The sequence below is a fragment of the Halorhabdus amylolytica genome, from assembly GCF_004944975.1.
GTDB classification, from domain to species: domain Archaea; phylum Halobacteriota; class Halobacteria; order Halobacteriales; family Haloarculaceae; genus Halorhabdus; species Halorhabdus amylolytica.
On sequence record NZ_SPQG01000001.1, the window covers coordinates 246,641 to 288,398 of the forward strand.

The window sequence follows — 41,758 nt, forward strand, 5'->3', positions numbered from 1 at the left end:
ATACGATAATGACTGATATCGACGAAGTGCTGGGTTCCCTTTCCGCCGATTTGGACGCAGTCGTCCTCTTCAGTCCCGGGGCGGATCTCTACGAGCGGTTGCTCGATGATCAACTGGTGATCGTCGTCAGCGACGAGGACGAACGGGCGGCCGAGCGGTTCGTCGAGTTGCCAGTGGAGTTCTCGGCACTGTCCGACCGGATTCGGTTCGGCATCGAAGGTGCGCTCGAACAGGAATACGTCACGGAGAACGACCAGTTGCTCTGTCTGGCGGCGACCTATGGCGACGATATGGACACGGCCGTGCGGATTCGAGCCGGCGAGTTCACGGAGTCGGGCGTCTACGATCTGTTCGTCAATTCCCGTGCGGAGCCGGGTGTGATCCGGGATGTCGTGGAGGTCGCGGTCGAACTCGGTAAGAAGGGCCAGAAGGGCAAGCCCGTCGGCGCACTGTTCGTCGTCGGCGACGCCGGGAAAGTCATGAACAAGTCCCGCCCATTGTCCTACAACCCCTTCGAGAAGAGTCACGTCCACGTGGGCGATCCCATCGTGAACGTGATGCTCAAGGAGTTCTCGCGACTGGACGGTGCGTTCGTCATTAGTGATGCGGGAAAGATCGTCTCGGCTTACCGATACCTCGAACCCTCGGCCGAGGGAGTGGACATCCCGAAGGGGCTGGGTGCCCGTCATATGGCGGCCGGGGCGGTCACGCGGGATACCAATGCGACGGCGATCGTCCTCTCGGAGAGTGACGGACTGGTCCGGGCATTCAAGGGCGGTGAGTTGATCCTCGAACTCGATCCGGAGGAGTACTGATGGCCGACATCGCAGAATTGCTCCGGACACTGTTCTCTGAGGAGACGGCGGTGACAGTCGCGATCATCGTCCTATTAGTCGGCGCGGTCGCAGGGTATCTCGTCTGGCGGGGAACGCGGACCCTCCTGTTGAGACTCGAGGTCGACGAGGCCGTCGAGGGGACCGTTTTCGACAGAACGATGCGGAATTTCGGGTTCTCGACGGTCGGGCTGTTGGCGCTGCTGTCAGCGATGTTCGTCTACGTGCTGGCGGTGTTCATCGCCCTCCAGGTGGCCCAACTGATGAACACCCAGATGTTCTGGACGCGCTTGATGGAGTACCTCCCGCGGCTGTTCATCGCTGCACTGGTCGTGATCCTGGGCCTGGTGGTCGGCGACAAGGCCTCCCTGGCGGTGAGCGAGCGTCTCAAGAGTATCAAACTTCCTGAGGTGACGCTGCTGCCATCGTTGGTCAAATACAGTATCTTTTACGTGGCGGCCCTGGTCGCGCTGGGCCAACTCGGCGTGGCCACCACGGCACTGGTCGTCTTGCTCGCAGTCTACGCCTTCGGTCTGCTGTTTTTGGCCGGGCTGGCCTTCCGGGACCTGCTCCGTGCTGGGGCCGCCGGGATGTACCTCCTGCTGTCGGAACCCTACAGCATCGGTGACGAGGTCGAGATCGACGGCAATCGTGGCATCGTCCAGGAGATCGACGTCTTCGTCACCCATATCGAGAACGAGGACACCGAGTTCATCATCCCGAACCAGCGTGTCCTGCGCTCGGGGATCACGCGTATCCGCTGAGTCGATCCGTTCGTTCAGGCGTCAGTACTCCGATCTTCAGATTCGACGACCTCAGCGGGCACGCCCATGACTGTCGCGCCCGCCGGCACGTCCTCGGTCACCAACGAGTTAGCGGCGACCTGCGCGTCGGCCCCGACGTGGACACCCGGGAGGACGATCGCACCCGCGCCGATCATCGCGCGTTCGCCGATCACAACCTCGCCCGTCCGGTACTCGTCCTGGAGATATTCGTGACAGAGTAGCGTCGCGTCGTAGCCGACGATGGCGTCGTCTTCGAGGACAAGCAGGTCAGGCCAGAGCATGTCCGGCGTCGCGCCGAACGCCAGCGCAACCCCGTCGCCGACGTCAGCACCGAGCGCACGCAGGACGGCGTTTTTCAGGCGAACGCTGGGTGCCAGCCTGAGAAACCAGATGATCGCGGGGACGACGAGCATCCAGAGCGGGTTTCGCGTCCGGATCCAGTGACGCAGGGAGTTCCGCGATCCGGGAACCTCGTTGCGCTCGAGGCGGTCGTGTCGCGAGGGCACGTCGTCGCTCACGTCCCCTGCTTGGTCGGCGGCCGTAATGAATAACGTGGGCCCGACCGTCAGGGACGGCGGCAGCGACCGGATGGTTCAGTCGTCCGCGGCGGCGGGCGCCTCCGGCATCTCTGGACGGTGTGCTTCCGGTTCGGTGATCGGACGCCACTCAAGATGTTCCTCGTAGTGGAAGACACGGTGACCCTGACTCGGATCGACGACCGACAGCGAAAGCCAGTCGTTGTCCAGCAGTTCGGTCACCTCGTCGTGGTCGGCCAGCACCTCGGTGACGCGCTCGACCGGCGCGTGGACGACCGTCGAGAGGCGGAGCGGTTGGTGATACGGGCGGTCGAAAGAAGCCAGCAGCGATTGGGAGGGGAGCCCGGTCATCAGGTCGCCGCCGTTGCCCTGATAGACGCCGACGTTCCCGACGGGGTTGTGGGTGATCTTCGACCCGCTGCCGTAGACAGCGTTGTCGACCGTCGAGAAGTAATACTGGGCGTTGATCCACTGCGTGACGATCAACGGGCCAGTGAGAATCGCTTCTAGGGCATCGCCCTCTGGGTCGGTCGACCAGTCGTAGGAGTGCAGGAAGGCCCGGCCGTCGAGGTCGAGGTCGCTCGTGAGTTCACGCGGCCCGACGACAAAGCCGGCGTTACCGGCCAGTCCCCACTCGGGGCGCGTCTCCGCCCAGTCGGCGGCGCGGCGTTCGGTCTCACTGACGGCTGCTCCGCCGGCGTCTGTCGGCGCGACGCGCTCGGCGGCGGCGTGCTCCCGCGCGGTGGCCAGGTCCCCACGCAACTCGGCGAGATCCTCGGCGTGGCTCTCGGGGATTGCGTCGTCGAACAGTTCGATCTCGTCGGTCGTCGTGTTGTGCTCGCCCGCGAGAAAGGCGGTGTCCTCGGGGATTTCGATACCGCGGTCGGCCAGTGCCGTCCGGACCGCGGGATCGTTACAGATCGCGGCGAGAACGCGGGCGTTCGGCCCGCCCGGGTTGCCGGCGCAGGCTCCACAGTCCAGACTCGAGTCGTGGGGGTTGTTGGCCGTTTCGCTCGCGTGACCGACGAAGGCGACGAGGCGGCCGAAGGTCTCGATGCCCATCAACTCGAAGGCTGTCGCGGCGTACTCGACCTTTTCGTCGTGGGTCAGCCCGACTGGAAGGTCGCCGGCGTAAGTGTGCTGGTGGTCGAGAAGTGGATCACAGAACTCGTGGTCGTCCGGCACCACGTCCTCGGCGGTGTCGAACAGTTCCTGAAGCCGCTGGGGGAAGAGCGTCCGGGCCGTGAGTGCTAGCCCGTACCCGCCGCCGGCGTTCTCGACGAACCCGAAGGCGGTGGCCGGGTTCGTCTTCAGCGTCTCGACGAGTTCGCCGGCCGCTTCACGGATCCCTGACCAGCGATCGTAGCTCGTCCGTTCGGGGCCCTCGACCGGCATCTCGGTGATGCGGTGCGCCGGATCGACGATGGGCGGACAGCCAGCAACCGATACCTCGGCATCGTAGCCCCGGTATTCCATCGGGACGCCGAAAAAGCCAGCGTAGCCGTGGGTTTCGTACTCGCCGACGGCCTCGACGTGACGGCGGATGACCTCCGACCGGGTGTCGATGCAGAAGACCAGTTGTGCGTCCGGGCGAGCCGACGAATTGCTTTCAGTAATGGACTCGCTCTGGGCGGCGACGTTGTCGACGAGCTCGGCTCGATAACTCCGCTCCCAGGCGGCCAGGAACGCCGCGGCGAGGTCGTCGGTCGCGTCGCGCTGGGTGCCGTCCTGACCCGTCGAGGGGGCAACGTCGGCGTCGAAGGCGTCCAGTAGGGCGAGGCGGGCGGCGAGATAGCCAGCCAGCGTGATGGGATACCGGGACTGCCAGACACCCCCCTCGGCACGCTGTTTGATCAACCCCGTCCAGCCGGGCAGCGCGGCCAGTTGTTCCTCGAAGAGCGGTGCCCACTGACTCTCCGGGTACTGCTCCAGGACGGCCTCGATGGCTTCGATGGGTTCCTCGGGAAGGTCAATGACGAGCCCTTCCTGGGGGATCTGACCGTCGTGTTCGGCCACCTCGCAGAACGCGGCGTAGAACCCGTTCTCGCGGCCTGGCATCGACCATGCGGCCTGCCCCTCGTCGAGAAACGCCGAGAGCCACTTCGAAAGCACGTGATCGACGTGTTCGACAGCGTCGTCCGGCGTCTCACCCTCGCTGTCTGCGTCCTGCGTATCGTCCTCAATGTCGGTATCCATCCGTTCGAGCGCGGTCTCCGGGTCGATCTCGTGGCCGCGCTCAGAGAGTTCGGCCCTGAGGATTTCGCGGTCGATCCGGCCGTCCGCGAGTGCCGCCCGGAACGTCTCGGGACGCGGATACCCACGACCGCCGAGCAGATCCGCCGCCTGCCGGACTGCCTCCTCGAACGGCACGTCTTCGAACCCCGAGAGGGGGTTGGCCGTGACGAAGGAGTGGATCGGCCACACCGACCCGACGGTGGTCGCTGCCTTCTCGATGCTCGCTTCGATCGATGTCGGGCCATTCGTCGTCTCTTCGATCGAGGTGTTACTGCTCATTGTATTCTCCTTTGGAAGTCAGAAGGGTGCTCGTCGGCGGCTGACTCGCGTTCAACAGCGCGACGTAGAGCCGCCGGCTGCGTTCGACAATTCCGGTCTCCATGGCGACGTACGCCAGGAGGAAGCCGACGGCGACGACAACGTGGACGACGGTCAGTTCGGTCGCCGCCGTCACGATCGGGAGGTCGCTCAGGAGCGCCGAAATCGTCGAATAGACCAGCGCGTAGATCGTGATGGCCGGCAGGAAGACCGTGGGGATCGCCCCGTACCGGAACGCCGCCGGCAGTGACGCCCGGGCGACGACACTACGGGCCGCGTGCAGCGTCGTGACGACCACGATCAGCGCGAGGACGAGCCCGCCGTCGAGGTGGGTGCCCTTGCCAGTCAGGATCGCGAACAGCGCGCCGCCGGCGATCCCGGTCAGAAGCGTGATGGCGACCCCGACGAGGTCCAGCCCGTGGACAGTCCCGTCGTCCGGACTGGTGTGTTCGATCCGTGCGCCGGCGCTCAAGAAATGATAGGCCTTGTAGAAGCCGTGGAGAACGAGGTGGGTGATCGCGGCCCCGAAGAAGCCGAGGCCGGCCTGCATGATCATGAAGCCCATCTGTCCGACCGTCGAGCACGCCAGTTCACCCTTGACGTCCGACTGGACGGCTTTGAGGAGTTTGCCGAGGATCGCGCTGGTCGCGCCGGCGACGACGATCGCGAGCATGAACGTCGGCTCGACGGTGAGTACCGGGGCGAACCGGATCAGCAGGATGCCGCCCGCGTTGACGAATCCCGCGTGCATCAGCGCCGATGCCGGCGTGGGCGCGGTCATCGAGGCCAGCAACCAGGTGTGAAAGGGAATCAGGGCGGACTGGATCATCGCCGCGAGGACGAGAGCCACCGCAGCGACCAACCACACCGGACCCGCGATCCCCTCGGCTGCCGCGGCGACGCCCGAAACCGTCGTCGCGCCGGTCGCCAACCACAGTGTTGCGAGTGCGATCCCGAGCAACGCAGTGCTCGCCAGGAAGTGCCGGCGGGCGACCTTCGCGGCCGTCTGTGCCTGGTTCCAGCCGTCGATCAGGCCGATCAACTCCGCCATCACCAGCCCCATCGCCAGCCACAGCACCCACAAGAGGGCGACATGGTCGGCCGCGACGAGCCCCATCACGATCGCCGTGAACCCGAACACGGCGGCGAAGAAGGCCGTCTCGTGGGCGTTGCCCGTCATGTACCGGCGCGAGTAGCTGTGCACGATCCCGCTGAAGAAGGTGACCACTACCCACAGCAGGACGGTCAGCCCGTCGACCGCGAACAGGCCAGGAGCCTCCCACGAAACACCGAATCGGACTCGCGCGGCGAGGAAGGCAACGCTGGCGGCGAACAGCGTCCAGGTGAGCCACGTCAGTGCGACGGGCACGACCGGCGAGTCCGCCGTCGTGTCCGGGAGCGCTCCGACCGTCGGTTTCGAGGTGCGTCCTGCCATCGTTCGATCCTCACGACCGTCGCGGTTGCCGAGGTGACCCTGCGATCCGTTTGCGGTCGTATTCAACCCCAACTGAGAACAGATTGTGTGTTAAATCTACCTATAGTCACAAAACGTTCGATAAAACAGAATTGTAGAACATTATGTTTTGTAAGTTACGGAAGAAGGATCTGGTGATGACGGCTTGTCAGCGGCTGTCTGTGATCGGACGACTGACGGAACAGGCACGCGGCCAGCCTGGAGAACGGGTTCTAGGAGGTGTCTTCGGTCACTGATCTGGTATCGAACTTGCCGAATGGCGTGGTCTCGTGGGTCCGGACGAGCACTTCGTCAGCGACGGTCACGCCCATGTCCAGCAGTTCCTGTGCGACGGGAGTGATGTCGCTGTCGGACTCACCGACGACGGTGACGAGCAGGTTCTGTTCGCCGGTGACCAGTTCCTGGACCGAGACGACTCCGTCGATAGCCAGAATGTCGGGGATGAGGTCGCCGCGTTCGGGGATCGACGCGGTACAGTACAGCAACATCCTGAGCGGGTAGCCAGACTGCTGATAGTCGACACTGGCACGATATCCTTTGATCACGTCGTCAGTTTCGAGGCGCTGGATGCGCTTGCGGACGGTGCTGTCCGAGGTCCCGGTTCGCTCCGCGATATCCCCCGAGGACGTGTTCCGGGCGTCCTCCTGGAGGGCATACAGGATGGCCCTGTCCACGTCGTCGATTTCCTCCTCGGTCATACCGGTGTGTCGAGGAGGGAGCCACTTACCTTTGTACGTTGTCCGGAAGCGGGGGCGGAAATCTCAACCTCTAAACCGCCGGCAGGGTTGTGCTCGCGTATGGACGACGTCTTCGAATCCATGCTCGCCGGCAACGAGCAACACGCGCGGTCGTTCGACGACCGCTTCGGCGGTCTTCAGGACGGCCAGCGGCCCGAAGCGGTGACCGTCTGCTGCTCGGACTCCCGAGTGCTCCAGGACCACATGTGGGGCACTGACGACCCAGGACACCTGTTCACGTGCGGGAACATCGGGAACCGCGTCGTCCAGCGCGTCGACGGCGACACCGTCGTCTCCGGTGACGTGCTCTATCCGATCGCCCACACGGGTACCGAAACGGTCGTCGTCGTCGGACACACGGGCTGTGGCGCGGTCACCGCTACGTACGACCATCTGACTGATGGCCTCGAGGAACCACCGGGGATCGAACACTGCGTCGACATCTTGGCTCCCGCCCTCGAGTCCGGGATGGAGAACCTCCCGGACGGCCTCGATCGTGAGGGAACGATCAATCACCTCGTCGAGTACAATGTCGACCGGCAGATCGAGGCGCTCGAAGAGAGCGACCACGTTCCCGATGACACTGCCCTCGTCGGCGTCGTCTACGACTTCCAGGACATCTACACCGACCGCCGCGGCGAGGTCCATGTCATCAACGTCGACGGCGAGACCGATCCGGAGACGCTTCGGGAGTCGTCTCCGGAGATCGAGTCACGGATTCGTCGGCTATGGACGTACTAAGGGGAACATGTCCTATTCGAAATAGCTGTACCGCATGTTCCTGGTTTCGCCGCTGCCGACGTTGTATATCATGTCTCTCCTCACGCTATGATGTGTCGAACGCGTCGATAACGGCACTCGTCGAATACGTTTCGACGACGGCTTGCTCGTCGAAATCGGAGTCGTCACTCCAGATGGCGGCATCGCTGGCGAGGGCACACGCGACGTATAGCACGTCGTCCGGGTCGACTTCGCCGATCGCTTCCGCAGCTTCCTCGATGAACAGATGGAACTCTGTGACGGGAACAACCTCGATGTACTGAAAGAGAAGGTCGACGAACTGCTGTACTCGCTGTCGTGTCATTCCGGACTTCTCGGCGATCAGGTTCTCGTAGTTCTCGATCTCGTCGGACACGAACCCGGGCGTCAGTAGATTCGGCTCGAGCGTGACGATGAGTTCCCGTGTTTTCGAGTCAGCGATGAGTGCCGAGATGACGACGTTGGCGTCGACGACCAGCTTCATACAGCGGCTACTCCGAGTGCGTCTCGACGCGTTCGCGCCCACGCTCGTTGATTCTGTCGGCGATGTCGGCGACGTCACTCTCGGTGAGTTCACTGGCGGACGTCAGTTCGTCCATCACCTCGAGTGTCTCTATTTTCTCCTGAATTGCCTGTCGCGTGACCTCGCTCCAGTTGATCTCCGGATGGCTGTCCATCCGGTCTTTGAGATCGTTGTCGACGTTGACCGTGATCGTTGGCATACAGAAATATGTATACACACAGAATAATGTGTCTTTCGGCATACCACTTCCGAGACGCACCCCCGCCCGGTCCTCGAGCGCTCGGTACAGAATATTGCCGGACAGTCGGTTCACGTTTTCCTACTGCCCAACGGCGGGACAGCTATCGAGGCAAACTAACGCTCCCAATTCCACGCTACATACGAGACGGCCGGCTCAGCTACCGGCTTTCCCGCTGTTCGACCTTGTTGAGTTCGATCAACAGCCGGAAGATAGCCTTCACGAGATTGGCATCGACGTCGAACTGTTCGGCGTTCTCGCCGGCCCGATCCATGACACGCTGTTCTTGCTGTTCGTCGGTGGTCGGCAGGTCCTGTTCTTCCTTGACCGCCGCGATCGTGTCGGCGACGTACGTCCGGCGGGCGATCAACTCCACGAGTTGCTCGTCGATCGAGCGGATCTCCTCGCGGAGTTCCGTCAGGTCCATGTCGTCGGGCCGTGATCCAGCCGGCCACGCGCTCACGTCGTCCGGGCGCCGTCCCGTTGTGTCGTCGTCATCCATGTCTGGCCCTCTCGTTGTTCCCAGGTTGCCCGCACACGCTCTAAGTCTTCCCGATTCCCGACCGCCGTCACGCTCGGTCCCGTTCCCGACAGCGAGACACCCTCGACGTAGGGCATCGCCTCGACCATCGGATCCGTCGAGAAGCCAAGCGCGGCGGCGAACGCGAGACCGTTGACGGTCATCGCCCGACCGTACTCGCCGTCGAGAGCGAGGTCGGCCACCAGGTCGGCCATCGGGGCGATCTGGTGACAGCGATCGACGTCGGCATCGGCGCTGTAGGCCCGTTCCGGTGGCGTCCACACCAGCACGTCCCACTCGACGGGATCGTGGGCGAGCAGAGCGTCTTCCGTATTGTCCGTCACAGTCACACCACCAAGCATACTCGCGCTCGCGTCGTCGAATGCGCCGGTCACGGTGACGCCCACGTCCCGGGCGGCTTGCACGCCGATCCTGGCGGCGTCAGCCTTCGAGATCTCCCCGACGGCATCCAGTGCGGAGAGCGTCGCAAGCACCGTCGCGTTTGCGGCCGCGCTGGAACTCTTCAGCCCGGACGCCATCGGGATGTCGCTCTCCGTATGGACCGTTCCACCCTCGCCGTTGCCGAACCGTTCGGTCACGAGTTCAACACAGCGTTCGATCAACGACGTATCGGCGTCGGGTTCGCCCGCGACACTCCCCGTCACGGTCTCGCGACCGTCGAGCGTCACCTCGGCACGCAATTCGACGTCGATGGCAAAAGCCGACCCGGTGCCCGTCGCCAGCGCGTTCAGCACCGTCCCGGCGGCGGGCGCCACGGCAGTCCCATCCATGTAGACACGGACTCGACGAGCCGATATTTACGTGTGCTGGTTCCCGTCCCGGAACGCGGCGTTTTTCATCGCGACGTACCCAGGACAACCATGAGCATCCGCGAGGACGTCTCCCCCCAGACCGTCGGCGTCGAACTGACGGAGGACGGTGTCACTGTCGAGTACCTCGACGGCCGGGAAGCGTTCTACCACGGCGTCCCCAAGCGTCAAGAGCGATCAGTTACGACCGCGCCGGGCAAACAGGCCCACGTCCTCGTGACCGACGGAAAGGAGACCGAGGGGATCCTCGTCTACGTCAACGACCGGATCACCGACGAGGACATCCTCGAGTCGACCGGCGTGGGTCGGGTCCTGCTCGATCCCGGCGAGGCGACGACGATCTTCCCGGGCGTGCGAGCGGAGAGTCGCTCACACCGCGTCGAAATCACGGTCGACTTCGAAGCGATTGACGGGCGTGTGTTCGTCTTCGAAGAGGACGAGATGGGCGAACAGTCCTTCGAGATCGTCCCGGCAAACGAGGTGTGACCCACTGGACAAAAGAGGTGATCGGCGACGCGAGCACCCCGACGGGGACTACTGGATGTACGAAGGGTCTTCCGCGTCGCAATTGTCCTCGTGCTGGCGAGCGTCCTCCCGTTCGTCGAAGAGCATCCCGCAGTGCTCACAGCGGTACCACGTCATCCCGTCCTTCTCGGTTGTTTCGACCATATCTGACAATCTGACGGCCGGAAATAAATGCGTTTTCGTGGTATCCGTTCACTCGTGACGTAGACCGGCCGTGAAACGCCCTCGGGCAGGCAGACAGTCACGGCGAGCAACCTCGAAACCAGCAGGCACTTACTCGCCGGTCTCCCACCCGCGAGCATGCGCATTGCCGAGCGGGAGGATCTCGACGGCGGTCGCGAGCGTCTGACGCTCGTCCCCGAGAGTCTCGACGACCTCTGGCATCTCACTTACGTGATCGAGCCGGGCGACCAGGTCTCGGGTGACACCACCCGCCGCATCCAGCGCAACGACGAGCAGTTACGAGATACGGGTGGTGAACGTGAACACATCTGGGTCGCGCTGGACGTCGAAGATGCGGAGTTCGCCCGCTTCGCCAACCGGTTGCGGGTCAGCGGCGTCATCGCCGACTGTTCCCGCGAGGACCAACTCGGACAGCATCACACACTCAACGTCGAGGAACACGACGAGATCGCCGTCGGCAAGTACTGGAAGCCGGATCAACTCGAACGGATCGAGGAGGCCGTCGAGGCGACCGACGCGCCGGAAGTGGCCGTCGCGACAGTCGAGGAAGGCCAGGCGTACGTCCACACGGTCGCTCAGTACGGTACCGAGGAGCGAGCGAGCGTTACCGGTCCGACGGGAAAAGGCGACTACGCCCGTCCCCGGGAAGAACTGTTCGCGGAACTCACCGAGGTCCTTTCCCGGATGGACGCCGACGCGATCATCCTCGCCGGTCCCGGATTCACCAAACAGGATGCACTCGACTACATCGAGGAGGAGACGACCGACCTCGCGGACTCGATCACGACCGTCGACACGAGTTCGGTAGGCGATCGCGGCGTTCACGAAGTGCTCAAGCGCGGTGCCGTCGAAGACGTTCAGACCGAAACGCGGATCGCCGAGGAAGCGGCACTGATCGACGAACTCATGGAACAGATCGCCGAGGGTGTCGAGGTCGCGTACGGACCGGAAGAGGTGGCCGAAGCGGCCGAATACGGCGCCATCGAGCACTTGCTTGTCCTCGACGAACACCTACGAGAGGCGCGTGCGGGCGTGGGGGAATGGGAGATCGACGCCGATACCGTCATCGAACGGACCGAACAGCAGGGCGGCGAGGTGACCGTCTTCTCCCGAGAGTTCGATCCCGGTCAACAACTCGCGAACCTCGGGGGGATCGCGGCGTTGCTCCGATATCGACTGCAATGAGAGGATGCTAACGAAACGATTTTTTGTCGGGGCCGTGAGCTTCGATCGACGGAGATCGATCATCGCCAATGGACTTCGAGGATCGGGGGGATTTCGCGGAACAGGTCGCGGACCTGAACCGATACGGCCAGGCCTTGAACAGCTGTGAAACTGCCGACGAGGTAGCCTCGCTCACGCTCGAGGCGATGTCTCTACTGTTCGAGTTCCCCTACGCGACGTTCGTCGAGGTTCGTGACGGGCAACCGACAGTCAACAGCAGTACGAACCCGGCGCTGAGAGCGGACGGCGACCCATCCGAGCTCGTCCGGGAGGCCATCGAGACAGGACAGACGGTCACGCGGAACGGTACGGACGCCAGAGTCACCGACGACTCCCCCGTGATGGCCGCCCTGGCTGTCCCGGCGAGCATCGTCGAGGAGGTGATCGTGGTGCTGGTCCTGCGGGCGACAGAGGCCGACGCGATCGGCGACGAACACGTCGAACCGCTCTCGATCCTGGCTTCCCACGCCGCCACGGCGATCAGTAACATTCGCTCGCGGGAGGAACTCGAACGGGCGCGCAACGACCTCGAAACCCGCAAGGAGATGATCGAGATGTACGACAGCCTCCTGCGCCACGACCTGGGCAACGACCTGCAGGTCATCACGGGGTTCGCCGACGCGCTACTGGACGAAGTTGACGACCAGGCTGGTGACTACGCCGAACGCATTGACCGGGCCGCCCGGAGCGCCTCTGATCTGGTCGATCGGGTCGGTAATCTCGTCTCGACGCTCGAGGAAGCCGGCGAACCCGAGCCCAAGTCGCTCCGGCAGGAGCTAGAGGAAACAGTCCGGGACGTCACCGCCCAGTACGACGACCTGACGGTCGCGTTCGAACCCGCGGACTTCGAGTACCAGGTCTACGGCGGCGACCTGCTGGACTCGGTATTCACCAATATCCTCTCGAACGCCGCGATCCACAACGACGGGCCCGTCGCGGTCGACATCTACGCCGAGGAGCCAGGCCCCGAGACGGTAACCGTCGGGTTCGCCGACGACGGGACCGGCGTCCCCGAGGAGGTCCGGGAGACCATCTTCGAGATGGGACAGAAGGGGCCGGAGAGTACTGGGACCGGACTGGGACTCGGGTTCGTTCGCGCGCTCACAGAATCCTACGGCGGGACGGTCTCCCTCCAGGAGAGCGCGGATGGCGGTGCCGACTTTCGCGTCACGCTGGACCGGGTCTGAGACGGGGCAGTGTCGTCCTTGTCCACGGACGGAGGCGAGATGTTATGGTATCGGCGCCCGGAATAACGGGCGACGGAGTATCCACGATGTCTGCCATCCCCGAAGCGTACCACGACCTCTTCGAGACGGAGACGTTCGCCCACCTGACGACGATGATGCCGGATGGGAAACCCCATACTACACCCGTCTGGATCGACTACGACGCCGACGACAACCGGGTACTGGTCAACACCGAACGCGGCCGACGCAAGGAACGCAACGTGGCTCGCAATCCGACGGTCTCGGTGAGTATGACCGATCCAGAGAACCCCTATCGGTTCCTCTCGGTGACAGGCGAAGTGGCCGAAACGACGACCGAAGGGGCTCGCGAGCACATCGACGAACTGGCTCGCCGATACATGGACGAGGACGAATACCCGATGCCGATCGAAACCGAGCGCGTGGTTCTGCGGATCCGAGCTGACGACGTGATTACCAGCGACGAGGAGTAACCCCCAGAGTCAGTAGTCGAAGTAACCCCCAGAGTCAGTAGTCGCAAGTGATCACGCGCGTCAAAGATCGACGGCCAATCCGTCGGTCGCGACCGCGACGTCGCCGACGTAATGCTCAGCGATCGAGGTGAGCATCTCCCCGTGTCGACCGTCCGTCTGCGGGTAGAGGTGCGTCAGATAAACCGTCCCGACGTCGACGTTCGCCTCCGCCAGTGCCTTCCCCAGTGCCGCCGGTGTTGCGTGATTGTCTGTTTCGACGTCGTCCGGAAACGAGCAGTCGTGAACGAGCACGTCGGCCCCGTCAGCGAGTGTGAGAAACGACGGATCGGCGACGGTATCGCCGCTGAAGACCATCGACGGTCCGTCCCTCCCGGCGGGTGAAACGCGGTAGCCGAATCCTGCCATCGAATGGTTGACTTCCCTCGCCGAGATATCGAAGCCCGAAAGCGTCGTCTCGCCGGTCCCGATGTCCGTCACGTCGGGATCGACGTGCTCCCGGAGGTAGTCGTGGACGTCCAACAGATCGGCGAGCAACGTCGTGGTTCCCTCGGGCCCGGCGATCCGAAGCGACGGCGCGTCCGCCAGCCAGCGGGCTTTCAGCAACGGGAGTAGATCGGCAATGTGATCGAGGTGGTGGTGAGTGACAAGTGCCCCATCGAGGTCTGCGTACCCGCCGTTAGTGCCCGAAAGCGAACCCAGAACGCCGCTACCACAGTCAATCAACAGCCGCCGGTCGTCGGCTTCCAGCAGGAGGCCGGTCTGGGTGCGCTCGCCGGTCGGCATCGCGCTGCCGGTTCCGAGAAACGTCAGGCGCATGCCGGGGGGTCGGACGGACGGGACAAAGCGTTGTCGGCGCCGCCGGACCGTTGGCAAGAGCCTTCTCCGGCACGCCCGTCCACGACCACAGCCGGGCGGGCGTTCCGTGTCGCGAGACCGGTACTGGGAGTCCAGTCCTCAGACGGATTATGGTAGATTATTTCCGGATGACGCCGACCCGGGGGTCGACGGATACCGGTACATCACGACAATAATCCGTATCAGACGTCTTTGAGCTTCAGTGGCCGTTTCGCGTACCTGCTCTCACAGAGGTCGATGTCCTCGGCGTACGCCGAAGTCATTTCCGTACTTCACCATCTCGTCAGTCAACCAGTCGCTTGAGTGGCGTCCGACCGTACATTTTTGCGTTGGGGCGTGAGAGATACCGACATATACCATATGACACGCGACAATCGGTATTCTTCGCAAGTTGTGAGAGAATACTGGCAGTACGAATGGGATAGACAGAACGTCTATACGTGTTCCGATGACGCCTCGGACCCGACGTACGTCCTCGGGATGTTCCCCTACACCTCCGGGAACCTCCACATGGGCCACGTCCGCAACTACGCAATCACCGACGCCTATGCCCGCTATCGGCGTCTCCAGGGCGACGACGTGCTCCAGCCGATGGGTTGGGACGCGTTCGGTCTCCCGGCGGAGAACGCCGCCGAACAACGCTTCACTGACCCCCGCTCCTGGACGGAGACGTGCATCGAGAGTATGCGCGAGGAGATGGAGGACCTTGGGCTTGGGTACGACTGGTCGCGGGAGTTCACGACCAGTGATCCGGCGTATTACCGCTGGAACCAGTGGTTCTTCGAACAGTTCTACGAGGCCGGTCTCGTCGAGTACGACGCCGCCGCCGTCAACTGGTGTCCCGACTGCGAGACGGTCCTCGCCGACGCACAGGTCGAACATCCAGCAGAGAACGGAACCGATGGGAGGAACGGCGAGTCGGGGCCAGACGCCGGTCCAATCCGGACGGAGGGCGTCTGCTGGCGCTGTGAGACGCCGGTCGAGACGCGCGAACTCGACCAGTGGTTTTTCACAATCACCGACTACGCCGAGGAATTGCTCGAGGGGCTAGAGGACCTCGAGGGCTGGCCCGAGAGCGTCCGGGAGATCCAGCGCAACTGGATCGGTCGCCAGGAAGGGGCCCGTGTCGGATTCGAGGTCCCGGAGTACCGGAGCGTCGAAGCGTTCACGAAACGGCTGGACACGATCTTCGGCGCGACGTTCCTGGCGATCTCGCCAGGTCACGACCTCGCGACGGAATTCGCCGACGAGGAAGACGCGGTCGCCGACTATCTCTCGGGAACCCGCGGGCGCGACGAGGGTGAGCGGGCAGCCACGGCCCACGGGGTCTTCACGGGACACCACGCGATCCACCCGCTTTCAGGCGAGAAAATCCCGATCTACGTCGCCGAGTACGTCCTGGACGACGTGGGGACCGGCGCTGTCATGGGCGTGCCAGCCCACAATGAACGCGATCACGCCTTCGCGAAGGCCCAGAATCTACCGATCGAACCCGTGATCGACCCAGACGACGGAGAACGTCCCCGAAACGATGACGGCACCGTCGTCGGGGGCCTGCCCTACACCGGCGCGGGGACCCTCGTCGAAAGCGGCGAGTACGACGGGCTGGACAGCGAGCGCGCCCGCGAGCGGTTCCTCGAACTTGACTGTGCCGAGTCAGCCGTCACCTACCGCCTCCGGGACTGGCTGATCTCCCGGCAGCGTTACTGGGGGACGCCGATCCCGATCGTCCACTGTGAGGAGTGCGGTCCCGTGCTGGTGCCAGAGGACGACCTGCCGGTCGAACTCCCCGAATACCAGCCTGCGACCGGCAATCCCCTCGAAGCGAACGAGGACTTCGTCGAGACGACCTGTCCGGAGTGTGGTGACCCCGCCCGGCGGGAGACCGACACGATGGACACGTTCGTCGACTCCTCGTGGTACTTCCTGCGGTTTCTCTCGCCCGGCTTCGGGGACGCGCCGTTCGACGCCGACCGCGCGGCGGAGTGGTTACCCGTAGACGTCTACGTCGGCGGCGAGGAACACGCCGTCCTGCACCTGCTGTACATCCGTTTTTTCGCACGAGCCCTTTCCGATCTCGGCATCCTCGACAGACGGGAACCGGTCGAACGACTCGTCAACCAGGGGACGGTGCTACACGGCGGCCGGAAGATGTCGACGACGACAGGGAACGTCATCACCCCACACGAGTACGGTCCGGAGACGACACGTCTGTTCGTCCTTAGCGCGGCCCATCCGCGCCAGGACTTCGAGTGGACGGCCAAGGACGTCAGTTCGGCCTATGACTTCCAGCAACAGCTCTACGGCATGGTCGATACGTTCGTCGACCGGGAGTCCGGGCGGACCGATCGACGGCCGAGAGACGAGTACCTCGATCGGGCCATCGACCGATCGATTGCCGCCGTCACCGGGGAATTCGACGCCTTCCGGTTCCACCGGGCGATCGGGGAGATACGGTCGCTTGCCGGCCTGCTCTCGCAGTACCGCGACACAGGCGAGCCCCACGAGGAGGTCTACCACCGCGGGCTCGAGACGTTGGCCGTTTTGATCGAGCCGATCACGCCGTACCTCGCCGAGGAACTGTGGAACATGTTGCGACGTGACGGTCTCGCCGTCGAAGCCGACTGGCCCGAACCGACTGGCGACACTGGGAACTATCGCATCGAGCGGGCGTTGATCGACCGGACGCGAGAGGACGTCCGGGACATCTGTGAAGTGGCCGGGATCGACGACCCCGAACGGATCACATTCGTCGTCGCCCCGAAGTGGAAGTTCCGCGCCCACGAGTCGGTCCGACAGACCGACCCCGACGGGGCAGTCGTCAGTCGGGCGCTGGAAGACGACCTCGTCGCCGACCACCGCGAGGAGGCTGGACCCTATCTCGCGGACCTAGAGGAACGGCGTCGCTCGCTGGAACCGGTCCTCGATCCGGCGCGCGAACGCACGCTACTCGAGCGAGCAGGCTGGCTGTTCCGCGAGGAGTTCGACGCCCCAATCGTCGTGGAGTCGGCGTCCTCGATCGATGACAAGGCGCTGGCGGGGCGTGCCGAACCTGGCAAACCCGCGATCCACATCGACTAGCATCGAGAAGCTGTCGATCCCCTCCGGTTTCCACGGCGGGTTCGGGCCGACTAGTCGTCTGCGAGTAGCATCTCCGCGATGTACCGGTCGAGTTCGTCGCGCAGGGATCCAATGCTGTCCGGGTCCTCGACCAGGACCGATCGATCGAGCGTCCCGTACAACGACGCGAGGACGAACTCCGCCACCCGCTGGGCGTCGACGTCGCGGAACGTCCCGTCTGCGATGCCGTCCTCGATCACGTCGACGAGGGCGGTTGTGATCAGCTCGTTCGTCCGCCGGAACTGCTCGCGATACGCCGGTTTGTGCGGCGCCTGGGCCTGCATCTCCATCATGGCCTGGAGCAACTGGACCCGTTCCTCGGCGGGGTTTTCCGGCGCGAGCAAATCCAGCAGCGTTTCGAGGCGTTCAATGGGGGGTTCGTCCCCGTCGGCCTCCAGCTCCGATTCGAACTGGTCGAGGAGGTGGGCGAGGAAGTCCGACAGCAGTTCTTCCTTGTCCTCGTAGTGATAATACAGTAGCGATTTGCTCTTTGGAAACTCCTCGGCAATACGGGAGATGCTCGTTCCCGCGTACCCATGCTTACACAACGCCTGGAACGTCGCGATCATGATGGCCTCCCGAGTCGACGTGTCACTTCCAGGAGCATCAATCACAGAGATCCCTCCTCCTGAAACCGCACAGGGCATCCGTGGCGGGTTGACTTCTATCGCGAGCGGCCGGCACCCCGTCACATCGTCGCGCCGTTCGAAACAGTACGTGTAATCTATCACTCATAGGTGATGCGATCCATTGATCCAGCGAGCACAGAGTCAGCAAGCTCACGAAGGCGAGAGAGTGGTTGCGAATCGGGCAGTGGCTTCAGGAGTTCGTCGATACTATCGGTGCCAATCCCGTCCCCGACGACGGATCCCGGCCACTCCTCGGGGAGCAACTCGTCCACTGACTTGAGTCGGTCCGTTTCGAACCCATCCCTGTCAGAATGCCACCGGGCGACACCCAGGGCAGTTCCGGTTGTCCGTAACGCCCGCCGACAGTCCTCGTCCGCACGTCCGAGTATGCCGGCGAGATCGCCCGCGGTCGCCGTGACGATCGGTTCGATCGGCACACAGTCGATCGACGCCGACCCGCCCTCCTCGACGCGTGCCCAGGCGGAAGCGAGTCGGCTGCTGGCGGCCGAAACGGATCGAAAACAAGCCGCTCCGATCGACGGCTCGACCTCGAGGTCACGAAGTCCGGCGTATGCCAGCGAGTGGAGGTAATCACTCGCTAGGAGTGCGTGGCTCCGATCTATACTCTGAAAGCCCGTATCGAGGAGGCCCGACGCTCGTGCGTTCAACAGTGCCTGTCCGTAGAGCAGTTCGACGGTCGCTGCCGCCTGGACCGCCCTATCGTCCGGCCGCCGTTCACCCGTCGTCGCCATCCCCAACAACAGGAAACGACCACGAAACCGGTCGCTGTCGGCGTCGAACGGTCGTGCGGCATCGTCGGCGAGCTGTGTCGGCGCGCCGGTCAGCCAGGATCTGATCTGTCGATCGATGGCCTCCCGATACGTCCGCCCCACGTCAGGTTCCGGTGCCCCATCCATAGTCACTGACCCTCGCTATCGCCGGATCCGACGGCCCCGGTGCTCCCCGGAACGAGTCCGTCCGTCCGTGACACTCGGTGCATGGAAGTAACTGAACGTTTAGTCAATATTCAAGTTTGTGGGTTCGAAACGAGTTCGAATTTCCGGAACATGGTCCAGTCACGGCAGCGAGCCGGACAGTTCGATAGAGGGTCCGAGCAGTTCGATCCTGAGCGGTCTGACGGGTCATTAACGATCTCGCGAGACGCGTTCGCCGGGTTCAGTGTGGGTTCCAGACGAGAGGACGATGCCCGGTTCGATGCTCGTGTTGATGCCGGTTTTGACGTCGTCGCCGGCGACGACGCCCATCTTGCGTCGCCCAGTCGAGACACGTTCGCCTTTCACCGTGACCCAGACGTCCGCCCCGTCGTGACGGAGGTTCGCGACGTTCGTCCCGGCTCCGAAGTTCACTTCCAGCCCGATCACGCTGTCGCCGACGTACGAGAGATGCGGGACGGCCGAGCCCGCCCGGATCACGCTGTTCTTGATTTCGACCCCGTTACCGACGTGGACGCCCTCGCCCAGGTATGTCGGCCCGCGAAGGTAGGCGTTCGGCCCGACTTCGGCGCCCGCATCGATGTAGACCGGTCCCTCGATCACGACCCCAGGCTCGATCGTCGCTCCTTCCTCGACCACAACGGGACCTCGGAGGTCGACGTCGTCGCTGACGGCCCCACGCAGGTCGCGGTCGATGCCATCGAGCAACAACTCGTTGGCTTCGAGTAACTCCCAGGGTCGACCCACGTCCAACCAGCGCTCGAAGGGGACGGGTGTCACCTCGTAGTCATCGATCACTCTCGCGAGTACGTCCGTGATCTCGTACTCCCCGCGTTCGCTCTCGGGGACGTCCAGCCACTCCCGGGCCTCCGCCGGGAAGACGTATGCGCCCGCGTTGATCTGATCCGTCGGTGGATTGTCAGGTTTTTCGACAATCTCCGTGATCGAACCATCACTGATCGACACGACGCCGTAATTCGAGGGATCGGGGACCTCGTAGGTACCCAGTGCCGGTCCGTCGGCAAAGAGCCGGTCGATCGCGGCAGGATCGTAGAGGTTGTCGCCGTTGAGGACGACGAAAGCTCCCTCGAGTTCGTCACGCGCCGCGCGGAGTGCGTCCGCTGTCCCGGCCTGTTTGGACTGGACCGCGTAGGTCACGGGCACTCCCCGATGGGTGTCCCCGAAGTACGACCGGACGTCCTCGGCCTCGTAGCCGACGACGAAAACGAGTTCGTCCGCGCCGGCGTCGACGGCCGCATCGGCGACGTGGGCCGCGAGGGGGCGACCGGCCACGGGCAACATCGGTTTCGGCGTGTTGTCGGTGAGCGGGGCCATCCGCGTGCCCTGCCCGGCGGCGAGCACGACTGCTTGCATGCCCGACACCTCTGGACGGTCACGGATAGGCCTACCGCTCTCGATCTTCTCTCCCCGCCCGCTCTGTCCCATCCCGTCGGTACCGATACCCGGTGCGTCCCGTCCGGATCCCGGCCGTCGGTCCGACCTGACGGGAGAGAACCGGCAATTTTAGGGTGTAACTCCCGAGACCAACGGTCACGATGAACGGCGGCCTGAGTACGACCGCGTGGCTCGCGCTGGGAGGACCGTTCGTGATCTACCTGCTCGCGCTTGCGGGGTACTACGTCCTGGAGGGACGCCGCGAGCGTGCGCTCCGCGAGGAGTACGAGGGGGAGATGGACGATGGCTGACGGGATTGCCGGCGGGGCGTCCACGTGGGTTCTGGTAACGGTCACGCTGTACCTGATCGTACTGGTCGGGATCGGCCTCTGGGCCTCCCGCCTGATGGACACCGTCGGCGACTACGTCGTCGGCGGCCGCCGCGTCGGCCCGGTCGTCACGGGCTTCTCCGAGCGCGCCTCGGAGATGAGCGGCTGGCTCACTCTCGGCGTCCCGGAGGACGCCTACGGGACCGGCGTGATGGCCTTCTACAACGGTCTCGGGATGATTCCCGCCGACCTACTGTCCTGGGCGGGTATCGCGAAACGGCTCCGGAAGTACACCGAGATCGTCCGGGCGGTCACGCTGCCGACGTTCTTCGAGGTCCGGCTACAGGACGACACCGGCATGGTCAAGGGGGTCTCCGCGCTCGTCCTGCTGATCTTCGAAGGGGGTTACGTCGGCGCACAGATCGTCGCCGCCGGGACCCTTCTGCGCGTGTTGACCGGAATGGAGATGTGGATCGGCATCCTCGTCGGCGGCGCGATCGTCATCGGCTACACCGTCCTCGGGGGGTACTTCGCGGTCGCCTGGACGGACTACCTCCAGGGGGCGATCATCCTCGCCGCGTTCGCCGTCCTGCCAGTGCTCGCCGTCGGCGAGTACGGCCTCCCCTTCGAGCAGTTGAGCGCGATGGACGCCTCGCTGACCAGCCCGGTCGCCGGGATGAGCGGCTGGGCGGCACTGTTCGGTCTGATAAGCTACGCGGCGATCGGGTTGGGCGTGCCCGGCAACCCCCACATCATGGTCCGGTTCATGGGTATCGACCGCGTCGAGGACATCCGTCTCGCGGCCGTTGTCGCCCAACTGTTCATGTTCGTCGCGTACGTGGGGGCCGCGCTCGTTGGCCTTTATGCACTGGTCGCGTTCGGTCAGGGAACGATCGCAAATACTGACACAGTGATGCCGCGACTCACCCTGGAGTTGTTCCCGCCAGTGGTGGCCGGCATCGTCCTCGCCGCGGCACTGGCGGCGATGATGTCCAGTGCGGACTCCCAATTGCTGGTCGCGACCAGTGCCGTCGTCGAGGACATCTACCACGGCTTTCTCGACCGTGAGGCGACCGAGCGCGAACTCGTTCGCTACTCGCGGGTGGTCACGCTGGCGATCGGGGCCGCCAGCGTCGCCTTCGCCTATCTGGCCCGCGAGACCCCGATCTACACGCTCGTGCTCGACTACGCCTGGGGCGGTCTCGGCGCCGCACTCGGTCCGACGCTGATCGCCGCGCTATGGTGGCGTCGACTCACCGCGAAGGGCGCGACCGCGAGTATGCTCGTCGGCGCGAGCACGATGATCCTCTGGACGCAGTGGAGTGCGATCCTCCCGGCAGTCGGGATTGCCATGCCGCCCGAGGGATCGTTCCTCAACGGACTGTTGACAGTGTACGGCCTGTTCCCGGCGTTCGTCCTCTCTACGGTGACGCTCGTGGTCGTCTCTCTCGCGACGACGCCGCCGGAGGAGAGCACCGTCGAGAAGCACTTCTCCGTCTTCGAGAAGCCGCTGCCGGCCATCGAGGGAGACGATGCTGAGGACAGCGGGTACGTCACCGACGGTGGGACCCCCCAGGCCTGTACGGAACTGGACGCCGTCCGTCACCAGGTCGCAACGAGCGAGTACTGGAAAGACGAATGACCGACGATACCCGGCCAGGGGAACCGACAGCCGGGTTGTCTCGACCCGGCGACACCCTTGGCGACGAGGGGACGGTCTCGGCCGTCGTGCCGTCGATCGAGCGCGAGACCGTCGAGTCGACTGGTCGCGTCGGCGCGGTCGCCTATCCCTATCGGATCGTCGAAGCAACGGTCCGGATCCCCCGCCCGTTGCTGTCGGACCGCGAAGACAGGTACGTCCTCAGTGTCGACCGCGCCCGCCGGCTGGCTCTCCGGGCTGACGAAGTCCCCGACGTCGAGTGTCGCACGCTCCGGGACGCACTCGTCGTCGACCCGGAACTCGACGACGCGGAAACGACCGAAAAAGCCCGCGAAACGGCGTTCGAGTGGACGCTCCGGAAATATTTGTCCGCCGAACCGCCGACCGTCACGATCGAATCCGCCGTGGACGCCCACAAGCTGTTCTGGCTCGCCGAGCGGCCGGACGGCGACGTGATCGTCGACAGCGTCCGGGGCACCGAGCGGCCGCTCGACGGCTGAATCGTCGACTGCGAGCGAGTTCGGTCGGCAATCGGGACTTGCGTGATTCAAATCCCTCCTTTCGCATTCGCTCCTCACGTGCGTTCGTCGCAGAATGCTCGGTCCGGGAGTGAGCGGATTCGGAGAATCCGCGAACGTCGATCGACGCTGTCGATCGGGATTTGAACCCGATGCCAGACCTCGCTTCGCTCGGTCTGCCGTGATTCAAATCCCTTCCCTGCGCGCTTCGCTCACTCGTAAAACTCGTTCGCTGTAGTGCTCGGTCCGGGATTTGAACCCAGGTCATCGGCTCGAAAGGCCGAAATGATTGGCCGGACTACACCAACCGAGCGAGCTACATCAGGATCGATGGACCGCTCCGTAATAAATGCCGTCAATCACGTCGCCCCTGGGGCGTGTTAGGCACCCACAGATTTCGAGACGGAATCCCCAAGTCCGTCCCCGCCGTCGACCTGGCCATGGGATTGCTGGATCGCGTCCGCGGCCGGCGGTCGGGCGGCGTCGGCCTGTTCGTCGACGGGCCGAACGTACTCCGGTCTGAGTTCGACGTGGACTTAGACGACCTCCGGGCGATCGCCGCCGAAGACGGCCGCGTGAGTACGGCCCGTCTCTACCTCGACGAACACGCGACGCCAGGGCTCATCCAGGCCGGCGAAGCACACGGCTTCGCGGTCGTGACGACCAGCGGCGACGTGGACGTGAAACTCGCCGTCGACGCGACGCGGGCGGTCGCCGAGGGGCGGATCGACACGCTCGTCGTCGCCTCCCGGGACACCGATTTCAAACCAGTCCTGGAGGTGGCCGCTGAGAGGGGTTGTCGGACCATCGCGATCGCGCCAGGGGAGTACGGTCGCTCCGACGCCCTGGCGAGTACGGCCCACGAGAGTTACACCCTCGACGAGTGAGCAGTTTCGCGAGCGACGTGCAGTCACAGAGAGACGAACGGCTTTTGCGCGAGCAACTCTCCCGGTCGACTATGAGTGAGGACTACGATGGGCCGATCCTCGACAACCACCTCCACCTCGATCCCGAGCACGGCCGGGGAATGGACGCCGTCGAAGACTTCGCCCGAGCGGGCGGGACGCACCTACTGGTCGTGAACAAGCCGTCCTGGATGCTCGAAGACGTCGCCGACGACGAGTCGATATTCCGGGCAGTCTTCGAGACGACCGTCGAGACCGTCGATCGGGCTAACGAGGTCCTCCCGGGACGGGCCTGGCCAGTGCTGGGCGTCCATCCCGCACTGATTTCGAAGCTGACCGGCCGGGGTTACACGCCGGAAGAGGCGCGGGACATCATGCAAGCGGGTCTCGACGTCGCGGCGGAGTTCGTCGCCGATGGGCCCGCGCTCGCACTGAAGTCGGGCCGTCCACACTACGACGTGGGCGATCCGATCTGGGACGCATCCAACAACGTGATGAAACACGCCTTCGAACTCGGGGCCGAGACGGGTTCGGCCGTCCAGTTGCACACCGAGGGGGGCGAGGATTTCAGCGATGTGGCTGCGTGGGCCGAGGAGCGCGGACTGCCCGCCAAGCGCGTCGTCAAACACTACTCGGGCGGCCGACTCGATGGGCCGACCAAGAGCGTCCTCTCGAACGAGGACGAGCTGGAAGTCGCTGTCGAGGAGAACGAACCGTTCCTGATGGAGACGGACTTCATCGACGACCCGGACCGTCCGGGTGCGGTCCTCGGGCCGAAGACAGTACCCCGACGCGTCGAGTGGCTGTTGGACAGCGACCGAGTGGATGCCGTCCGGACGGCCCACGTCGAGACGCCCGCTTCCGTCTACGGGATCGACCTCGAAGCGACGTTGTGAACGGACAACGGACGACGGCCGTTCCCACGATCAGAGTTCGAACGTCTCGTCACCGTCGAGGACGTGGACCTCGGCGTCGCTGCCGAGGGCTTTCACCTCGTGGACGAAGTCTCCGGCGTCCTGTTCGATCGGCGGGAACGTGTCGTAGTGCATCGGGAAGGCGTGATCGACGGCGAGCCAGTCGACCGCGATCGCCGCCTGTTCGGGCCCCATCGTGAAGTGATCGCCGATCGGAACGGCCGCGGCGTCGGGTTCGAGAAACGGCGCGATGACGTCGCGCATCTCCGTCATCAGCCCCGTGTCGCCGGCGTGGTAGAACGCCGTGGCCTCGTCGTCGCTTTTTCGGGTCGGCTCCGAGTCGGAGATCACGAAGCCCGCGGGCATCCCCGCCGACCCGATCTCGTGGGTCGTATTGATGCCGTTGGTGTGATCGGATCGGTGCATCGTCACAAAGGCGTCACCGGCTTCGAAGGTACCGCCGAGGTTCATGCCGACGGTCTCGTTACCGTGTTCGGCCTCGATGTAGCCAGCGAATTCCGGCGTCGCGACGACCGTCGCGTCCGGGTACGCGTCGACGTCCGCGATGTGATCGGCATGCCCGTGGGTCAACAGAACGAAGTCGGGGCTGTCGACATCCGTAGGCGACAGCGACGTCTTCGGGTTGTCGAAAAACGGATCGATCAGCAGTCGCGTCTCTCCGAGGGCGACGCTCCAGGTCGAGTGACCGTGCCAGGTGAGTTCCATGGTCGGTGGAGAATACGGCGGTCCCACACTTAATTTTGCATACGGCAAATCCGGGGCGGCCAAGCGTTTATGCGGGACGGAACCGTTGTTGGGGTATGTCCCCGGATCACGTCTCTCGCCGTCGGTTTCTCCGCGGTCTCGGTGTGGCGACTACCCTCGGTCTCGCCGGCTGTGCCGAGTCTCCCAAGGAGGATGGGGATCCGCTGACGCCGGACAGGACGACACAGACGCCGATCGGTGGAGAGAACGCTCCGATCGAGGAACTCGACGGGACTGATTCCTCCCGCTTCACCGAGGTTTATCGGGCCGTCCGGGATTCGGTGGTGCAGATCAGAGTCCGCACCGCGTCAGGGGGGACTGGTACGGGAACCGGGTTCGTCTACGACGACTCCCACCTTGTGACAAACGAACACGTCGTCGCCAACGCTCGGGACCTGTTCGTTCGCTATCGAACCACCGGCTGGCGGGAAGCCACGGTCGAGGGGACCGACATCTACAGCGATCTGGCCGTCTTGGGCGTCGACGAGCGACCCGATGTCGCAGCGCCCCTTCCGCTTCTCTCTCGTGATCCGCCGATCGGGACTGAAGTCGTCGCAATCGGAAACCCATACGAACTCTCGGGGACCGTCTCCTCGGGGATCGTCAGCGGCGTCGACCGGACGCTGTCGGCCCCGAACAACTTCTCGATAGCCGATACGATCCAGACCGATGCCCCCGTCAACCCAGGCAACAGCGGCGGGCCGCTGGTCGATCTCGAGGGGCGCGTCGTCGGGGTCATCAGTGCCGGCGGCGGCGACAACATCGGGCTGGCCATCTCGGCGCCGCTGACCCGACAGGTAGTCCCCGCCCTGATCGAGACCGGTTCGTACGACCATCCGTATCTCGGCGTCGGTCTGGAGAACGTTACGCCCGCGATCGCGGCCGCCAACGACCTGGCGGAGGCCTCGGGCGTCTACGTCGGTCGCGTCGTCGACGGGGGCCCCTCGGCGGGCGTGCTACAGGGATCGACCGGCGAGGAATCCGTCGATGGCAGACTGGTCCCCGTCGGCGGCGACATCATCACACACCTGGCCGGGGAACCGATCCCGACGAGGGCTCGTCTCTCGAGTGTTCTGGCGCTGGAAACGGAGTCCGGCGAGCCGACGGATCTGCGGATCATTCGTGACGGCAGCGCGGAGACGGTGACTGTCGAGATCGGGACGCGGCCGCCGGTCTGAGACGGTTTCAATCGAGGCGTTCAGCAGCGCCCCGGTCAACCAGCGGTTCGGCGTTCGTCTCCGGGAGTGTGACGATGTCGTCGGTAGTCAGATCGTAGGCCCGATCGTCGACGCCGAGAATCTCGCCCACGTCGTCCATGATCCGGACTGTCGTTCGTTCGACGGACGGGTCCGATCGGATGGCGGTTCCCGTGTCGCCACCGACTGGGGCGCCATCCCCGTCCGCGTCGGACGGCGTCCCAGCCGACGCCGTCCCGCCGTCCCGGCGTGCAGACTCTCGAACTCCCACCGCTTCCGGGGGTTTTTCTTCGGGAACTGCTCGGGATTGCTCGTCGCCGTTCGGGGGAGCGTCGGTCGACGATCCAGCAGGGGGTGAGTCACTGTCCCCAGCCATCAGATCGGCCGCGGACACCGTTTCGGGGTCCGGCTCTTCACGGGGGGGCGAACGTTGGTCGGCTTCCGATCGTTCGACAGGCTGTGAAGCTTCCCCGGTGCCGGCCGGCTGTCGATTCACCTCGTCTATGTTCGAGTGGTCGTCGCCTCCGTCCGGATTCCCACTGGTCGTCTTCCCTTCCAGCACGTCGAAGACGTGCTCGCGACTGTCCTCGATCGACTGGACCAGCGAGTCGAAGAGATCGCGCTCTTCGGTCGTGAGTCCTTCCTCGTCGGTCGGCATGTCCGCGGCCGCCAGCGATGCCATCTTGACAATCTTGCCGACGCGACGCTCGTAGATCGCCTCCAGGGTCTGTTCGGCGGTCGCGATGTCGTCACTCAGACGGTTGACCTCGGGCGCGTCGAACGGGTCGTCGGCCCGCTCGGCGACCCGTTCGCGTTCCGTTCGCAGCGCACGGACGAACTCGCCGGCCTCCTCGTAGAAGGAATCTCGCAGTTGCTGGAGGCTGTCGGTCTGGCGCTCGCGGCTCTGTACTGATTGGATCTCGTCTAGGTCCATGGTCGTCGGCTATTCGGGGCCCTTCTCGGCACGTCCCCGCGACATGAGGAACACGCCGAGGTACTCCGGAACGATACTGTCTCCCTCAGAGAGTGTAAAGCTGTCGCCACCGAGTTCGACCGCTCCCGGCTCGGTCACCTCGACGGCGATGTCGTGGCCCTCGAACGTCTCCGGGACGGCATCGACCAGCGGTTCGAACTCCTCGATCGCGTCCCTGTCGATCCGCCGGACTTCGAGCCCACTTCCGCCGTGGAGGCTTCCGGGCAGTCGGATGAGACGGTTCGTGTCCGTCGTGACAGGTTCGTCGATCGGTGCGTTCTGGGCGGTGACGACTTCACCCGTCAGTGCATCGACGAGTTTCCTGATACCCGGACCACCCGCTTCGAGGTTGCCGCCCTCGATGGCCTCGCGGTTGGCCTGGATGGCCCCGTGGACAGTCTTCGCCCGCCCGTCACCGATCCCGTCGAGTTCCTGGAGACGGGCCATGGCCTCCTCCTCGGGGAGCGCTTCGACCTCGTCGACGAACGAAAGAAGCGCCTCGTGGACGCGTTTGCCCCACCCGCCTTCGGTCTTGAGCGTGCGAGCGGTGACGTTGCCCCGCATCTCCGTCCTGACCAGGCCGTCGGGATCGAGGCCGATCCCACGGACGTAGTCGACGATTTCCCGACGGGCCTCGCGTTCGAGGTGCTGGATACCCTCGTCGCGGACGTGGACATGATAGCCACGACTGCCCGAGAAGACGACCGTCAGGTCCTCGAAACCGAAGTCGTCCTCCAGAAAGTCAAGCAATCGAAGGAGAGCGTCCTTGCAGGCGGCCAACATCTCGGCGTAGGTCGCCTCGCTAGGCTCGACCGAGGGGAGATGGTCGGCGTCGAGATCGAAGATCACGTCCGAGCCTTGCCAGTCCTTGGCCGCCATCGAGGACGCGCTCGGATCGGCATAGCGGCCCGCCGAGAAGTAGACGTGGCGGGGTCGCTCGCGCTCAAGGAACGACTCGATGTCGCCCAGGTCCAGCAGTGATTCGTGGCGAACCATCGTCTCCCCGGGCCCTCCGGTCCACGGAATGTATCCCCACTCGCGTTCGTGGGCGTCAGGCGGTGGCGTCACCGCTTTCCGGCGGTAGTGATCCCCGAACCGGCCCCGGAGATACGCACGGGTTCGCTCCTCCATCGGCTATCCGTTCGAGGGAGGTCAGGAAAGGATTGTTGGTCCTGCTTCTCTATGAAAGCTCGGCGGGTTGTCAGGACTGTTTCCGATTGATGCCGACCGGACATGCAACAACGAAAACGGAGCCATGCTCACTATGTGCGATTGCCCACAGTGTGAGGGGTCACTCTCGACTGAACAGCGAATGCGTCAGCACCACACGAAAGTTCACGGCGACCCCCTTCCGAATCGCGAGTGTTCGGGGTGTGGGACCGAGTTCTACGGCCCCAAAGCGCGACGTGAGTTTTGTTCTGAATGCAATCCGAATGCGGGAGAGCACAACGGTAATTGGCAGGGGGCACAGGAGACCACAACGTATGACCGATGTGACGAGACGTTCACGTACTATTGACAACGATCTCCAGACCAGTGATATCGAACCGTAGGTCACCGGCCTCGCTTTCGGTAGCACTAATAACCGAAACCTCGAATTACGCAGACGTCAACCGCACAACGACCAGCCGTTCGAAGGGGAACGATTCCTCGGCGACGATCGACGAGTTGAGGTCCTGCCCGGCGGCATATTCCCGGACCTCGTCGATCCCGGTCAGACTGCTGACGAGCAGGAACGCCCGCCCACTGGCCCGGAGCACGCGACAAACATCTTCCAGAAACGGATCGACCACGGCGCGACCGTCCTCGCCACCGGAAAGAGCCGCCCCCATCCAGTCGCCCCACTCCGTATCGGGATCGGCCGGGAGATACGGTGGATTGAACGCCACGAGGTCAAACGTCTCAGCGCGGAACGGATTCAACAGGTTCGCCCGGACGGCCACGATCCCGGCCTCGCGGGCCTGCCGACAGGCCGCCGGGTTCAGATCCGACCCGATCACGTCGGCACCGGCTTCGGCGAGCGCGCCCGCCACGTAGCCAGAACCCGTCCCCACGTCCAGGGCACGCTCACCCGGTTCGACGGAATCAGCGGCAGCCTCCGCGAGCAAGTGGGAGTCCTCGCTCGCCCCGTAGACGGTATCGACGCCTCGTTGTTCGGCGAGTGGCGGCCGAGCAGTCTCCCCGGGGTCGACCGACTCCTCGTCGTCAGTCATCGGACTCGAATCCGACCTCGTGGGCCAGACTCGCCAACGCCGCGAAGTCGGCAGGTGAGAGTTTGCCGGCCCGCTTGCCCAGCAGTTCTTCGTCGGCCGCTTTGACGACCGCGTCGGGATCGTCGAGTCCCGAGATGTGAGTCGTGTTCCGGATCCCGTTCCGGACTGTCTTACGTCGCTGGGTGAACACGGCCGTGACGAACTCCAGGAAGAACTCGTCGTCGGAGACGGTGTAATCCGGCTCGCGCGGCAACGCACGGACTAAGGCGCTCTCGACGGCCGGCGGCGGCGCGAAGGCCTCCGGCGGGACGGGTTCGACGACCTCGACGTCGGCGTAGTGGCCCGCCGTCACCGACAGTCGGCCGTACTCATCGGTCCCGGGCGCAGCGGCCATCCGGTCGGCGAACTCCCGCTGGACCATCGCGATCAGTGGTCTCCCCTCGGGAAGCAATCTGAACAGGATCTCGCTGGACGCGCCGTAGGGCAGGTTCGAGATCGATGCCGTATGCTCCGGGAGGTCCACTTCGAGTGCGTCCCCCTCGATCACGGTCAGGTGACCGTCCTCGATCGCGTCGGCGAACTCCTCCTGAAGAAATGTTGTCAGGTCAGGGTCGCGCTCGACCGCAGTGACGCGATCAGCGACAGCGAGCAAGCGATCGGTCAAGGCCCCGTTCCCGGCGCCGATCTCCAGAACGTGGGAGAGATCGACCCCGGCGCCGGTCGCGTAGGTCGGGATCCGATCGAGAACGCGATCGTCGACGAGGAAGTGCTGGTCGCGCCCCGGGTTCCCCCACGCTCCCGCACGGGAGCGCAGTGCGTCCGGATCGCGCTCTCCGGTCTCGAAATCGCGTGTATCGGCATCCCGTCCCTGTCCAGTGGAGGGCGGCGCGTCCGATGTCTCGTCGCCGTTCATTCCTCACGCCGGGCGAACGTCCGATACTTGAGGTCCTCCTCGCGGATTTCCTCCATGATACGATCTGCGAGCACCTCGCGAGGGTTGTGCAGGCCGTCGACACGATCGGTGAGTTCCTCGAAACTCTCGAAGGGTTTGCGCTTGCGCTCGTCGAGGATCGCGTTCCGGAGTTTCTTCCCGATCCCCGGCAAGAGGTTCAGCGCGTGCAGCCGGGTAGTGATCGGCCGGGCGTCGTTGAAGAAATCGACGAAGCGCCGTTCGTTCTCCTCGATGACGTCCTCGATGACGTACTCCAGTTCGGACTGGCCACCGCCGGAGAGATCGGCGTAATCGACTGTCCGTGCGGTCTCGATCAGATCGGCGCTGAGATCCACAGTATCACCGATCGAGAGGTCTGCGTCCGCGGCCAACGTCAGTTCGACCAGCCGAAACTCGTCGGTCGACACCGCATAGGCGAGGGGCTGTTTCTGGTACTGGGGGCGGTCGTCGTCCGACCGGCCGTGTGGAAGATGATCGAGAATTACGGCCGTCTCCGCGTCCGAATCTGACTCGCTGTCGCTCATGTCGTCGGGGTACGGTGAGGGGATACTTAAACCCAGGCGGGGCTATCGGAACGCGGTGGAAGAGAATCGATCTGCTGAGAAGCGGTGGACTCGAAGAGCGTCTAGACGTACTTCGCAACGACGTCAAGGATGTCGTCGAGTTCGTCTCCGTCGAGCGTGTATCGCTCCTGAGCGTAGATCGAACGAAGTTCGTCCCGATCCTGGGGTCGGAGGTTGACGATCTTGTAGGCCGTCGGCTCGTCGACCTTCTCGATTGCGAGTAGCTCCTCGACGAACTCCTCGGACTCCTCGATACCGAGAACGGCAAAGTGATTGACGTGCTCGATTGCCCGGGTGAGTTCGTAGCGCATCTCCCGGTCCTCGTCGGCGGCCCGTTCGCGCTCGATGTCCGCGAGGAGTTGCTTCGCCTCCGCGAAGGTAAGATACTCCTCCTCGAGCTGCTCCTTGAAGATCGTCATGAGGTAGTCACTCCTCGGACTGTTCGCGGAGGTGGGCCGGCTTGACGATGATTGTCTTGTCCTTGCCGCCGTCGTTGATCCGAACCTTGTAGGCCCCGCCCTGCGTCCCGACGACTTCGCCGGTGTGCCCGGAGAAGCGCGGGTGGAAGCGACCGTCGGGGACGCTCGGATCGATCGCGAGGTGAACCGTCTGGCCGGTCGAAAACTCCTGGACGGCCCGGTTTGGCGGCGACGTCCCGCGGTCTCGGGGATCGTTCTTCAGCTTGTTGCGCGTGCCTTCGAGTGGTCCGTTCGAACTGGGCATTCTTGGAACTCGCTAATCCGGTTGGACTTATAAAACGTGCGTTCCGACCCTACAGGCGGCCGACATCCTCGACGGAGACGCTCTCGACACCCTCGACGCCCTCGAAGGCCTCCTCGACGGCCTCCGTGCCGCCCGATTCGTCGGGGACGATGACAGTCGGGATCAACGCGACGAGGCCGAACGCCACGTCGTCGCGGTCGAACCCGTTGATCTTCGCGCCCTCGGGGAGGGACTGCTCGAGACGCTCCTGGAGCGCGTCGAGGTCGACCTCCGGACTCTGCGGCATGACCTTGATACCGGCTGCTACTTTTCCCATGGATGTGGATTGCGGTATGCGGTTATGTGTCTGTCGTTACGGGCCCGTGAAGCCACACTCGGGACACTCATAGAGCGTGCTCTGCTTCCGGCAGGTCGGACACCGGTAGATCCGGTGGCCACAGTCCGGACAGTCGAAGGCCGCAGCGTTCGTCCCCGAGATGTTGATCCCGCAGGAGACACACTTCTGCGTGCGTTTCTGTTGGCTCTCGCTCATACCATCGCGTTCCCGGCCGCGACGTTTAACCCTTACCAACTGCGCCCTCGGCCTCGCTGAGGGGAACGCCGGTCGGTGTTCGTCGGCGTAACGGTCGGTGTTCGTCGGCGTAACGTAACGTTGATGCGCGCCAAGCCGAAGGTACTGATATGGAACTGCGGGTCATCGAGAAGGACGACACCTCGCTGTCGATCGAGATCGCCGGCGAGGATCACACCTTCATGAACGTGCTCAAGGGCGCGCTGCTGGAAACGGAGGGGGTCGCCGCCGCGACCTACGACATGAACCCCGAACAGTCCGGCGGCCAGACCGATCCGATCCTCACGATCAAGACCGAAGCGGACACCGACGCCCTGGACGCACTCGAAACGGGGACCGAACGCATCGTCGAGAAGGCCGACGCTTTCCAGAACGCCTACGACGCAGCGGCGTGACGTCGGCGGATCGATTCCAGAGATAGCGTGCTTCTCCTGTTCTCGATCGGATAGCCGCTGATTTATCGTCTCGGCACGTCATGTGAGTTCGATCCGATCGGCAGGAGAATCGAACTCGCGGGCGTGAGGACTCAATCGTCATCGACATCCACGGCTACGGTGGACATCCCGTCGTCCTCGCGTGAGGATTCATCGAGCGACCGGATCCCCCAGCCGGTCACCCCCATCCCGATCAACACGAGCGGTGAGAGAAAGCCGAGTAAGTAGTACGGTGCGTAGGCGACCGTCGGCACCCCGAGGACGCCGGCCATGTAGATGCCGCCGGTACTCCAGGGGACGAGGGCGCTAGTGGTCGTCCCGGCCGCCTCGATCGCCCGCGAAAGGTTCGAACTATCGAGATCGTACTCGTCATAGAGGTTACGCAGCGTCAATCCGGGAACGACCAGACTCATGTACTGCTCGGCAGCGAGGACGTTCATCGAGAACGCCGAGATCGCTGTCCCGATCGTCAGACTCGCGACACCCTGGATGGCTCGCGCGAGCCCGTGTGCGAGCACCGCGAGGACGCCCGTCCGCTCGAAGAGGCCGCCGAGCGACAGCGCGATCATCACCAGCGAAATGACCCACATTGCCCCCGACAGCCCATCGGCCGCCAGCAGGCCGTCGACTGACTTCACGCCAGTCGCGGGCTCTGTCCCGAAGTGGATCGTCTGCCAGACGGCGACCGGCGAAGTGCCCTGGACCGCGACGGCGGTCGCGGCGCCGGCGAAGACACCCGCGAGCAACGACGGGATCGCGGGATAGCCCCTGAGAGCGAGCGCGAACGTGACAATCACTGGAACGAACGTCAGTGGTGTGATCGCATATGAGCCGTCGAGCGCAGTGATGATAGTCTCAAGCCGATCGACGGGGATCGCACCGCCGGCCTGCAGCCCGAGGACGACGTAGGCGAGTACCGCGATCCCGAACGCCAGCCCCGTTCCGACGCGCATGGCGCTGACGTGATCCATGAGATCAGTGTTGGTTACGGCCGCTGCAAGGTTCGTCGTATCCGACAACGGCGAGACCTTATCGCCAGTGTAGGCCCCGCTGAGGACGGCCCCTGCCGTCATCGGTTCCGGGATACCCAGTCCCGTCCCAATCCCGATGAACGCCACCCCGAGCGTCCCCGCAGTCGTCCAGGAGGAGCCGACGGTAAAGGCGGTCGCGAACGCCAACACGGCCGCGACTGGGAGGAACACGTCCGGCGTGAGGATCTCCAGTCCGTAGACGATCAGCGTCGGGATCGTCCCCGCGGCGATCCAGGCGGCGATCAGCATGTAGACGATCATCAGGATCAAGATCGCCTGCATGCCCATCCTGAGCCCGTCGACGATGCCATCGTAGAGTTCGTCCCAACTCCGGTCGAACCAGTACCAGCCGATCAGACCGGTGAACACGCCGCTCCACAACAGGGGCATGTGCGGACTCGGCTCCTCGATCGGCAACACTACCATCCACAGCGACAGCAACACCAGCATGACGACGATCGGGACGATCGCCTGAGGAAGTGTAGGCCGTCTGTCTGGCGACAGCTCCTCGTACGCGAGTGGCTCGTAGGACAACTGGGGCATTCAGGCGAATGTTTCCGAAGATCGGTATGGATGTTTCCATTCGATGCCGATACGATACAAATTTGTCCAGTAGAGACTACTTGTGGTACACAACACAAAAATGACAACACTCAACAGACGATCTGCGTGACGAACAACCGCCCGTCCGGCCCGTAGTGAAAGTCGATACCCGTTTGACTTGCCGTGTTCCCGAACGCGTCAGTCCCGCCCGCAAGCGCGTCCGTAGCGAGGCCCTCGCCCAGCGACGTCGCGGAGTCCGTCACCGTCCCGTCCAACGGGACGGGCCCGAGCTCGTAAATTGCGCCACGACACTGCACGTCGAAGTTCGCGGCGAGTTCCTCGCCGGTCGGTCGCGATCCATCCCCGGAGACGGCTTTTACCCGGCGCTGATTGTAGTACGTGGCGACGGCATCAAGGGTATCCGTCCGATCGAGTCTCGCACTGTCCGCCGCTTCACGGCGGTCGTTCAGGGCTTCCAGATACGCCGTCTCGACGTCGGCGAGGGAAAGTCCCTCGGCCCCGGTGGCGTTGCCCGGCACGTTCTCGACGGTCGGCGCTTGTTCGGGCGTGAGTCCGGGAATCGAGATCACGCCCACAAATCCGAGAATACCGACCGCGAGCAGTCCGACCAGCAGGGCGGCAGCCGCCAGTTCCTGCCGGCCGATCAACCCCAGGTATCCCCGCGTGGACGTGTCGAACTCCTCGTACTCCAGCGGTTGCTTCTCGAACGTGCCCGCCCCACAGCGCGAACAGGGCGGACTGTTGCGCTGATGGGACCGTCCGCACTCGGTACAGACCCACACGAAGGACTCCTGATCCGACTCGGGGGCCCCGGGAACGACGGCACGCTCGAAGGTATGGTGGCCACAATTGTCACACGGCGGGTCGTTTCGTTCGTGCGGTTTGCCACACTGTGGACACCGCCATTTCATATCCCCACCGCCGGACTACTCCGACAAAGTTCCCCCTGTCTCGGACCGACGAAAGCCGTTCCAGACCGGGCGACCGGGCGATGGTTACTCACAGTCGGACCGGAACGCCACGCTCGTCCAGGTACTCTTTGGTCTCGGCGATCGAGTACTCCCCGAAGTGGAAGATAGAGGCCGCAAGCCCGGCATCGGCGCCTGCCTCGGTGAACACCTCGTACATGTCCTCGGGCCCGCCACAGCCCGAAGAGGCGATCACGGGCGTTTCGACGGCGTCACAGACCGCCCGCGTCAGTGGAATGTCGTAACCGTCCTTGGTCCCGTCGGCGTCGATCGAGTTGACGAACAGTTCCCCGGCCCCGCGCTCTTCGGCCTCTCTCGCCCACTCGATGACGTCCAGTCCGGTCCCCTCACGGCCACCCTTGACGGTCGCTTCGAACCAGACCGACTCGCCGTCGATCTGTTCGTAGTACTCGCCTGCCCCGTCGTACCGACGGCGAGCGTCGACGGAGATGACGATACACTGGTTGCCGAAGGCTGTCGCCCCTTCCTCGATGAGGTCCGGGTTCTCGATCGCGCCGGTATTGATCGATACCTTGTCGGCCCCGGCCCGCAACGTCTCCTTGATATCCTCACGAGTCCGAATCCCTCCGCCGACAGTCAGGGGGATAAACACCTCGTCCGCGACCTTCTCGACGGTCTCGAGCATGGTCTCCCGGCCCTCGGCGCTGGCGGTGATGTCCAGGAAGACGAACTCGTCGGCACCGGCCTCGTTGTATCGTTTGGCCATCTCGACGGGGTCGCCCGTGTACTGGAGGTCCTCGAAGTTCACGCCGGTGTAGACCGCTGCGTTGCCGTCGTCGTCTAAGTCCACGTCGATACAGGGGATGATCCGTTTCGTGAGCGTCATCTGACTGCTCTTTCGGGACGGTCGCTCAAAAGTGGTCTGCACCGCCCACCGTCTCCGGTCGACCAGCTATCTGAACCGTGATTGTCGGATCCGATAGTTGCAAGTGCCGGCCCCGAGAACCGTCAGCTATGAGCGACGGTCACGCAGAAGAACGGCCCGAGTACGATCCGACTGAACCCGAACCCCCCGCCCGGGAACCGCCGCTACGGAGCACTGCCCCACAGGGCGAATACACCACCGGACAGGTCGCGACCGGGTTCGCGATCGCCATCGTCGGACTCGCCCTGACGTTCGGCCTGGCGCTCCTGCTGGCCTGACAGTCGTTCTCCGAGTTCGTCGATTTGATCCGTCACAGGAGAGGATCGAGTTCCCGTCTCTGTGGATCGATATCTGGACTTGCCCGAATCCCCCTTGAGATTGGGTTTCCGTACGGCCCTTGCACAATTTGACGTCTGCACACTGGAAACGAAACTGTCGTCGACGAAGAACGTGAGTGGCAAGTTGCTAAAATCGCACGACGGGACGTCGCAACCGGTCGGTACGCATTCCTTCTCTTCTCAACGGGGTTTGTTTCACTACCCGGCGAGACACAAATACCCTTCTCGGCGACGCTACCGGGGACTAACCGGATAGTTCGCGAAGAAGACGGAGTGTAGTGGACTCGCGGGGATTTGAACCCCGGGCCTCTTCCTTGCGAAGGAAGCGATCTGCCGCTGATCTACGAGCCCGCATATGAATGTAGATGGGTCGAGACAGTTGAATCCGACGATCCGAGTGTGCGGTCAGTCCTCGAGGACGATCTCGATGGAGACGTCGTTGGGTACCTGGATGCGCATGAGCTGGCGGAGTGCGCGTTCGTCGGCGTCGATGTCGATGAGCCGCTTGTGGACGCGCATCTCCCAGTGCTCCCACGTGGCCGTCCCCTCGCCATCAGGGGACTTTCGCGCGGGGATTTCCAGCGTCTTGGTCGGCAGCGGCACGGGCCCTGAGAGTTCGACACCGGTCTTGTTGGCAATCTCGCCGACCTCCGCACAGATGTCGTCGAGGTCTTCCGGACTCGTGCCCGCCAGACGGACGCGTGCTTGCTGCATTATTCGCGCTCGTCGACGCTGAGAACCTGACCCGCAGCAATGGTCTGTCCCATGTCACGGATGGCGAAACTCCCAAGCTCGGGGATCTCGCCGGCCGGCTCGATACTGAGGGGTTTCTGCGGTCGGACCGTGACCTTCGCGGCGTCGCCCGACTGGATGAAGTCCGGGTTCTCCTCGGCAACCTCGCCGGAAGCGGGGTCGATCTTCGCGTCGATCGACTCGATCGTACAGGCGACCTGGGCGGTGTGAGCGTGGAAGACCGGCGTGTAGCCGGCGGTGATCACACTCGGGTGCTGCATGACGACGATCTGGGCCTGGAAGGTCTCGGCGACCGTCGGCGGGTCGTCGGCCGGACCACAGACGTCACCGCGGCGGATGTCGTCTTTGCCGATGCCGCGGACGTTGAACCCGACGTTGTCGCCGGGGCCCGCGCTGTCGACTTCCTCGTGGTGCATCTCGACGGTCTTGACCTCGCCACCCACGTCGGACGGCTGGAAGCTTACGTCATCGCCGGGGAACATCTCGCCGGTCTCGATCCGGCCGACCGGGACAGTCCCGATGCCGGAGATGGTGTAAACGTCCTGAATCGGCAGCCGCAACGGCGCGTCCGTCGGCGGCTCGGGTACCGGCAAGTCGTTGAGTGACTCGAGGATGGTCGGCCCGTCGTACCAGGGCATGTTGTCGCTGGCGTGCTCGACGTTGTCACCCTCGAAGGCGGACGACGGGATGAAGCTGGCGTCCTCGGTGTTGAACTGGACCTGGTTGAGCAGATCCTTGACTTCCTCGACGACCTCCAGATACCGGGACTCCTCGTAATCGACGAGGTCCATCTTGTTGACGGCGACGATGAGCTCGTCGATACCCAGGGTACGGGCCAGGAAGACGTGCTCCTGGGTCTGGGGCTGGACGCCGTCGTCGGCGGCGACCACGAGCACGGCGTTGTCGGCCTGGCTCGCGCCCGTGATCATGTTCTTCACGAAGTCACGGTGGCCAGGACAGTCGACGATGGTGAAGTAGTACTCGTCGGTGTCGAACTCCTGGTGGGCGATGTCGATGGTGACCCCACGTTCGCGCTCCTCGGCGAGGTTGTCCATCACGTAGGCGAACTCGAAGCCGCCTTTGCCCTTCTCTTCTGCTTCCTCTCGGTGCTGCTCGATAACGTGCTCCGGAACGCTGCCTGTCTCGAACAGGAGTCGACCGACGAGAGTGGACTTCCCGTGGTCGACGTGTCCGATGATGGCGAGGTTCTGGTGCGGTTTGTCCTCACTCATTGTAATCTCACGCGCAGAGGCGCTGTATCGGAATCGTTCGGCAGAAGTAATTAAAACGGTTTCGATACGTCGTTCCTGCGATCGCGGTTTCGTATGGCGATCTGGGAACGCATGACACGACCGCGATGGGGCGTCAATGTGCCGTCCGCGAGGGGGACGTCGATCGCGCTCGGCCTAGCCGAGTCGGCCGACGTCGGCGAGGATCGCCGATGCGGTCTCGGGGCCACCTGCCCCACGACCCGAAAGGTTGAGTCGGCCGGCATTCTCGGTCTCCAGCTGGACGATGTTCGTCGTCCCCGTCACCGCGAGTTCGCTGTGTTCCGGGACGAGACGCGGGCCGACGCGGACCTCGCCATCAGCCACTTCGCCGATCAGCCGGATCGTCCGGCCGTCCTCTCGAGCGAGCTCCAGTGCACTCCCCGGCACGTCCTCGATCCCTTCTACGGTGGCGTCGGCGAGCGTGTATTCTCGCTCGCCCTGAGCGAGCACGTTCGCCAGGATCACGCACTTCAACGCTGCGTCGGTTCCCTCCACATCGAAAGACGGATCGGTCTCGGCGACGCCGAGATCCTGAGCCTCGGCGAGGACGTGCTCGTACCCCAGCCCCTCGGCGGCCATCCGTGAGAGGATAAAGTTCGCTGTCCCGTTGAGAATACCTCTGGCGGCGGTGATCGTTCCCGGATCGTAGTCTTCGATCGTCGAGAGAACCGGGATCGCGCCGGCCACAGTCGCCTCGAAGCGGACTTCGCCGTCGCTTTCGGTTTCGAGGGCGCGAACGTCTGCATAGCGCTCGGCCATCGGCCCCTTGTTGGCGAGGACGACGTGTTTGTCCCGCTCTAGGGCCGCCTCGACGTGACTGAATCCGGGTTCGGCGTCGCTGAGCGTCACCGGCGTTACCTCGATCAGTGCGTCGTACTCCGCGGCGAGGACGTCCGCGGGATCAGCGTCGCCGATGTGGGCCTCACCCTCGGTCCGTTGTCGTTCGAGCGCCGCCGCCGTGTCGATGCCGTCGGGATCGATCGCCGCGGCGTCGACGTTGGCCATCGCGGTAACGCGATGCCCGTACTGGCCGGCGAGTTCGGCGACGGAACTCCCGACCGTCCCCGTCCCCATGATCGCGAGGTCCATCAGGCCTCACCCCCCGGGGCGAGGGGTTCGACGACACGGAGATCCTTCTGCTTGGCCACCGAACGGACCGCAGCGAGGGTGTCCTCGACGGCCCCCTGCTCGGTCTGGAGGCGCAACCGGGCACTGGAGACCTCCTCGACTCCCTCCGGTGCGGACAGTGAGAGGTCCGTGACGGCACCGTTCTCCGCCCGGAGTGCCGAGAGGGTATCCGAGAGGTCCGTGTCGACGAGATGACCGACCAGCAGGACCGTCACTTCCTCGCTGTAGCGCTCCTGGCCGGCCTCGATCACGTTGACGCCGGCCTCCCGAAGTGCTTCAACGATCCCGTCGAAGCGGTCGGGCGTCGCCTCCAGATCGACCTCGACCGGGATGTGCCCGCGTGGGGTCAGGTTCCCGCGTTCGTGGTAGATGCTGAGGAGATTGCCGCCGTGTTCCGCGATGGGTTCGAGTGCCCGGAGGAGTTCCCCGGGTTCGTCGACGAGTTCGAGCCGAACTGTGTACGCCCGGACTTCGTCCTGGGGATCGCTCATCGGAGACTCACCTCGGCTGGCGAAGACGCGTGTCTGGGCGCGTACATCGTAACTGATTCACGGGCGGGGGAGTATAAGAATCCCCTGAACGTGGTTTCTCGCGGACGGTATTCGTCCCGCGGTTCCTACTCGTAACCGAACACTTCGACGGGTTCGTAGGGTTCTTCGAGGTATTCGACGTCGGATTCGCTGAGATCGACGTCGAGCGCTTCGACGGCTTCCTCCAGATGTTCGATGCTCGAGGTCCCGACGATCGGCGCGTCGACGTTGTCGTTCTGGAAGTGCCAGGCCAGCGCTATCTGGGCCATCGTCACGCCGTAGTCATCGGCGAGTTCCTCGACACGGCCGTTGATCTCCTCGCTGCCCGGTCCCTCGTGATACGGGGTCCCGTAGTCGACTTCGTGTTCCGCACGCGTCGTCGTCACGAACTCGTCGTGGGGGCGGGTGAGATAGCCCGCACCGAGCGGTGACCACGGCAGGACGCCGATGTTCTCCTTGTTGCAGACGGGATACATCTCGCGTTCCTCCTCGCGATAGGTCAAATGATAGAGGTTCTGCATCGTCTCGAAGCGGGCGAGTCCCTCCCGATCGCTGACGTGCAGCGCCTCCTGGAACTGGTAGGCCCACATCGACGAGGCACCGATGTGGCGGACCTGCCCTCGACGGACGGCATCGTCGAGTGCCCGGAGCGTCGTCTCGATCGGCGTGTCGTAGTCCCAGCGATGGATCTGGTAGAGATCGACCGTCTCCATGCCGAGGCGGTCGAGGCTATTGTCGAGTTCCTGTTCGATCGCCTTCCGGGAGAGACCCTGGGCGTTGGGATTGTCCTCGTCCATCTCGCCGTAGACCTTCGTCGCGACGACCTGCTCGTCACGGTCGTAATCTGCGAGTACGTCGCCCAGGATCTCCTCGCTTTCGCCCGAAGAGTAGACGTTTGCGGTGTCGAAGAAGTTGATTCCCAGGTCGATCGCCCGCTCTACGAGTTCCCGCCCTTCCTCCTCGTCCAGCATCCAGTCGTCCCCGCCCCCGAAGCTCATACAACCCAACGCGATCTTTGAAACCTCCATGCCGGTCGAACCGAGTGTCGTATACTCCATGCCATACGAACCACGAGCCTCGATGAAATATATCTACCGGCGTGAAAACCGAAACAGGAACAGACAGTGGGAGTAGAGTTGGGTTTCAGCTCAATGAACGAAATAGCTGTCCTCGAGCATACGACGGCGCTTGCGCCGTCGTTTCCCCGAGCGCCGACGGCGCTC

At 64.0% G+C, this 41,758-nt stretch carries 47 protein-coding genes, 2 tRNA genes and 1 pseudogene; 17 read left to right on the forward strand and 33 right to left on the reverse strand.

From position 1 onward, the window contains the following. Positions 1 to 8 precede the first annotated feature (8 nt). Together dacZ and E3374_RS01260 are read left to right on the forward strand one after the other, a co-directional pair. On the forward strand, positions 9 to 815 hold the full coding sequence (gene dacZ / locus E3374_RS01255) for a diadenylate cyclase DacZ (RefSeq protein ID WP_136686909.1): 807 nt from the start codon (positions 9 to 11) through the stop codon (positions 813 to 815). Then, positions 815 to 1,597: a mechanosensitive ion channel domain-containing protein gene (locus tag E3374_RS01260; protein WP_136686911.1), complete on the forward strand. Its 783-nt coding sequence runs from the start codon at positions 815 to 817 to the stop codon at positions 1,595 to 1,597. The genes dacZ and E3374_RS01260 overlap by 1 nt, the downstream gene beginning before the upstream one ends. Before the next feature lie 14 nt (positions 1,598 to 1,611). Here E3374_RS01260 and E3374_RS01265 read toward each other — a convergent pair whose 3' ends face one another. The 4 genes from E3374_RS01265 to E3374_RS01280 all read right to left on the reverse strand — a co-directional run bounded on the left by E3374_RS01265 (position 1,612) and on the right by E3374_RS01280 (position 6,879). After that, positions 1,612 to 2,136 carry an acyltransferase gene (locus E3374_RS01265; protein ID WP_136686913.1) on the reverse strand — a complete coding sequence of 175 codons (525 nt, stop codon included), beginning with the start codon at positions 2,134 to 2,136 and terminating at the stop codon, positions 1,612 to 1,614. A gap of 75 nt (positions 2,137 to 2,211) precedes the next feature. Next, complete coding sequence (locus E3374_RS01270; RefSeq protein WP_136686915.1) at positions 2,212 to 4,668, reverse strand: DUF2309 domain-containing protein; 2,457 nt, start codon at positions 4,666 to 4,668, stop codon at positions 2,212 to 2,214. Continuing rightward, positions 4,658 to 6,142 (reverse strand): proton-conducting transporter transmembrane domain-containing protein, encoded by a 1,485-nt coding sequence (locus tag E3374_RS01275; protein WP_136686917.1) that lies wholly within the window; start codon positions 6,140 to 6,142, stop codon positions 4,658 to 4,660. The genes E3374_RS01270 and E3374_RS01275 overlap by 11 nt, the downstream gene beginning before the upstream one ends. A 251-nt stretch (positions 6,143 to 6,393) precedes the next feature. Next, a complete protein-coding gene (locus E3374_RS01280) occupies positions 6,394 to 6,879 on the reverse strand; it encodes an Lrp/AsnC family transcriptional regulator (RefSeq protein ID WP_136686919.1) in 486 nt (161 codons plus the stop codon). 99 nt (positions 6,880 to 6,978) lie between these two features. On the opposite strand from E3374_RS01280, the gene E3374_RS01285 reads away from it, so the two are divergent. Beyond that, positions 6,979 to 7,659 (forward strand): carbonic anhydrase, encoded by a 681-nt coding sequence (locus tag E3374_RS01285; RefSeq protein WP_136686922.1) that lies wholly within the window; start codon positions 6,979 to 6,981, stop codon positions 7,657 to 7,659. Positions 7,660 to 7,744: 85 nt separating this feature from the next. Here the strand turns inward: E3374_RS01285 and E3374_RS01290 are convergent, their stop codons facing one another. From E3374_RS01290 to E3374_RS01305, 4 genes are all read right to left on the reverse strand, one after another. Next, positions 7,745 to 8,161 (reverse strand): PIN domain-containing protein, encoded by a 417-nt coding sequence (locus E3374_RS01290; protein WP_136686924.1) that lies wholly within the window; start codon positions 8,159 to 8,161, stop codon positions 7,745 to 7,747. Positions 8,162 to 8,168: 7 nt separating this feature from the next. Beyond that, positions 8,169 to 8,399, reverse strand: a complete 231-nt coding sequence (locus E3374_RS01295) for a hypothetical protein (RefSeq protein WP_136686926.1) — start codon at positions 8,397 to 8,399, stop codon at positions 8,169 to 8,171. Between the two features lie 199 nt (positions 8,400 to 8,598). Continuing rightward, positions 8,599 to 8,865, reverse strand: coding sequence for a chorismate mutase (locus E3374_RS01300; protein WP_211194894.1), 267 nt, complete (start codon positions 8,863 to 8,865; stop codon positions 8,599 to 8,601). A 32-nt stretch (positions 8,866 to 8,897) separates the two neighbouring features. Next, entirely contained in the window at positions 8,898 to 9,749 is an 852-nt protein-coding gene (locus tag E3374_RS01305; RefSeq protein ID WP_136686930.1) for a shikimate kinase, read from the reverse strand. A 90-nt stretch (positions 9,750 to 9,839) separates the two neighbouring features. On the opposite strand from E3374_RS01305, the gene E3374_RS01310 reads away from it, so the two are divergent. Further along, complete coding sequence (locus E3374_RS01310; RefSeq protein WP_136686932.1) at positions 9,840 to 10,274, forward strand: DUF5796 family protein; 435 nt, start codon at positions 9,840 to 9,842, stop codon at positions 10,272 to 10,274. A 48-nt stretch (positions 10,275 to 10,322) separates the two neighbouring features. Here E3374_RS01310 and E3374_RS17820 read toward each other — a convergent pair whose 3' ends face one another. Then, on the reverse strand, positions 10,323 to 10,457 hold the full coding sequence (locus E3374_RS17820) for a DUF7128 family protein (protein ID WP_282568417.1): 135 nt from the start codon (positions 10,455 to 10,457) through the stop codon (positions 10,323 to 10,325). Between the two features lie 156 nt (positions 10,458 to 10,613). On the opposite strand from E3374_RS17820, the gene E3374_RS01315 reads away from it, so the two are divergent. The 3 genes from E3374_RS01315 (at position 10,614) to E3374_RS01325 (ending at position 13,398) form a co-directional block, all read left to right on the forward strand. Next, on the forward strand, positions 10,614 to 11,681 hold the full coding sequence (locus E3374_RS01315) for an mRNA surveillance protein pelota (protein WP_136686934.1): 1,068 nt from the start codon (positions 10,614 to 10,616) through the stop codon (positions 11,679 to 11,681). Positions 11,682 to 11,749: 68 nt separating this feature from the next. Further along, entirely contained in the window at positions 11,750 to 12,907 is a 1,158-nt protein-coding gene (locus E3374_RS01320; RefSeq protein ID WP_136686936.1) for a GAF domain-containing sensor histidine kinase, read from the forward strand. A gap of 86 nt (positions 12,908 to 12,993) precedes the next feature. After that, a complete protein-coding gene (locus E3374_RS01325) occupies positions 12,994 to 13,398 on the forward strand; it encodes a PPOX class F420-dependent oxidoreductase (protein ID WP_136686938.1) in 405 nt (134 codons plus the stop codon). A gap of 60 nt (positions 13,399 to 13,458) precedes the next feature. Here the strand turns inward: E3374_RS01325 and E3374_RS01330 are convergent, their stop codons facing one another. Continuing rightward, entirely contained in the window at positions 13,459 to 14,214 is a 756-nt protein-coding gene (locus E3374_RS01330; RefSeq protein WP_136686940.1) for an MBL fold metallo-hydrolase, read from the reverse strand. Between the two features lie 399 nt (positions 14,215 to 14,613). On the opposite strand from E3374_RS01330, the gene E3374_RS01335 reads away from it, so the two are divergent. Then, a complete protein-coding gene (locus tag E3374_RS01335; RefSeq protein WP_136686942.1) occupies positions 14,614 to 17,334 on the forward strand; it encodes a leucine--tRNA ligase in 2,721 nt (906 codons plus the stop codon). Between the two features lie 50 nt (positions 17,335 to 17,384). On the opposite strand, the gene E3374_RS01340 is transcribed toward E3374_RS01335, so the two are convergent. From E3374_RS01340 to glmU, 3 genes are all read right to left on the reverse strand, one after another. Further along, positions 17,385 to 17,942, reverse strand: coding sequence for a TetR/AcrR family transcriptional regulator (locus E3374_RS01340; RefSeq protein WP_248299364.1), 558 nt, complete (start codon positions 17,940 to 17,942; stop codon positions 17,385 to 17,387). Between the two features lie 158 nt (positions 17,943 to 18,100). After that, entirely contained in the window at positions 18,101 to 18,919 is an 819-nt protein-coding gene (locus E3374_RS01345; RefSeq protein WP_136686944.1) for a polyprenyl synthetase family protein, read from the reverse strand. 228 nt (positions 18,920 to 19,147) lie between these two features. After that, positions 19,148 to 20,329: a bifunctional sugar-1-phosphate nucleotidylyltransferase/acetyltransferase gene (gene glmU, locus E3374_RS01350; protein ID WP_136686946.1), complete on the reverse strand. Its 1,182-nt coding sequence runs from the start codon at positions 20,327 to 20,329 to the stop codon at positions 19,148 to 19,150. 182 nt (positions 20,330 to 20,511) lie between these two features. On the opposite strand from glmU, the gene E3374_RS16980 reads away from it, so the two are divergent. From E3374_RS16980 to E3374_RS01360, 3 genes are read left to right on the forward strand one after another with little or no spacing between them, the layout of a single operon-like run. After that, the gene (locus E3374_RS16980) at positions 20,512 to 20,661 is read left to right on the forward strand and encodes a hypothetical protein (RefSeq protein WP_169051745.1); all 150 of its coding nucleotides are present in this window, start codon (positions 20,512 to 20,514) and stop codon (positions 20,659 to 20,661) included. Further along, positions 20,654 to 22,321 carry a sodium/proline symporter gene (locus tag E3374_RS01355; protein ID WP_136686948.1) on the forward strand — a complete coding sequence of 556 codons (1,668 nt, stop codon included), beginning with the start codon at positions 20,654 to 20,656 and terminating at the stop codon, positions 22,319 to 22,321. Before E3374_RS16980 ends, E3374_RS01355 begins: the two co-directional genes overlap by 8 nt. Beyond that, positions 22,318 to 22,839 (forward strand): hypothetical protein, encoded by a 522-nt coding sequence (locus E3374_RS01360; RefSeq protein WP_248299365.1) that lies wholly within the window; start codon positions 22,318 to 22,320, stop codon positions 22,837 to 22,839. The genes E3374_RS01355 and E3374_RS01360 overlap by 4 nt, the downstream gene beginning before the upstream one ends. A 256-nt stretch (positions 22,840 to 23,095) precedes the next feature. Here the strand turns inward: E3374_RS01360 and E3374_RS01365 are convergent. Continuing rightward, a tRNA-Glu gene (locus E3374_RS01365) sits at positions 23,096 to 23,170 on the reverse strand. Positions 23,171 to 23,297: 127 nt separating this feature from the next. Between E3374_RS01365 and E3374_RS01370 the strand changes: the two genes are divergently transcribed. Together E3374_RS01370 and E3374_RS01375 are read left to right on the forward strand one after the other, a co-directional pair. Next, a complete protein-coding gene (locus E3374_RS01370) occupies positions 23,298 to 23,744 on the forward strand; it encodes an NYN domain-containing protein (protein WP_136686950.1) in 447 nt (148 codons plus the stop codon). Between the two features lie 71 nt (positions 23,745 to 23,815). Continuing rightward, positions 23,816 to 24,658, forward strand: a complete 843-nt coding sequence (locus E3374_RS01375) for a TatD family hydrolase (RefSeq protein WP_136686952.1) — start codon at positions 23,816 to 23,818, stop codon at positions 24,656 to 24,658. A 30-nt stretch (positions 24,659 to 24,688) separates the two neighbouring features. Here the strand turns inward: E3374_RS01375 and E3374_RS01380 are convergent, their stop codons facing one another. After that, positions 24,689 to 25,402 carry a metal-dependent hydrolase gene (locus E3374_RS01380; protein WP_136686955.1) on the reverse strand — a complete coding sequence of 238 codons (714 nt, stop codon included), beginning with the start codon at positions 25,400 to 25,402 and terminating at the stop codon, positions 24,689 to 24,691. A 95-nt stretch (positions 25,403 to 25,497) separates the two neighbouring features. On the opposite strand from E3374_RS01380, the gene E3374_RS01385 reads away from it, so the two are divergent. Then, positions 25,498 to 26,619 carry a S1C family serine protease gene (locus E3374_RS01385; RefSeq protein WP_136686957.1) on the forward strand — a complete coding sequence of 374 codons (1,122 nt, stop codon included), beginning with the start codon at positions 25,498 to 25,500 and terminating at the stop codon, positions 26,617 to 26,619. A gap of 7 nt (positions 26,620 to 26,626) precedes the next feature. Here E3374_RS01385 and E3374_RS01390 read toward each other — a convergent pair whose 3' ends face one another. Both E3374_RS01390 and priS read right to left on the reverse strand, forming a co-directional pair. Next, positions 26,627 to 27,571 (reverse strand): DNA replication complex GINS family protein, encoded by a 945-nt coding sequence (locus E3374_RS01390; protein WP_136686959.1) that lies wholly within the window; start codon positions 27,569 to 27,571, stop codon positions 26,627 to 26,629. Between the two features lie 9 nt (positions 27,572 to 27,580). Then, positions 27,581 to 28,741 (reverse strand): DNA primase small subunit PriS, encoded by a 1,161-nt coding sequence (gene priS, locus E3374_RS01395; protein ID WP_136686962.1) that lies wholly within the window; start codon positions 28,739 to 28,741, stop codon positions 27,581 to 27,583. Positions 28,742 to 28,874: 133 nt separating this feature from the next. Between priS and E3374_RS17930 the strand changes: the two are divergent. Beyond that, a pseudogene (locus E3374_RS17930) lies at positions 28,875 to 29,126 on the forward strand (HNH endonuclease); the annotation flags it as partial. A gap of 82 nt (positions 29,127 to 29,208) precedes the next feature. Here E3374_RS17930 and E3374_RS01405 read toward each other — a convergent pair. The 7 genes from E3374_RS01405 to E3374_RS01435 form a co-directional block, all read right to left on the reverse strand. Next, positions 29,209 to 29,823, reverse strand: coding sequence for a HemK2/MTQ2 family protein methyltransferase (locus E3374_RS01405; protein ID WP_136686964.1), 615 nt, complete (start codon positions 29,821 to 29,823; stop codon positions 29,209 to 29,211). Beyond that, positions 29,816 to 30,736, reverse strand: coding sequence for a 16S ribosomal RNA methyltransferase A (locus E3374_RS01410; RefSeq protein WP_136686966.1), 921 nt, complete (start codon positions 30,734 to 30,736; stop codon positions 29,816 to 29,818). The genes E3374_RS01405 and E3374_RS01410 overlap by 8 nt, the downstream gene beginning before the upstream one ends. Beyond that, a complete protein-coding gene (locus E3374_RS01415) occupies positions 30,733 to 31,299 on the reverse strand; it encodes a DUF655 domain-containing protein (RefSeq protein ID WP_136686968.1) in 567 nt (188 codons plus the stop codon). Before E3374_RS01415 ends, E3374_RS01410 begins: the two co-directional genes overlap by 4 nt. 101 nt (positions 31,300 to 31,400) lie before the next feature. Continuing rightward, positions 31,401 to 31,757 carry an RNA polymerase Rpb4 family protein gene (locus E3374_RS01420; protein ID WP_136686970.1) on the reverse strand — a complete coding sequence of 119 codons (357 nt, stop codon included), beginning with the start codon at positions 31,755 to 31,757 and terminating at the stop codon, positions 31,401 to 31,403. Positions 31,758 to 31,764: 7 nt separating this feature from the next. Continuing rightward, positions 31,765 to 32,061, reverse strand: coding sequence for a 50S ribosomal protein L21e (locus E3374_RS01425; RefSeq protein WP_136686972.1), 297 nt, complete (start codon positions 32,059 to 32,061; stop codon positions 31,765 to 31,767). 49 nt (positions 32,062 to 32,110) lie between these two features. Next, a complete protein-coding gene (locus tag E3374_RS01430) occupies positions 32,111 to 32,377 on the reverse strand; it encodes an elongation factor 1-beta (RefSeq protein ID WP_136686974.1) in 267 nt (88 codons plus the stop codon). Between the two features lie 36 nt (positions 32,378 to 32,413). Beyond that, complete coding sequence (locus tag E3374_RS01435) at positions 32,414 to 32,593, reverse strand: HVO_2753 family zinc finger protein (RefSeq protein WP_135665937.1); 180 nt, start codon at positions 32,591 to 32,593, stop codon at positions 32,414 to 32,416. A gap of 149 nt (positions 32,594 to 32,742) precedes the next feature. Between E3374_RS01435 and E3374_RS01440 the strand changes: the two genes are divergently transcribed. Beyond that, the gene (locus tag E3374_RS01440) at positions 32,743 to 33,027 is read left to right on the forward strand and encodes a DNA-directed RNA polymerase subunit L (protein ID WP_136686977.1); all 285 of its coding nucleotides are present in this window, start codon (positions 32,743 to 32,745) and stop codon (positions 33,025 to 33,027) included. A gap of 131 nt (positions 33,028 to 33,158) precedes the next feature. Here E3374_RS01440 and arcD read toward each other — a convergent pair whose 3' ends face one another. From arcD to hisF, 3 genes are all read right to left on the reverse strand, one after another. Continuing rightward, positions 33,159 to 34,640, reverse strand: coding sequence for an arginine/ornithine antiporter ArcD (gene arcD, locus E3374_RS01445; RefSeq protein ID WP_136686979.1), 1,482 nt, complete (start codon positions 34,638 to 34,640; stop codon positions 33,159 to 33,161). A gap of 110 nt (positions 34,641 to 34,750) precedes the next feature. After that, entirely contained in the window at positions 34,751 to 35,572 is an 822-nt protein-coding gene (locus E3374_RS01450; RefSeq protein WP_136686981.1) for a hypothetical protein, read from the reverse strand. An 88-nt stretch (positions 35,573 to 35,660) separates the two neighbouring features. Continuing rightward, complete coding sequence (hisF, locus tag E3374_RS01455) at positions 35,661 to 36,476, reverse strand: imidazole glycerol phosphate synthase subunit HisF (protein ID WP_136686983.1); 816 nt, start codon at positions 36,474 to 36,476, stop codon at positions 35,661 to 35,663. Positions 36,477 to 36,604: 128 nt separating this feature from the next. Here hisF and E3374_RS01460 point away from each other — a divergent pair, with 128 nt between their 5' ends. Next, on the forward strand, positions 36,605 to 36,793 hold the full coding sequence (locus E3374_RS01460; RefSeq protein WP_136686985.1) for a DUF7550 family protein: 189 nt from the start codon (positions 36,605 to 36,607) through the stop codon (positions 36,791 to 36,793). Positions 36,794 to 37,132: 339 nt separating this feature from the next. On the opposite strand, the gene E3374_RS01465 is transcribed toward E3374_RS01460, so the two are convergent. The 6 genes from E3374_RS01465 to E3374_RS01490 all read right to left on the reverse strand — a co-directional run bounded on the left by E3374_RS01465 (position 37,133) and on the right by E3374_RS01490 (position 41,593). Beyond that, positions 37,133 to 37,204, reverse strand: a tRNA-Ala gene (locus tag E3374_RS01465). 54 nt (positions 37,205 to 37,258) lie between these two features. Beyond that, on the reverse strand, positions 37,259 to 37,570 hold the full coding sequence (rpsJ, locus tag E3374_RS01470; protein ID WP_211194895.1) for a 30S ribosomal protein S10: 312 nt from the start codon (positions 37,568 to 37,570) through the stop codon (positions 37,259 to 37,261). After that, positions 37,567 to 38,838: a translation elongation factor EF-1 subunit alpha gene (tuf, locus tag E3374_RS01475; RefSeq protein WP_136686989.1), complete on the reverse strand. Its 1,272-nt coding sequence runs from the start codon at positions 38,836 to 38,838 to the stop codon at positions 37,567 to 37,569. Before tuf ends, rpsJ begins: the two co-directional genes overlap by 4 nt. 174 nt (positions 38,839 to 39,012) lie before the next feature. Next, positions 39,013 to 39,966 (reverse strand): homoserine dehydrogenase, encoded by a 954-nt coding sequence (locus E3374_RS01480; protein WP_136686992.1) that lies wholly within the window; start codon positions 39,964 to 39,966, stop codon positions 39,013 to 39,015. Next, positions 39,966 to 40,496 (reverse strand): amino acid-binding protein, encoded by a 531-nt coding sequence (locus tag E3374_RS01485; RefSeq protein WP_136686994.1) that lies wholly within the window; start codon positions 40,494 to 40,496, stop codon positions 39,966 to 39,968. The genes E3374_RS01480 and E3374_RS01485 overlap by 1 nt, the downstream gene beginning before the upstream one ends. A 125-nt stretch (positions 40,497 to 40,621) precedes the next feature. Further along, complete coding sequence (locus tag E3374_RS01490) at positions 40,622 to 41,593, reverse strand: aldo/keto reductase (RefSeq protein WP_136686997.1); 972 nt, start codon at positions 41,591 to 41,593, stop codon at positions 40,622 to 40,624. Positions 41,594 to 41,758 lie beyond the last annotated feature (165 nt).

Excerpts from the sequence above, each read along its gene's own strand:
- dacZ (WP_136686909.1), top strand. The coding sequence starts at position 9 with ATGACTGATATCGACGAAGTGCTGGGTTCCCTTTCCGCCGATTTGGAC.
- E3374_RS01260 (WP_136686911.1), top strand. The coding sequence starts at position 815 with ATGGCCGACATCGCAGAATTGCTCCGGACACTGTTCTCTGAGGAGACG.
- E3374_RS01270 (WP_136686915.1), bottom strand. The coding sequence starts at position 4,668 with ATGAGCAGTAACACCTCGATCGAAGAGACGACGAATGGCCCGACATCG.
- E3374_RS01275 (WP_136686917.1), bottom strand. The coding sequence starts at position 6,142 with ATGGCAGGACGCACCTCGAAACCGACGGTCGGAGCGCTCCCGGACACG.
- E3374_RS01280 (WP_136686919.1), bottom strand. The coding sequence starts at position 6,879 with ATGACCGAGGAGGAAATCGACGACGTGGACAGGGCCATCCTGTATGCC.
- E3374_RS01285 (WP_136686922.1), top strand. The coding sequence starts at position 6,979 with ATGGACGACGTCTTCGAATCCATGCTCGCCGGCAACGAGCAACACGCG.
- E3374_RS01290 (WP_136686924.1), bottom strand. The coding sequence starts at position 8,161 with ATGAAGCTGGTCGTCGACGCCAACGTCGTCATCTCGGCACTCATCGCT.
- E3374_RS01295 (WP_136686926.1), bottom strand. The coding sequence starts at position 8,399 with ATGCCAACGATCACGGTCAACGTCGACAACGATCTCAAAGACCGGATG.
- E3374_RS01300 (WP_211194894.1), bottom strand. The coding sequence starts at position 8,865 with ATGGACCTGACGGAACTCCGCGAGGAGATCCGCTCGATCGACGAGCAA.
- E3374_RS01305 (WP_136686930.1), bottom strand. The coding sequence starts at position 9,749 with ATGGATGGGACTGCCGTGGCGCCCGCCGCCGGGACGGTGCTGAACGCG.
- E3374_RS01310 (WP_136686932.1), top strand. The coding sequence starts at position 9,840 with ATGAGCATCCGCGAGGACGTCTCCCCCCAGACCGTCGGCGTCGAACTG.
- E3374_RS17820 (WP_282568417.1), bottom strand. The coding sequence starts at position 10,457 with ATGGTCGAAACAACCGAGAAGGACGGGATGACGTGGTACCGCTGTGAG.
- E3374_RS01315 (WP_136686934.1), top strand. The coding sequence starts at position 10,614 with ATGCGCATTGCCGAGCGGGAGGATCTCGACGGCGGTCGCGAGCGTCTG.
- E3374_RS01320 (WP_136686936.1), top strand. The coding sequence starts at position 11,750 with ATGGACTTCGAGGATCGGGGGGATTTCGCGGAACAGGTCGCGGACCTG.
- E3374_RS01325 (WP_136686938.1), top strand. The coding sequence starts at position 12,994 with ATGTCTGCCATCCCCGAAGCGTACCACGACCTCTTCGAGACGGAGACG.
- E3374_RS01330 (WP_136686940.1), bottom strand. The coding sequence starts at position 14,214 with ATGCGCCTGACGTTTCTCGGAACCGGCAGCGCGATGCCGACCGGCGAG.
- E3374_RS01335 (WP_136686942.1), top strand. The coding sequence starts at position 14,614 with ATGACACGCGACAATCGGTATTCTTCGCAAGTTGTGAGAGAATACTGG.
- E3374_RS01340 (WP_248299364.1), bottom strand. The coding sequence starts at position 17,942 with ATGATCGCGACGTTCCAGGCGTTGTGTAAGCATGGGTACGCGGGAACG.
- E3374_RS01345 (WP_136686944.1), bottom strand. The coding sequence starts at position 18,919 with ATGGATGGGGCACCGGAACCTGACGTGGGGCGGACGTATCGGGAGGCC.
- glmU (WP_136686946.1), bottom strand. The coding sequence starts at position 20,329 with ATGCAAGCAGTCGTGCTCGCCGCCGGGCAGGGCACGCGGATGGCCCCG.
- E3374_RS16980 (WP_169051745.1), top strand. The coding sequence starts at position 20,512 with ATGAACGGCGGCCTGAGTACGACCGCGTGGCTCGCGCTGGGAGGACCG.
- E3374_RS01355 (WP_136686948.1), top strand. The coding sequence starts at position 20,654 with ATGGCTGACGGGATTGCCGGCGGGGCGTCCACGTGGGTTCTGGTAACG.
- E3374_RS01360 (WP_248299365.1), top strand. The coding sequence starts at position 22,318 with ATGACCGACGATACCCGGCCAGGGGAACCGACAGCCGGGTTGTCTCGA.
- E3374_RS01370 (WP_136686950.1), top strand. The coding sequence starts at position 23,298 with ATGGGATTGCTGGATCGCGTCCGCGGCCGGCGGTCGGGCGGCGTCGGC.
- E3374_RS01375 (WP_136686952.1), top strand. The coding sequence starts at position 23,816 with ATGAGTGAGGACTACGATGGGCCGATCCTCGACAACCACCTCCACCTC.
- E3374_RS01380 (WP_136686955.1), bottom strand. The coding sequence starts at position 25,402 with ATGGAACTCACCTGGCACGGTCACTCGACCTGGAGCGTCGCCCTCGGA.
- E3374_RS01385 (WP_136686957.1), top strand. The coding sequence starts at position 25,498 with ATGTCCCCGGATCACGTCTCTCGCCGTCGGTTTCTCCGCGGTCTCGGT.
- E3374_RS01390 (WP_136686959.1), bottom strand. The coding sequence starts at position 27,571 with ATGGACCTAGACGAGATCCAATCAGTACAGAGCCGCGAGCGCCAGACC.
- priS (WP_136686962.1), bottom strand. The coding sequence starts at position 28,741 with ATGGAGGAGCGAACCCGTGCGTATCTCCGGGGCCGGTTCGGGGATCAC.
- E3374_RS01405 (WP_136686964.1), bottom strand. The coding sequence starts at position 29,823 with ATGACTGACGACGAGGAGTCGGTCGACCCCGGGGAGACTGCTCGGCCG.
- E3374_RS01410 (WP_136686966.1), bottom strand. The coding sequence starts at position 30,736 with ATGAACGGCGACGAGACATCGGACGCGCCGCCCTCCACTGGACAGGGA.
- E3374_RS01415 (WP_136686968.1), bottom strand. The coding sequence starts at position 31,299 with ATGAGCGACAGCGAGTCAGATTCGGACGCGGAGACGGCCGTAATTCTC.
- E3374_RS01420 (WP_136686970.1), bottom strand. The coding sequence starts at position 31,757 with ATGACGATCTTCAAGGAGCAGCTCGAGGAGGAGTATCTTACCTTCGCG.
- E3374_RS01425 (WP_136686972.1), bottom strand. The coding sequence starts at position 32,061 with ATGCCCAGTTCGAACGGACCACTCGAAGGCACGCGCAACAAGCTGAAG.
- E3374_RS01430 (WP_136686974.1), bottom strand. The coding sequence starts at position 32,377 with ATGGGAAAAGTAGCAGCCGGTATCAAGGTCATGCCGCAGAGTCCGGAG.
- E3374_RS01435 (WP_135665937.1), bottom strand. The coding sequence starts at position 32,593 with ATGAGCGAGAGCCAACAGAAACGCACGCAGAAGTGTGTCTCCTGCGGG.
- E3374_RS01440 (WP_136686977.1), top strand. The coding sequence starts at position 32,743 with ATGGAACTGCGGGTCATCGAGAAGGACGACACCTCGCTGTCGATCGAG.
- arcD (WP_136686979.1), bottom strand. The coding sequence starts at position 34,640 with ATGCCCCAGTTGTCCTACGAGCCACTCGCGTACGAGGAGCTGTCGCCA.
- E3374_RS01450 (WP_136686981.1), bottom strand. The coding sequence starts at position 35,572 with ATGAAATGGCGGTGTCCACAGTGTGGCAAACCGCACGAACGAAACGAC.
- hisF (WP_136686983.1), bottom strand. The coding sequence starts at position 36,476 with ATGACGCTCACGAAACGGATCATCCCCTGTATCGACGTGGACTTAGAC.
- E3374_RS01460 (WP_136686985.1), top strand. The coding sequence starts at position 36,605 with ATGAGCGACGGTCACGCAGAAGAACGGCCCGAGTACGATCCGACTGAA.
- tuf (WP_136686989.1), bottom strand. The coding sequence starts at position 38,838 with ATGAGTGAGGACAAACCGCACCAGAACCTCGCCATCATCGGACACGTC.
- E3374_RS01480 (WP_136686992.1), bottom strand. The coding sequence starts at position 39,966 with ATGGACCTCGCGATCATGGGGACGGGGACGGTCGGGAGTTCCGTCGCC.
- E3374_RS01485 (WP_136686994.1), bottom strand. The coding sequence starts at position 40,496 with ATGAGCGATCCCCAGGACGAAGTCCGGGCGTACACAGTTCGGCTCGAA.
- E3374_RS01490 (WP_136686997.1), bottom strand. The coding sequence starts at position 41,593 with ATGGAGTATACGACACTCGGTTCGACCGGCATGGAGGTTTCAAAGATC.